The sequence below is a fragment of the Rhodospirillales bacterium genome, assembly GCA_020638175.1.
GTDB lineage: Bacteria > Pseudomonadota > Alphaproteobacteria > Micavibrionales > Micavibrionaceae > JACKJA01.
Genome location: JACKJA010000002.1, coordinates 1,325,290 through 1,380,333, shown reverse-complemented (window position 1 = coordinate 1,380,333; position 55,044 = coordinate 1,325,290). Strand labels below are relative to the sequence as shown.

Genomic DNA, 55,044 nt, shown 5'->3' with positions numbered 1-55,044 from the left:
ATGTACTCTTCTGTTAAAGAAGAACCATGCAAGCAGGCAGAGAGAGAAATACCATGGCCAGAGCAAAAAAAGAATACATAGCCGGCGACAAGCTTACGGGAGACAGACAGCCTAATCCTGTTGATGTTCACGTGGGAACACGTGTGCGGATGCGCCGCTCTCTGTTGGGGATCAGTCAGGAAAAGCTTGCGGAGGCCGTCGGTCTGACATTCCAGCAAATCCAGAAATACGAGCGTGGCACCAACCGGGTAAGCGCCAGCCGTCTGTACCAGTTCAGCAAAATACTGGAAGTTCCTATTTCTTATTTCTTCGAAAAATTCGTTGAGAATGATTCGGCTCAGACTCTGGGATATCAGGCGCTGGCGGATAACGAGCAGCAAGGACTCATCAACGATGACATCATGAACAGCAAGGAAACGCTTGATCTGATCCGTGTCTACTATTCGATCAAAGATCCCGATGTCAGGAAAGATTTCCTTAAAACCATCAAATCGATGGCTGAAATCATGAAAACCCACCGCTGATAAAAAAACGTATTGTTTTTCTTGAACAGGAAGAACAGGAGGGCTATCCTCGTCCGGATACGGTCAGGTGGCCCTAGCGTTTTCTGGTCGTTCCCGCTCTTCTCATATATCAGCTTCAAGGAATTACCTGCCTATGTCTTTAAAAGATTACCTTTTCACCAGCGAATCCGTTTCCGAAGGTCACCCGGATAAAATCTGCGACCAGATTTCCGATGCCGTTGTCGACCATTATATGACGCTGGACAGTAATTGCCGCGCCGCGATTGAAACCGTAACGACGACGAATTATGTCGGAATTGTCGGCGAAGCCCGCGGTCCCTCCTCGATTACGCATGCCGATATCGAGCAAATCGCCCGCAAGGTTATTAAAGACATCGGTTATGAGCAGGAAGAATTTCACTGGAAAAATGTCAATATTGACGTGAAGGTTCACAGCCAGTCCACCGACATCGCGCAAGGCGTCGATTCTGCTGCCGATAAAGACGAAGGCGCGGGCGACCAAGGGATTATGTTCGGTTATGCCTGCAATGAGACGGATGTCCTGATGCCGGCGGCCATTCATTTTTCACACAATATACTGCGCTCTCTGGCCGAGGCTCGCCATTCCGGCGCGCTGCCGATGCTGGAGCCTGATTCAAAATCACAGGTAACTTTGGAATATCGCGACGGGCAGCCTGTCCGGGCGACCTCGGTTGTCGTTTCGACACAGCATAATGAAAGCGTCTCCCAGGCCGAAGTCCGGGAAATGGTCCGGCCCCACGTTCTGGATGTTTTGCCGGAAGGCTGGATGTGTCCGGAAGAAGAATTCTACGTCAATCCGACGGGCCGGTTTGTGATAGGCGGTCCCGTGGGGGATGCCGGTCTGACCGGACGGAAGATCATCGTCGATACCTATGGCGGGGCATGCCCGCACGGCGGCGGCGCGTTTTCCGGGAAAGACCCGACGAAAGTCGACCGCAGCGCCGCTTATGCTGCCCGCTACGCCGCTAAAAACATTGTCGCGGCGGGGTATGCCGATCGCTGCACGATCCAGCTTTCCTATGCGATCGGCGTCAGTAAGCCGCTGTCCATGTATGTGAATACACACGGGACGGGAAAGGTGCCGGAAAAAGATCTGGTCAATGCCCTGAACAAAGTCATGGATTTCTCGCCGCGTGGCATTATCGAGCACCTGAAGCTTCGCCGTCCGATTTATGCCCTGACGGCAGCCTATGGTCATTTTGGCCGTGAACCGCGCCCGGACGGCCATTTTAGCTGGGAGCAACTCGATCTGGTCGATGCGTTGCAGAAGACTCTTGGCTAACCATACCGAACAAAAAAACCGCCGATTGTACGGGCGCCGGCTGGGGCGGCCGCTTAATGCGTCCCGGCAAGCCGTCTATGATGAATTGCTGCCCAAGCTCCAGCTACCCTCTTCCGGTGCGCTGGCCCTATCCGGCCTTTTTTCATTCACACCTGAAAAAACGGTTCTTGAAATAGGCTTCGGGAATGGCGAGCATGTGGCTGCTATGATGCACGCCCGGCCCGCTGACGGCTTTATTGCCTGTGAGCCATACATCAACGGCATGACGGCCTTTTTAAAACAGATCAAAGATGAAAAACACGACCACGTCCGGGTATGGATGGATGATGCCATCGAGGTTGTCGACCGGCTGGACGTGTCCTGTCTTGATGAGATTTATGTCCTGAACCCCGATCCCTGGCCGAAGGCCCGCCACCACAAGCGCCGGATTATCTCTCAGGACAACCTGACGCGGTTTGCTCGTGTGATGAAACCCGGCGGCCTTCTGGTTATGACGACCGATGTGGACGATCTCGCCGAATGGATGGTCACGCAAGCGACAGCCCACCCCGATTTCGAATGGACGGCGGAAAGCGCTGCCGACTGGCAAACCCCGCCGCCCGGATGGCTGCCGACCCGCTATGAGCAAAAGGGCGTCGCGGCCGGACGCAAACAGTCCTATTTGCTGTTTCGCCGCCGCTAAAACGTTGCTATAATCCTTGCCGTATCTGTTTCCGGATTTATTCAGGGAGTTTTCTCAGCATGGAAGTTTTTGTCATTGTCTTTGTCCTGTTCGCCGTTTCCCTTTTGTTTATGGGGATCAAGTCTGTGCCGCAGGGGTATGAATTCACGGTCGAGCGGTTCGGGAAATACACACACACCATGTCGCCGGGGCTGAATTTCATTATTCCCTTTGCCGATGCGATCGGTGCGCGGATGAACATGATGGAAAACGTTCTGGACGTGCCCTCACAGGAAGTCATTACCCGTGACAACGCCCTGATCGAAGTTGACGGCGTTGTTTTCTATCAGGTGCTTGACGCGGCCAAGGCGGCTTATGAGGTGCGCGATATGGAGCGCGCTATTTTGAACCTGACTACAACTAATATCCGGACGGTGATGGGATCGATGGATCTGGATGAGCTGCTTTCCGAGCGGGACCAGATCAATGCCCGGTTGTTGACTATTGTCGATGACGCCACGGCGCCGTGGGGGATCAAGGTCACCCGGATCGAAATCAAGGACATTACCCCGCCGCGGGATCTGGTCGATTCCATGGCTCGCCAGATGAAAGCCGAACGGGAAAAACGGGCCGTTATTCTGGAGGCCGAAGGAGATCGTCAGGCCGCTATTTTACGCGCCGAGGGGGAAAAACAATCCGCCATTCTCGAAGCCGAAGGCCGTAAGGAAGCCGCATTCCGCGATTCTGAGGCCCGCGAACGGCAAGCACAAGCCGAAGCACAAGCCACGCAGGACGTCTCCCAAGCGATTGCCGGCGGAAACGTGCAGGCTATCAATTATTTCGTCGCGCAAGAATACGTCAAGGCTCTGGGCAAGTTTGCCAATTCCCCGAACCAGAAAATTCTGTTCCTGCCGGTAGAAGCTTCGAACGTGATTGGCGCGCTGGGCGGCGTTGCCGAGATCGCCAAGGAAGCATTCGGCAAAGACAAAGCGGCGTAAACTGTTTAATGTGTCATTCTGAGTGGAGCGAAGAATCTTTTTTGCTTTTAAGTGTTAATGATCCTTCGCTATCGCTCAGGATGACAGAAAATGGAGACTCTATATGTTTGAGCAATTCGACCCTTCGATGATTGAATTCTGGCACTGGGGTATTGCCGGGATGGTGTTGCTGATCCTTGAAATGGTTGTATCCGGGTTTTTCCTGATATGGCTGGGTGTGGCGGCGCTGGCCGTCGGATTACTGATGCTGGTTTTCCCGTTTATGTTCTGGCATCTGCAACTGACGATATGGGCCGTATTGTCGCTGGTCTCGTTTTTGGGCTGGCGGGCATGGCGCAAGAAGAACCCGGTTGAAAGTTCCGAGCCAACGCTTAACCGCCGGGGCGAACAATATGTCGGGCGGCACTTCACACTGGAAGAGCCGATCGTCAATGGTCTGGGCAAAATCAAAGTCGACGACAGCACATGGAAAATCCAGGCAACGGATGACCTACCGGCCGGATCGCAGATCGTTGTGACGGCCACGGAGGGTACTGTGCTGAAAGTCAAACCGGCCTGATTACCGGAACCGATTTTTTGCAAAAATCTCTTGCCTTTTGGCGGGGACATCCCTATATTCCCATCAAAATCCTGAATATATAACAGGGTGGGCTCATAAAGAGGCCCGCCTTTTTTGTTGGAAAATATAGATTTGACGCCGATCGAACAGAAAATTGAAAGCCTTATTGCGCCGATTATCGAAGAAAGCGGTTTGCGGCTGGTGTGCGCCCGGATCGTGAACGAGGGCCATGGCACGGTTTTACGCGTTATGGCGGAAGACCCGGCCACACGTAATCTGGATATAGACAAATGCGCGGAGCTAAGCCGTGAAATTTCGGCCCTGCTCGACGTTGAGGACGTTATTGACAGCCGCTATTATCTGGAAGTTAGCTCTCCGGGGATGGACCGGCCGCTGGTCCGTGAAGAGGATTACACAGATTACGAAGGCTTTGAGGCCAAAATCGAGATTGATCCGCCGGTAGACGGCCAGAAAAAATTCCGGGGCCGTATCCGCGGCATGGAAAACAATGAAATTATACTCGATACGGATCAGGGAAGGCTTGCCCTGCCCTATTCTTCGGTGCATAAAGCTAAGCTGGTTATGACCGACGAGCTTTTGAACCGTTACAAGCAAAAAAAAGCCTAGATATTTTTAACAACTGACGATTAAAGACAAGAAGCAAAGAGGAAAAGAAAATGGAACTTCTGCAAGTCGCTGATGCGGTCGCCCGCGATAAGGCCATTGACCAGAACATCGTTTTGGAAGCCATGGAAGAGGCTATCCAGAAAGCCGGTCGTTCGAAATACGGTCACGATCACGATATTCGCGCCCATATCGACCGCAAGACCGGCGATATCGAGCTGAAGCGTTACCGCGAAGTTGTCGAGGAAATCGAAGACGAAGCCACGCAGCTTACCTTGGCCGAAGCCCAGCGCATCAAAAAAGATGCCGTTATCGGGGAATTCCTGATTGACGATCTGCCGCCGCTCGATTTTGGACGGATTGCCGCCCAGACCGCCAAGCAGGTTATCGTGCAGAAAGTCCGTGAAGCCGAGCGCGCCCGTCAATATGCCGAATTCAAAGACCGGATCGGCGAGATGATTAATGGCGTTATCAAGCGCGTGGAATACGGCAATGCCACGATTGATATCGGTGGCCGCGCCGAAGCGTTGCTGCGCCGGGATGAATGCCTGCCACGCGAGCATTTGAAAAACGGCGACCGTGTGCGCGCCTATATCTATGACGTACGTGAAGAACAGCGCGGCCCGCAGATTTTCCTGTCCCGCACGCGTCCTGACTTCATGAAATTACTGTTCACGCAGGAAGTTCCTGAAATCTATGACGGGATCATTGAAATCCGCGCCGTTGCCCGCGATCCGGGAAGCCGTGCGAAAATCGCCGTTATCTCCCGCGACAGCTCGATCGATCCGGTCGGCGCCTGTGTCGGGATGCGCGGTAGCCGTGTGCAGGCCGTTGTCAACGAGCTGCAGGGCGAGAAAATCGACATTATTCCGTGGACCGATGACATTGCCTCTTTCACCGTGAATGCCCTCCAGCCGGCTGCCGTTTCCAAGGTTGTTCTGGATGAGGACAAAAACCGGATGGAAGTCGTAGTACCGGAAGAACATTTGAGTCTGGCGATCGGTCGCCGCGGTCAGAACGTTCGTCTGGCTTCCATGCTGACGGGCTGGGATATTGATATCCTGACCGAGGCAGAAGAATCTGAACGCCGGGCTGACGAATTCAAAACACGCTCCGGCCTGTTTATGGAGGCTCTGGATGTTGATGAAGTTATCGCCCACTTGCTGGTGGCCGAAGGCTTTAGCAAGATCGAGGAAATTGCCGAAACGCCGATTGAAGAGCTGAACCAGATCGAAGGCTTTGAAGAGGAAGTTTCTATCGAGTTGCAAAACCGTGCCAACGCATGGCTCGACCTGATTGAAGCCAAGCTTCAGGAAAAACGGACCGAGCTGGGCATTGCCGACGACCTGATGGAAATCCAAGGTTTGACCCCCGATATGATTATCAAGCTGGGCGAAAACGGCGTAAAAACCCGTGACGATCTGGCTGATTTGGCCGGTGACGAGTTGATCGAGATTTTGGGTGAAGGCTCGTTGAAGAGCTCGGAAGCCAATGACTTGATTATGGCGGCACGGGCACACTGGTTCGAAAACGAAGATCAGGCAGAAGAAGCAGAAAATGCGGCCTGATCGCGCACTGAAAAAATAAGCCTCCGTCTGGTGCTCGGAGGCGAAACGCTGTAAAAGGATGCCTTATGAGCGAAATTAAAGACGTTAAAGAAACAAAAGACGAAAAGAAAACCCTGAGCCTTGGCAAGGGAACGTTGAGCCTGAAAGGCGGGAGCGGCGCTGCTGCTGCACGCCCCACCGGCACCAAAGGGGTGGCCGTAGAAGTACGCAATCGCCGCCGGGGTACCCCCGCGCCCAAGACTACGCCACAAGACACAGGGGATAATACCGCCAGTGCCGCGTCTGATGATCTTCATAACCTGACGGAACAGGAGCTTGAGCGCCGCGCCCGCGTTCTGGTTCTGGCAGAAGAAGAAGCCAAGCGCCAGGCCGAACTGGCTGAGCTGGCGAAAAAGGCCGCCGAAGAGGCCGGCGATTCCGCCGCGGCCCCCGTCGATACAGACGCTCATCTGACCGATGCTGATAAACGCCGCCAGCAAGAGCTGGAAGAGCTGCGCCTGATTCAGGAAGAAGAAGACAGGCAGCGTCAGGAAACTGAAAAACAGCGTCTGGCTGAAGAGCAAGCCCGCGGGGCCGTCGATACGGGATTCCGCAACAAAAAAGATATTCATGCGGCGGATGCCGAAGAAGAAGAATCGTTCCGCGAGCGCATGAAAAAGCAGCAGCAACCGCGTCCTAACCGCGGCACTGACAATCGCCGCCGCAGCGGGAAAATAACGGTTACGCAGGTTCTGAACGAGGATTACGACCGGGATCGCGGACCGTCACTGGCCGCCCAGCGCCGTGCCCGTGAAAAAGCCCGCATGGCAGCCTCTGGCGCTATGGAGCCCCCGAAAAAGCAATCCCGCGAGATTATCGTTCCGGAAGCCATTACCGTACAGGAACTGGCCAACCGGATGGCCGAGCGCAGCGGTGATGTTATCAAGGCTTTGATGAAACTCGGTGTGATGGCCACCATCAACCAGTCTCTGGATGCCGATACGGCTGAACTGATTATTGAGGAATTCGGTCACAAGATTAAACGCGTCACGGATGCCGACGTGGAAGAAGGTCTGGAAGGTCTGGAAGACCAGCCGGAAGATATGCTTCCCCGGCCACCGGTTGTTACCGTTATGGGTCACGTCGATCACGGAAAAACCTCCCTGCTCGATGCCTTGCGGACGACCGATGTCGTTTCCGGTGAGGCTGGCGGTATTACCCAACATATTGGTGCCTATCAGGTCACAATGTCGAACGGATCCAAGATTACATTTCTTGACACACCGGGCCACGCTGCCTTTACCGAAATGCGGGCGCGCGGTGCGAATGTTACGGATATTGTGGTTTTGGTCGTTGCCGCCAATGACAGCATCATGCCGCAGACGATTGAGGCTATTAACCACGCAAAAGCGGCAGGCGTTCCGTTGATCGTTGCTGTGAACAAGGTTGACCTGCCGGATGCCGACCCCAAGAAAGTCAAACAGGATCTTTTGCAGTACGAAGTGATTGTCGAAGATTTTCATGGCGAGACGCAATGTATCGAGATATCTGCGAAACAGCGGATTAACCTCGACAAGCTGGAAGAAGCTATTTTACTGCAAGCTGAAATGCTGGAGATCAAAGCCAATCCGAACCGCGATGCCGTCGGCGCCGTGGTTGAAGCCAAAATGGAGCAAGGCCGCGGGAATGTCGCCACGGTTCTGGTTCAAAAAGGTACCCTGAAAATCGGTGATATCTTTGTGGTCGGCAGTGAATGGGGCCGCGTGCGCGCTCTGGTCGACGATCATGGCAAGAACGTCACCGAAGCCGTCCCCGGCCAGCCGGTTGAAATTCTGGGGCTGAACGGCGCGCCGCAATCGGGCGATCATCTGGTCGTTGTTGCCGATGAAGGCAAGGCCCGCGAAATCAGTGAATACCGCCAGCGCAAGAAACGCGAAGCCGCCAATGCCCTGCAACTGGGCAAAGACGCCTCGTTCGAGGAATTGCTGGCCTATGACAAGGAAAGCAAGCGCGAAGCCTTGTCGATCCTTATCAAGGCCGATGTTCATGGCTCGGTCGAAGCGATTGCCGGGTCTCTTGAAAAACTAGTTGAAGAAAATGAAGAGCTGAAAATCAATATCCTGCACTCCGGTGTTGGCGGGATTACCGAATCCGACGTTATTCTGGCGAAGGCTTCGAATGCGCTGATTGTCGGCTTTAACGTGCGCGCCAATACGCAGGCCCGCGAAATGGCCGAGAAAAACGGCGTGGATATTCGTTACTACAACGTGATTTACAACGTTATTGACGATGCCAAGGCGATCCTGAGCGGTATGCTGGCTCCGGCCCTGCGCGAGGAATATCTGGGTCAGGCCGAAATCCGCCAGGTGTTCCGCGTAACCAAGGTCGGAAATATCGCCGGGTGTATGGTTACGCGCGGCATGGTCAAGCGCGGCGCCAAGGTGCGGTTGTTGCGTGATGATGTTGTGATCCACGAAGGCACGCTGAAGACTCTCAAACGCTTCAAGGACGAAGTCAAGGAAGTCAAAGAGGGTATGGAATGCGGTATGGCGTTCGAAAACTACGACGACATTAAGGAACATGACATTATCGAATGTTACGAAGTCGTCGAAGAAGCCCGTACGCTGGACTAAATATCTGAGGTTCTCATGAAAAACAAACATCATAACGGACCGGGGCCGTCACAGCGGCAATTACGGGTTGGCGAAGAACTGCGGCATGTTATGTCCGACGTCCTGCGCCGGGGCCATTTCCACAGCGAGATTTTGCTGAATGAAAGCCACAATGTCACGGTGACGGAAGTCCGGCCTTCGCCGGACCTGAAACATGCGCGGGCCTATGTCATGGCGCTGGGCGGCGTTCATCTGGGAAAGCTTCTGGAAGCGCTGAACGAAGAGCACCACACCTTCCAGAAAGAGATCAACCGGGTGACGAACCTGAAATTTACTCCGCGCGTCAAATTCGTTGAAGATGAAAGCTTCGAAGAGGCGCAGCGGATTGAAAGTATCCTGAATAACCTGCCCCATGCCGCCGAAGACGAAGAGCATGGCGCGGCGTAAAAAAGGCAACATCGTTAATGGCTGGATTAATCTGGACAAGCCCGCGGAAATGACCTCGACGCAGGCAGTCGGGCGTGTCCGCCGGATTTTGAACGCCCAGAAGGCCGGACATGCCGGAACGCTTGATCCGCTGGCCACCGGGATCCTGCCGATTGCGCTGGGCGAAGCTACGAAAACCATCCCTTATTGCCAAGATGCCCTGAAAAGCTATGCGTTTACCGTGCGCTGGGGTGAGGCTCGCGACACTGATGACGCCGAAGGCGACATTGTTGCAACCTCTGACGTCCGCCCTGCCCCCGCAGACATCGAAGCGGCCCTGCCCGCCTTTATCGGTGATATCGAGCAACTGCCCCCAAAATTTTCCGCCCTTAAAATTAACGGTGAGCGTGCCTATGATCTGGCCCGCGAGGGTGAAGAGGTTATTTTGCAGCCCCGCCCGGTTTACATCGAAAGCCTTGAGCTGTTGAGCACCGAAACCGATGAAGCGCATTTCCGCTGTATCTGCGGCAAGGGCACCTATATCCGCTCGATCGCCCGTGATCTGGGCGAAAAACTGGGGACTTGCGGGTATATCACGGCGCTGCGGCGCGAATTTGTCGGGCCGTTTGACCTAAACAATGCGATTTCTCTTGAAAAACTTGAGGAATTGGGCGATAGTGCCGCGCCTGAAACGGCATTGCTTCCTGTCGAGACCGCGCTGGACGACATCCCGGCTCTGGCCATAAGAGAACAGGAAGCTGCACAGTTGAAGCAAGGGCGAACGCTTTCGTTCATATCCCGCCCCGATCTGGAGCGCATCAAAAGCGCCGGGATCGATGTACGGGAAGATTGCGAAGCGCTCGTGACATACCAAGGAAAGCCGATTGCGCTTGTCATGGTATGCGGCCCGGAAATCAGCCCTGTGCGTGTTTTTAACCTATAGATAAAAAAGGAGTACCCGATGTCGATTACAGCTGAACGCAAGCAAGAACTGATTGGCGAATACGAAACCAAAAAAGGCGATACCGGTTCACCGGAAGTACAGGTCGCGATCCTGACCGAGCGGATCAACAACCTGTCGAGCCACATGCAAGCCAACCACAAAGACATTCACAGCCGCCGCGGGCTGCTGGCCATGGTTGCCAAGCGCCGTAAACTGCTGGACTACCTGAAAAGCAAAGATGAGGGCCGTTATCAGGACCTGATTAAACGCCTGAGCATCCGCCGTTAAGTGCGGAGCATGCAGAATACAAAAAGGCGGGCGTTTGTTCCGCCTTTTCTTTTGCTCCGATTGATAGTTATGAAAACTTTGACAGCCCCCCGGTTTTTCTGCTAAAAATCATGCCACATTTAAAAGCATAGCCAAAAACATAGGGATTTCATTATGCTCGAGAGAACAAAACATTTCTTTTTAGGGACGCCCAAAAGAAAACTGGCAACGGGAACGGCCGCCGGTATTGCCCTGCTGTTCGGCGCTGAAGCCTTCGGTCATTATCGCGCCAACAAAGGTCAGGACAGCTATCTTGGCAGCGCCTGGAAGGCGACAAAAAATGAAACCCTGTACTGGGTCGGCCAAGCCGGAATCCAAATGGAGAATGCAGGCAAAGAACTGCGCCGCACCAGTTGGATATCCCGCCAAGAACCTAAATAGTCAAGCCGCCTCTTTATCTTTGAGGAAAGACTTTCCTACAATCTTACCGTCTTCAAATTCAAGAACCAGCGGCACACCGGTTTCCATTTCAGCCTGATTGATCGTCTCTGGCGTCTCCAGCCCCAGAATAATCAGCATGGCACGCAATGAGTTCCCGTGGGCGGCAATCAGGATATTTTCACCCTGCTCCACTAGCGGCTTGATATGTTCGTTGTAATACGGGCGCACGCGATTTTCGACGACATCCTTCAGGCATTCCCCGCCCGGCGGCGGCACATCATAAGAGCGGCGCCAGATGTGAACCTGCTCATCGCCGTATTTGGCACGGGTTTCGTCTTTGTTCAGGCCCGTCAGGTCGCCATAGTCGCGCTCGCGCAGATCATCATGGCGGATCATTTTCGGAAACAGTTCGCCCTGCCCGGCTTCATTTAAGGCAATTTCCGCCGTCCGGTTGGCGCGGGTCTGGGTGCTGGAAAACACATGATCGAATTTAATCCCGGCCTTGGCAAGCCGCTTACCGGCATCGCGGGCTTCTTCCTCGCCCAAGGGGCTGAGATCAACATCATGGAAACCGGTAAAACGGTTTTCCAGGTTCCACTGGCTCTGACCGTGACGAAGAAGGACGAGGTAATTCGACATAGAGTATGCTCCTTTTAAACTGGATAAATCCTTTGACTTTCGGGACCAATCATGTCATGTATCCCTTGGCTTCGCAAGAACCGTCAGGGTGATCTACGGTTGACTGTCAAGAGCGGCGAACCAGATGTACCGCTTTTAATTGTCCACCGCAAATCCCCATAATTCTTGAAAAGCTATTTATACGCTCTGCTTCCCTTTGAGGAAGGGAGCTTGATTCTACATATAAAAAGGAAATTGAAAATATGTTTAACGTTTATCGTAAAGAAATTGAATTCGCCGGCCGTACGCTGGCACTGGAAACCGGGAAAATCGCCCGGCAAGCTGATGGAGCCGTGATGGCTTCTCTGGGCGGCACATCCGTCTTGTGTACCGTTGTCGGTGCCAAATCCGTTTCACCGGGACAGGACTTCTTCCCGCTGGCCGTTCACTATCAAGAAAAAGCCTATGCCGCTGGCAAGATTCCGGGCGGTTTTTTCAAACGTGAGGCACGTCCTTCCGAAAAAGAAACACTGACCAGCCGTCTGATCGACCGTCCGATCCGCCCGCTGTTTCCGAAAGGCTTCATGAACGAAGTGCAGGTTATCGCGACCGTTGTATCCCACGACATGGAAAACGATCCGGATATCGTTGCTATGATTGGCTGCTCTGCCGCTTTGACGATCTCCGGTATCCCGTTCATGGGTCCGATTGCCGGCGCCCGCGTTGGTTACAAAGATGGTAAGTATCTCCTGAACCCGACCTTGCAAGACATGGAAGGCTCTGAACTGGACCTAGTTGTTGCCGGGACGACCGAGGGTGTTCTGATGGTTGAATCAGAAGCCAAGGAATTGCCGGAAGATGTTATGCTGGGCGCTGTTATGCACGGTTGGGAAGGCTTCCAGCCGGTTATCGGCGCGATCATTGATCTGGCCGAAATGTGTGCGAAAGAGCCATGGGATGTTCCGGAAACACCGGAAGCCATCACAAAAATGGCCGATGCCCTGAAAAAGAAATTCGCCAAGGATGTTGAAAAGGCTTATGGCATTGTCGACAAGCAAGAGCGTTATGCCGCCGTCGGTGAAGTGCGTAAAGCCGCGATCGAGGCATTCCTCGACGAAGAAAACGGCCTGACCGAAAACGTTGTTACCGCTAAATTCAAGGATCTGGAATCCGATGTTGTTCGTGGTTCTATCCTGAAAACCGGCAAACGTATTGATGGTCGTGATACCAAAACGGTGCGTCCGATCGTTGCGGAAATCGGCGTTTTGCCCCGCGCGCACGGCTCCGCTTTGTTTACCCGCGGTGAAACGCAGGCACTGGTTGTCACCACGCTGGGTACGGGTCAGGACGAGCAAATTATGGACGCGCTGGAAGGTGAGTACAAACAGCGCTTCATGTTGCACTACAACTTCCCGCCCTACTCCGTCGGTGAAGCCGGCCGTATGGGCCCTCCGGGCCGCCGCGAAATCGGTCACGGTAAACTGGCATGGCGTGCCGTGCACCCTTTGATGCCGAGCGTAGAGGAATTTCCCTACACGGTGCGGAACGTTTCCGAGATCACGGAATCTAACGGATCGTCTTCTATGGCGAGTGTCTGCGGCAGCTCTCTGGCGCTGATGGATGCCGGTGTACCGCTGGCACGTCCGGTTTCCGGTATTGCCATGGGTCTGATTAAGGAAGACAAGGACTTTGCGGTTCTGTCCGATATTCTGGGCGATGAAGATCACCTGGGCGATATGGACTTTAAAGTCGCCGGAACGGAAGAAGGGATTACCTCCCTGCAGATGGACATCAAGATTACCTCGATCACCGAGGAAATCATGAAAATCGCTCTGGAACAGGCCAAAGGCGGCCGGATTCATATTCTGGGCGAAATGGCAAAAGCCATCAGCGAATCCCGCAGCGATGTGAAAGACACGGCGCCGCAGATCGTTACCCTGAAAATCCCGACCGACAAAATCCGCGATGTTATCGGCACCGGTGGTAAAGTGATCCGCGAGATCGTTGAGACCACGGGCTGTAAAATCGACATTGATGATGACGGTACGGTCAAGGTTGCGGCAACGGATCTGAACTCTATCGAGGAAGCTGTGAACATCATTCGCGGTCTGACTGAAGAGCCGGAAGTTGGCAAGATTTACGACGGTACGGTTGTTAAGACCATGGACTTTGGCGCGTTCGTCAATTTCATGGGCAAAAAAGACGGTCTGGTTCATATCTCTGAGCTGGCTGACCGCCGCGTTGAAAAAACCACCGACGTGGTCAAGGAAGGCGATGCGGTTAAAGTTCTGCTGATCGGCACCGACGACCGCGGCAAGGTTAAACTGTCGATGAAGCGCGTCGATCAGGAAACCGGCGAGGAAATCGCGAAAGAAGACCGGAAAAAAGAGGCGTAAGATCTTGCCTCTTAAACTTCCTAAAATTATTGGTCACAGGGGCGTATGCGGATACGCCCCTGAAAATACTTTGGAGAGCATTGCCACCGCCGCCGATATGGATGTGGAATGGGTGGAGCTTGACGTTAAGCTGACCCGTGATGGTGTGCCAATTATTTTTCACGATGATACGCTGGACCGGACGACGAATGGCTCCGGCAACATCGCCGAAACCGATTACGAAGATATCAAGCAGCTGGAGGCCGGAAGTTGGTTTGGCGAGAGCTTTACGGGAATCAAAATCCCTACGCTGGAGGAAGCTGTTGATGTGCTCCTCCGGCATGATCTGGGTTTAAATCTTGAAATCAAGCCCTGCCCCGGCCGGGAAAAGGAAACGGCGGAAGTTGCGCTCGATTGTCTGTCACAAATCTGGGACGACCACGACCGGCTTTTGATTAGCAGCTTCCAGCATGTTTCTCTGGAAACGGCACGCGATATGGCTGGTGACTGGCATCGCGGTCTTTTGATTACAGGAGAAGCCATGCCGGAGAACTGGTACGAGCTCGTCGATTATCTTGATTGTACCACCGTCAACATTAGCGACAAGCTGGCTTCTCGCGGAACGATAGAAGAGATAATCGATCGAGAAAAAGCCGTTTTGGTCTACACGATTAACGATGGCCTGCGTGGTCGTCAGTTACAAAGCTGGGGCGTCGATTCTGTCATTAGCGATGTACCTGACATCATTCAGGAAAACCTGCTGAGCGTTCACTAGGCCATGAACCATTCTCCCTATATCGTGCGTCTGCGCAGCCTGACCGTCACGATGGCGGTCGGGGTCAATGACTGGGAAAAACTGCAAAAGCAGCGCGTGAGCATAGAGGTTGAGCTGTATGGCGCCGATCCGGGGGCAACGACCGATTTAGGGAATTGCATCGATTACAGCCGTGTTCATGCCTATGTCATGAAACACTGGCCGGACAAGCCGCATACCGAGCTTTTGGAAACGCTGGGCGATGAGCTGGCGTCTTTTTGCCTGTCTCTGCCGCTTGTGGCCGGATGCCGCGTAAAACTCGGCAAACCGGATGTCTTCGAAGATGGCTCTATCCCTGAGATAGAGCTATACCGAGAGAAATAATTTTGACTTTTTCCGCGTCTTGGCGTTTATTATCCATAAAAATAACAAGAGAGTGTGCTTTATGGCGGTCGATTTTAATAACCTGATAGCAACGTACGTCGGTTGCGAGCCAAGCGGTTTACCCCGAAAAATATTTCAGAGCCTGACCGATAATCAATACTTTCCCAACCATTTTAAAGATTCCCTGATATTGGGGCACCGGCATTTTTTGTTTTTTGAAACGGCGACCTTGAAAAATGAGGAAATTGCCGATTTCTTTGGCTGGAAGCTACAGGAACGCCATCAACGAGACGCTTTTAAAATAAGCTATATCGAACATGTTGATAAAGAACTCGACATTTTGTTTATCGGCTTTCGGGACGTCTCTGACGCTCATGCTTTCTGCCGCGATTTCCGGCGAGACGAATGCATTATATCGCTGGAGGAACGAGTCGCCGCGACGAACAAACGCGCCCGAAAAGCCTATAAAGATGTTCAGAAGCTGGCGCCTTAACCGGCCAGTTCTTTCAGGACGTCCGGCATCGGCATGCCGACGGCATTGAACCCGCCATCGACATAGTGAACTTCACCCGTCACCGCCCCGCCGAGATCGGAAAGCAAGTACAGCCCTGCCCCGCCGATTTCGTCCAGCTCTACCGGCCGCCGCAGCGGACTGGTCGCATTGCAGTAACGGAACGTCGTGCGGGCGCTGCCGATCGCAGATCCCGCCAGTGTCCGCATCGGCCCGGCGGAAATCGCATTCACGCGCACACCTTGCGGTCCCAGATCAGCGGCCAGATAGCGTACGGATGCCTCCAGCGCGGCTTTGGCCACACCCATCACGTTGTAATTCGGCATGGCTTTTTCCGCGCCATAATATGTCAGGGTCACCGCGCTTCCGCCTTCGCTCATCAACGGCGCCGCCCGGCGCATGATCGAGGTAAAAGAGTAGCAGGAGATATGCATAGAGTTCAGGAAATTGCCGAGGGATGTATCAACATAACGGCCTTTCAGCTCTTCCTTGTCCGAATACGCGATTGCGTGGATCAGGAAATCCAGTTTGCCCCATTTCTTTTCAATTTCGCCAAAGACCTGATCCAGATTGTCTTCATCGGAAACATCGCATTCGATCAGAAAGTCGCTGCCGATCCCTTCGGCCAGCGGACGAACCCGTTTTTCAAACGCTTCGCCCTGGTAGGTAAACGCCAGTTCCGCGCCGTGCTGGTGCAGCGTGCGTGCCATCCCCCAGGCAATCGACTTGTCATTCGCGACGCCCATCACAAGCCCGCGTTTACCTTTCATGATATTTGATATTGCTTCCGTCATTTTTCTTTACTCTTCAAACTTACTCATGGCCAATGTGCAGTTCGTGCCACCAAAGCCAAAACTGTTGGAAATCACGGTCTGGTGATCGACATTATCGATTCTGGTTTTTGCAACCGGCGCATCGCCCACGGCTTCATCCGGGGTTTCAACGTTGATACTGGGCGCAACAAAGTTATGTTTCATCATCAACAGCGAATAAATCGCTTCCTGTACGCCCGTCGCGCCGAGAGAGTGTCCGGTCATCGACTTGGTTGCACTAATGTGCGGCAGATCTTTGTCCGCGCCGCCGAAAACTTCGCGAATAGCGTTCAGCTCTGTAATATCGCCAACCGGGGTTGATGTGCCGTGGCTGTTGATATAGGTCACCGGGGTTTTGACGGTGGACAGCGCTTGTTTCATGCAACGCACAGCACCCTCGCCGCTCGGCGCCACCATATCGGCCCCGTCGGACGTGGCGCCGTAACCGGTCACTTCGGCATAAATTTTAGCGCCGCGGGCTTTGGCATGTTCCAGTTCCTCCAGAACCAACACACCGCCGCCGCCGGCAATCACAAAACCGTCGCGGTTGGCATCATAGGCGCGGGCCGCTTTTTCCGGTGTATCGTTGTATTTGGACGACATCGCGCCCATGGCATCAAACAAGACAGATAACGTCCAGTCGAGCTCCTCACCGCCACCAGCAAACATCACATCTTGACGGCCAAAACGGATTTGGTCTGCCGCATCACCGATGCAGTGTGCTGACGTCGAACAGGCCGAGGAAATCGTATAGTTCACCCCTTTGATCTGGAAGGCCGTCGCCATATTGGCCGACGTTGTGGAGCACATGCATTTCGGCACGGCAAACGGACCAACACGTTTGGGTGATTTCTCGCGGGCGATGTCGGCTGCCAGAACCTGCGCCCGTGTCGAGGGACCGCCTGAGCCAACGATAACGCCTGTGCGTTCATTTACAACATCGGAAGTCTCAAGCCCTGAATCCGCGATGGCTTGCTCCATGGCAATATAGTTGTATGCCGCGGCATCGCCCATAAAGCGGTAGAATTTCTTGTCGATATGTTCGGATGGATCGATATCCGGCTTGCCGTGAACATGGGAGCGAAAGCCCATTTCCGCATATTCCGGAGAAAAGGTTATCCCTGATTTTCCAGCCTTCAGAGATTCCAGAACCTCGGACACGTTATTCCCGATACAGGACACAATGCCCATGCCGGTCACAACAACCCGGCGCCCTTGCGGTAAGTCACTCATGTGAACCTCACATTGCTCTTGGATTATCGAACAGGCCGACTTTCAGGTCTTTGGCTTCATAAATGACTTCGCCATCAGCAATAACCTGCCCGTCGGCAATCCCCAGAACCAAGCGGCGGTTAATCACGCGTTTGATGTCCAGATGATATTGTACGAGCTTTGTTTCCGGCAAGACCTGGCCGGTGAATTTCAATTCGCCCAGCCCCAGCGCCCGGCCCGATCCCGGCGCGCCGGTCCACCCCAGATAAAAGCCAAGGAGTTGCCAAACGGCATCCAGACCCAGACAGCCCGGCATCACCGGATCGCTTTCAAAGTGGCACTCAAAGAACCAGAGGTCGGGCTTGATATCAAATTCGGCGGTCAGTTCGCCCTTGCCATAGGCACCACCTTCCGCAGAAATGTTCGTAATGCGATCGAACATCAGCATCGGCGGCAAAGGCAGGCGAGCATTTCCGGGGCCAAACAATTCCCCGTGGCCGCAGGAAATAATATCATCGTAGCTATAGCTTGATTTCGGTGTAAAGGTCATAGGCATTTCGGCTGTTAGTGGTTGCATGGCCCCGTTATACGACCATATAACCACCTTAGCAAGAGAGGATCGCGCCTTCTCCACAAACCGTGCGATAGGTATCGGTCATCGCCGCCATCGCCAACGGTTTTGCAATGACCGGCTCCAGATCCGGCTCTTCGCCGCCCGCCGCTACAGCCAGCATACGTCCGGCCGCTTTGGCGCAGGCGACTGACTGGTCCATTAAATTCCCCATCTTCATGACCCGGAAAAATTCCCGGCAAGCCGGCTCCAGCGAGTGAATCAAATCATAGGGCGCGCTGGTCAGGCAATCATTGGCCGCCAAACCAAACCGCCAGTCCGATCCGGCGGGAATCCCCAGACGTGTCGCTTCCTGTGTCATCACATAGGCAACCTGATCGAGTTTATCGGGCAGCGAAGGCACATTGAAAAGCTGGCAGGCATTTTGAGACAAGGCCAGACAACGACCGGCAACCGCGCTCAGTCCGCTGACGCTTTCCGCGAGATTCCAGCCTTCCTTCATCAGTTTCTTTTCAATTACGATGTCGCATAATTCCTGCGCCGCGATTTCATAGCTCAGGCAGCGCGTCGCGCATTCAATATACAAGCGGAAGGTTTCCGCGCGGGACTGGCCGTCCTGCTCCAGACGCAACATAACATTGTGAGTCAGGTTCAAAAGCACATCATGGAATTCGTAGGCGCAATCCAGCCATTCCTCGAACAGCTCCCGCGCCATCATGCGGCCCTGCTCGGTTTCATAGTCGATGATATAAGGCGGCGGCAGCGCTTTTTCGCCCAGCGGCCCTTCGAGAGGACCACAGCCCAGCATATCTTCCAGACGGGCTTTGGTTGCCTCCAGCCCGGCGTCAGGCTCATCAAACAGCAAAAGGGTTTCAATCATAATCCCGGCCAGCAGTTGCAGCAGGCGCATGCCGTCAGTTTCCTCTCCGGCGAGGGATGCTTTGTCCATCAGAATCCGGTATATGTGGCCGGAAAAAGCGGCCTTATCATTAAGAATCGACATGTAAATGCAGCCAGAAGGTTAGTGGCAAAGGGCGGGGTTAGTTATAAAAATAGATATAAAATGGCGGGAAACGGCCTGTGAACCGTCTTGTGGATAAAGTGGCGAACCACCTGTAAGAACTAGATTAATCTAATTCTTCGTCCTCGTAAATGCCCCAAAGCACTTTTTTTTCAATCCAGCCGCGATAACCGCCGACTTCGATCCGGCACCAGTCGGGGATGCATTTTTCAGCAGTTGCGATAACGGTTGGTTCCAGACGAACAATCATACGGGATTCACTTTCAGGCTTATCCCGAACCGGCACGGGATCACCCTCGCCGCGCACCATCACCGTCCGCAGCCCCGACAGCAATGACTGGTGGACCCAGCCTTCTTCGCCGTCATAATCCCGGATCTTACGCCAGTGATCGAATTCCTGAACAATCTCCATCGGCAGGTTTTCCCGGTTGTAAATCCAGCGGATCGGATAGCGCAGCCCCGGTCCCGCCCGCATGTAGACCTTGTCCGAGCGCAGCGACGCAAAGCGCGGCAACGGCAGTTCCGTATCACGGAAGGACGGGGTGTCCTGTGCGCTCACCGGTAATGGCGCACACATAAAAGCGAGCAAAAGAATAAACAGAATCCGTTTCATGGCTTCTTTTTAAACCACGGACGGCCACAAATAAACACGAATTTTCACGGTTTGCTTGTTCACCGGCATGCAGACATGCTAAGAAAGCCGCCGATGAACACATATACTCCGCATATATCCGTCGCCCCGATGCTAGACTGGACGGACAGGCATTGCCGGTATTTTCACCGGCTGATCGCGCCGCATGTCCGGCTGTATACGGAGATGATTACAACGGGCGCTATCCTGCACGGGGATGAAGACCGGCATTTGCGCTTTCATGATAACGAACATCCCATTGCCTTGCAGCTGGGGGGCAGCGATCCGGCGGCCCTCGCCGCCTGCACAAAAATCGCCGATCAGGACTATGGCTACGACGAGATCAACCTGAATTGCGGCTGTCCGTCCGACCGGGTTCAGAACGGTTCGTTCGGGGCATGCCTGATGAACACACCGGACATTGTGGCCCGGTGCGTTGAAGCCATGCGAAATGCTACGGATAAACCTGTTACCGTCAAATGCCGGATAGGCATTGATAATAGCGAAGAATTTTCCTTTTTAAACAATTTTATAGAGGATATTTCTAAAGCTGGATGTGAAATGTTTATCGTGCATGCGCGCAAGGCGTGGCTTCAGGGACTTTCCCCCAAAGAAAACCGTGAAATACCGCCGCTGCGCTATGATATCGTGCAACAGCTCAAAGAGGCGCACCCCGCCTTAACCATCATTTTAAATGGCGGAATCCGGACGCTGGAGGATGCACGGGCGCGCCTCGACGTGTTTGACGGCGTGATGATTGGCCGGGAAGCCTATCAGAATCCGTATTTTCTGGCAGATATTGAGCGGGATTTTTACAGCCACGAATCCCCTGCTCGCGCCGCCATCGCCCGCGCGATGGTGCCTTACATGATCGAACAAGGCGAATTATACGGCACGCCGGTCAAATCCATCACACGACATATGGTCAACCTGTTTCACGGCATTCCCGGCGGACGGCACTGGCGGCAGGTGCTGAGCACGGAAGCGCACAAAGACGGTGTTGATGCCGGCGCCCTCATCGAGACAGCTCTCGAAAAAATTCAATAGAACATATTGAGTTCCATCTTGGCGGTTTCCGCCATGAAGGACGGATCCCAGGGCGGATCCCAGACCAACTCGACATCGACCTGCCCGACACCTTCGACCGGGAACAGCGCGCTCTGGATCATGCCGGGCATTTCCTGCGCCACCGGGCAGCCCGGCGAGGTTAGCGACATTTCCACGGCAATATCGGCCTTACCGTCTTCGGCATCGGTAATTTCAACTTTATAGATCAGCCCCAGTTCATACATGTTGACCGGAATTTCAGGGTCGTAGACTTCCTTCATCGCGGCCACCAGTTTTGGCCACAGCGGATGATCCTTTGGCGCATCCAGTTGGGGGGGCTCGGCCAACTCATCGTATGCAGGATTTTCTGTCGGTTTTTCTTCACTCATCGCGCTCATGCCAGCATTTCTTTCGCTTTATTCAGGCCTGCGACGAGAGAATCAATGTCTGACTCGTTCGAATACAGCGCCAGCGAAGCCCTGATTGTCCCTTCTATACCGTAACGGGCCATCAGCGGCATACAGCAATGGTGCCCCGTCCGCACGGCCACGCCGCATTGGTCGAGGATCATGGCGATATCACTGATATGGGCCCAGTCGGCTGTAAAGGAAAGGATTCCGGCCTTGTACGGTGCCTGCCCATAAAACGTCAGACCGCCTATCGTTTCCAGAGACTCGCGGGCATAATCGTGCAGTTGGGATTCATGGGCCTCGATTAAATCCATGCCAATGGTCTGAACATAGTCAATGGCGGCGCCCAGTCCAATCGCCGCGATGATGGCCGGCGTTCCGGCTTCAAACCGCGCGGGCGGTGCTTTATAGATCGTTTCCTCGAAGGTAACGGTTTCGATCATATCACCACCGCCCTGATAGGGCGGCATCACTTCGAGCAATTCATAGCGCCCCCAGAGCGCGCCAATCCCCGTTGGCCCGTAAAGCTTGTGGCCGGTCATGACGTAAAAATCACAGCCCAGCTCCGGAATATCGACAGCCCGGTGAACAACGGCCTGCGATCCGTCCGCCAACACTTTAATTTCTGGATTAAATTTCTTTGCTATTTTATTGATTTCTTTAATATTATTTACAGTTCCTAGTGCGTTTGAAACATGCGTTACCGTCACCAGCCGCGTTTTGTCGGATAAGAGCTTTTGATAGGCCGGCACGTCCAGCGTCCCGTCATCAAGAACAGGAATAACCTTGATAACAATCCCGATCTGGTCGCGCAAAAGCTGCCACGGCACGATATTGGCGTGGTGCTCCATCTCGCTCAGGATAATCTCATCCCCGGCTTTCAGGAAAGTGCGCCCCCAGCTCTGCGCCACCAGATTGATGGCTTCCGTCGCATTGCGGGTAAAGACAATTTCGCGCTCGTTTTCAACATTGAACAATCCCGCGACCTTTTTGCGGGCGCGCTCAAACTCATAAGTCATGACTTGAGAAAAGTTATATAACCCCCTGTGAATATTTGAATAATACGATTCCATTGCGTCGCGCATCGTATCAATCACGATATGAGGTTTCTGGGCGCTGGCGGCGCTGTCGAGATAAACAAGCGGCTTGCCGTTCATCTCCTGCGTCAACACCGGGAAGTCAGCCCGATGCCGCAACACGTCCCATTTTGTTATATCTTCCGGTTGAGCCATTTATCTACCTTTTCCAGTAATTCACTTCTGAGACATTCCGGAGAGAGGTCTTCCAGAACCTCGCCAACAAAGGCCTCGACCAGCATAGAGCGTGCCTGCGCCTGTGGGATTCCGCGGCTACGCGCATAGAACAGCGCTTCTTCGTCAAGCTGTCCGGTGGTTGCGCCGTGAGAGCATTTCACGTCGTCGGCGTAAATCTCCAGTTCCGGCTTTGTATCCATTTCGGCGGCTTCCGCCATCAAGATCGCGTTGGAAAGCTGCTGCGCGTCGGTTCCATCCGCGCCTTTGGCCACATGAACCTTGCCCTGGAACACCGAGCGGGCGCGATCATCTATCACAGAGCGGACAAACTGCTGCGAGCGGCCATTCGGCGCATTGTGATTAATCGTCACAGTCTGGTCGGCGAGCTGCGCGCCCTGCACCAGATGCACGGCGGCAAATTTCGCCTGCGCGCCCGGCGCGTTCAGATCAACCTGGAGCTGGAACCGGGACAGCGCCGCGCCGGTCACGAAATTCAGGGCTTCGTAAGTCCCGCCATCCGCAACGCGCACATGCGTGTTCTGGGTGTAAACGGAGTCTATCGCGTTTTCCTGTATACGAATATGGCGGAGCTTCGCCCCCGGTCCGACCATGATCTGGGTCAGGCGGTTATTCCAGTAACGCCCCTCGCCCGTGTGATGTTCGATGATCGTCAGCTCCGATCCTTCACCGAGGCGGAAAGCCGTCCGCGGCACAAAGAACGCGCCGTCATGGCCGTCAATCGTGATATGGATCGGGTTATCGTGCCGTTCGCCGGGCTTCACGTCGATCATCAGGCCGTCGCGGATATAGGCATTACACAGATCCCACAGCGGTTTTTCGCTGACCGGGTCTTCGGTTTGCAGGGCGATCAGCCATTGCGGCGTCTCCCCGGCATATACATCGGAGAGTTTCCGGATCAGATTGTCCGGATCGACATACGTCACATCAGCGGCGGACAGCGTCGCGCCATAATTACCGACCAGCGGCAGAATGTTGGTGTATTTCCAGCGCTCCATTTTCGGGGTTGGCAGTCCCGCTTTCGCAAAGCGCTCCGCCCCGTGACGGCGCAAATCCTGCAGCCAGTCCGGCGCCGGGTTTTCTCTCAGGAACGATTCATGACCGGCCAGCGGTCCCCAATCATCAGGCAGCACTTTCAACGAACTCCGCATAACCTTTTTCTTCCAGTTGCAGGGCCAGTTCCGGCCCGCCGGTTTTCACAATGCGCCCGCCCGCCAGAACATGCACGACGTCCGGCTTGATGTAATCGAGAAGGCGCTGGTAATGGGTAATCACAAGGAACGAGCGGTCCGCCGCGCGCAGGGCGTTAACCCCGTCGGCCACGACCTTCAGCGCGTCGATATCAAGGCCGCTGTCGGTTTCATCGAGGATCGCGAATTTCGGTTCCAGAAGCGCCATTTGCAGGACTTCGGCGCGTTTTTTCTCGCCGCCGGAAAAACCGACATTCACCGCGCGATTGAGCATTTCATCAACCACGCCGAGTTCCTTTTGTTTGGCCTTGAACAGCTTGAGCATCTCAAGCGCGTCAAGCTCGCCTTCACCCCGTGCCTTGCGCTGGGCGTTGATCGCGGTTTTCAGGAACTGTTTCAGCGTCACGCCGGGGATTTCGACCGGGTACTGGAACGCGAGGAAAACGCCAAGAGCCGCGCGCTCTTCCGGATCAAGGCCCAGAAGGTCGGCACCGTTGAACATCGCGGTGCCTTGCGTGATTTCGTAGCCGTCACGGCCCGCCAGCGCGTAAGACAGCGTGCTTTTCCCGGAGCCGTTCGGCCCCATAATGGCATGGACCTCGCCGTCATTGATTTCCAGATCAATGCCCTTGAGAATGTCCGTGCCGTTAATCGCGGCGTGCAGGTTGTTAATTTTGATCATTTAAATTTTATGTCCTTAGCTAAATATCTATCGCTTCTTTACACACATCCTGCCCTAGCAAAAAATCATAATTGCAATTTCTTAGGCATGTTCCTTCATAAAATTCTCCCATACCTTCCGCTTTATAACCTGTAACACGACGACATTCTTCAAAAGATGAAAATGTTCCAATGTGAAGAGGATTGTTTCCCTTATAATAGACTACGCCCACCCATTCTTCCTTGATGCACCCAGAAATCAGCAAAGTTAGAAACATTAACACCGTCATTGCGAGGAGGCCGACAGGCCGACGCGGCAATCCAGATTCTGGATTGCTTCGCTGTGCTCGCAATGACGATGCAATGTTAATTTTGATCATCCAAAAAATTCCCTACCCCTAAAGCAATCAAGATAACACATATAAAAATAATCGCCGCCCAACGTGCCTTTTTATCTGTCGTCACAATGGCCAGAAACTCTCCAAAACCGTACCACATCACCCCACACTCCCTTCCAGGCTAATCCCCACCAGTTTTTGCGCTTCGATGGCGAATTCCATGGGGAGGTGTTGCATAACTTCGCTGCAAAACCCGTTGACGATCAGGGCGACGGCTTCTTCCTCTGTGATGCCGCGCTGGCGGCAATAAAAGAGCTGGTCGTCAGAAATCCGGCTGGTGGTGGCTTCGTGCTCGCACCGGGCTTTCGGGTTTTTACTCTCGATATAGGGCACCGTATGCGCGCCGCATTCCTTGCCGATCAGCAGGCTGTCGCACTGGGTGTAATTGCGCGCACCGTCCGCCGCGGGCATCATTTTGACAAGGCCGCGATAGGTCTGGTCCGAGCGCCCGGCGCTGATCCCTTTCGAGATAATCCGGCTCTTGGTATTCTTGCCGATATGGATCATTTTGGTGCCGGTATCGGCCTGCTGGCGATTATTGGTGATGGCGACCGAGTAGAATTCGCCCTGTGAGTCATCGCCTTTGAGAATGCAGGACGGGTATTTCCACGTGATGGCGCTGCCGGTTTCGACCTGCGTCCATGAGATTTTTGAGCGCGCGCCTTCACACAGGCCGCGTTTGGTCACGAAGTTATAAATCCCGCCTTTGCCCTCTTCATCACCGGGATACCAGTTCTGGACGGTCGAGTATTTGATCTCCGCATCCTCATGGGCAATCAGCTCGACGACGGCGGCGTGAAGCTGGCGCGTATCACGCATCGGGGCGGTGCAGCCCTCCAGATACGACACGTACGCGCCTTTGTCGGCGATAATCAGTGTGCGTTCAAACTGGCCCGTGTTCAGTTCATTGATCCGGAAATAGGTCGACAGCTCCATCGGGCAACGCACCCCCGGTGGCACATAGACGAACGATCCGTCGGTGAATACGGCTGAGTTCAGGCAGGCATGTTTGTTGTCGGCATACGGGACGACGGTGCCAAGATATTTCTTTACAAGGTCGGGATGATTTTCAACAGCTTCACTGATCGAGCAAAAAATAACCCCGGCCTTGGCCAGTGTTTCCTTGAACGTGGTACCGACGGAAACGCTATCGAACACCATATCGACGGCGACGCCCGCGAGGACTTCCTGCTCCCGCACCGGGATGCCGAGTTTTTCATAGGTTTCGAGCAGTTTCGGGTCGACTTCATCGAGAGATTGGGGCCGGTTTTCCATGGATTTGGGCGCGGAATAATAATAGTAGTCCTGATAGTCTATATCCGGGAAATCAACATGCGCCCATCGCGGCTCCGGCATTTTTTGCCAGCGCTCGTACGCCTTTAGCCGCCAGTCGAGCAGCCATCGCGGCTCTTTTTTCTTGGCGCTGATAAAACGGATAATGTCTTCGGACAGGCCTTTGGGTGCCTTATCCGATTCCACATCCGTGACAAACCCGGCCTCATAGGTGCCGAGCGCTGCGACCTGAGATTCGATTGTTTGGTTTTGTTCGTTCATTGATTGTCTTTTAATATCTCGGCCAGTGTCATTTGCCCCAGCGTATCTGTGATGGCCGCGTTCACCGCTTGCCACCCTTTTTTCGCCGGACAGTTGTCCGACAAGCTGCAACAGTCCTCGTTTTCAGCATCGGAGCACGCCGTGATCGTCACCGGTCCTTCGATCGCCGTTATAACATCAGTGACAGCGATCTCTTCGGGCGCGCGCTCCAGAATATAGCCACCATTGACCCCGCGCACGGATTTAACCAGATCCTCTTTTGCCATGATTTTTAAAAGCTTGGCAACCGTCGGGTCAGGAACGCCCGATTTTTGCGCCAGATACCCAGCCGAGAGCCGTGTGTTCGGATTCTTTGCCATCTCATAAAGGACAAGGATGGCGTAATCCGTCAATTTGGAAATTTTTATCACATCCCGCTCCTTATCTCTCGGACGATCTTATCTTCAACACCTTGCATACGTTTTATGTTCTTATATAAACACAAAAGAGAACTCAACCGGTACTATTTTATAATTATCCCGTTATATTTTTTCTCTCTGTTGAAAATAGAAAAATATTTTCTTTTTTTAAGATAGATAGGCATACCAGTGACACTTGCGGGAAATCAACCTTGTTCCAGACAAAATTAACGATATATCAAGGTTTATAATAAATAATTTGCGTGAGGCCATAGAATCCTATATATTATGGCAAACTTAATTAGAGGCTTATTATGGACGAATATATTTCCGTTAGGACAGAACTGGGGCAAACTTTTAATGGCGGAGCCAAAGAGCCCTATCTTACCCAAGAACAAAGAGAGTTGCTGGATATAGCGACGCAGGAGCGCGTTGCTGCCGAGCAACAGCTCTTTGAGGCTGTCGGTATGGATGCTGATGTATCTCATGCCGCTGCCCTATTGCGTGATGCAGCGAAGGAATTGGCGGCTGCGCGCGGTGATATACAGGGCGGTATTGTACTTACAGAGCCTAAGGATTACGCCATTGATGATGGGCGCAAGATAGTGGATAAACCAGCGCCGCGCTTAGGTGCCCCTTTCCCGGCGGCTCATGCATAAAAAACATAACATTCGCAAACAAGCCACCTATGCAGGTGGCTTTTTTTATTGTCTAATTTCAGATTATAATGATGAATCAATTCCATATTGATTGATCTTCATTTTTATTTTATTCTCCTGCAGCTTAAAAATATGCAGGAGATTTATTATGTTCAATGAATTCAAACAATTTATTGCCCGCGGCAACGTGATCGACATGGCTGTCGGTATTATCATGGGCGCGGCCTTCACCACGATCGTTAAATCCATGGTCGATGATGTTTTGATGCCGATCATCGGCGTTTTCACCGGTGGAATGGATTTCTCCGCCCTGTACCTGAACCTGTCTGGTGGCGAATACGCTAGCTTGGCTGCCGCTCAAGAAGCTGGCGCCGCCACAATTAACTACGGTCTATTCATTAATGCCGTGATTAATTTCCTGATTGTCGCGTTCGTGATTTTCATTCTGGTTAAAAACGTGAACCGCCTGAAAAAAGCCGAAGAAGAAGCACCGAAAGAGCCGCCAGCTCCGCCGGCCGATGTTCTTCTCCTGACCGAGATCCGCGATCTTCTGGCCAAGAAATAAGAATACACAACTATCGAATAGCAAAGGCGGGATGATCTCCCGCCTTTTTTTATTTCGTCGCCGTAAAGCGAATAGCTTTTTGCTTGTCTTCGGCGTCCTGCAGATGCCAGGCATTACGGGCGAGGAAAACTGGATCGCCATCATGGTCATAGGCGATGGCGCTGCGGTTGGCATCAATAAAGGCCTTAAGCACTTTATGATCGTCGGCGGCCAGCCAACGCGCCGTGTAAAGCGCCGCCTGTTCGAATTTTACCGGGATTTCGTATTCCGTGCGAATGCGGTCGGCCAGCACATCGAACTGCAGCGGCCCCACCACCCCAACGATCCAGCCGGACTCCATCAACGGCTTGAAAACACGGGCGGCGCCCTCTTCCGCGAGTTGCGTCAAAGCCGCATCCAGATGCTTGGCCTTCATCGGATCATCGGCGCGGCAACGCTGCAGATATTCCGGTGCAAAGGACGGAATGCCGGCAAAATGCAGGTTTTCATTGCTTTCGACCAGCGCATCGCCAATCCGCAAATTGCCGTGGTTCGGCAAGCCGAGAATATCGCCGGGATAGGCTTCCTCCGCTGTTTCCCGGTCCTGCGCCAGAAACATCTGCGGGTTATGCATGGTTAGAATTTTTCCGGAACGGACGTGCTTTAACTTCATCCCTTTTTTGAACTTTCCACTGCAAATCCTTGTAAAAGCTATACGATCCCTGTGTTTAGGATCCATGTTCGCCTGAATTTTAAAGATAAAGCCCGTTACTTTCGGCTCCCCCGGATCAATCATGCGCTCTTCGGCCTTTTGCGGCTGCGGCGGCGGTGCAAAAGTGCCAATGCCCTGCAGCAACTCGTTTACGCCAAAATTATTGACGGCGCTCCCGAAATAAACCGGGGTCAGGTGTCCCTCCATGTATGATTGCCGGTCGAACGGCTTGCACAGGCCGCGGACCATTTCGACATCCTCCCGCAATTTCTCAACCTGATGCGCGGGCAGCAGCTCATCCAGCTTCGGGTCATCGAGGCCGGAGCACTGCACGCCTTCGGTAATTTCCTCGCCTTTCGAGCGTTCAAACAAGATTAGCTGGTCGTTCAGCAGGTCATAGCAGCCTTTGAAATCGCGGCCCATGCCGATCGGCCAACTGGCCGGCGTGACATCCAGCGCCAGCTTTTGTTCGATCTCGTCCAGCAAATCGAAGGGATCCTGACCATCGCGGTCCATTTTGTTGATGAAGGTGATAATCGGCATATCGCGCAGACGGCAAACCTCGAACAGTTTCAGGGTTTGCGTCTCGATCCCCTTGGCGCAGTCGATCACCATGACGGCGCTGTCGACGGCCGTCAGGGTTCGATAGGTATCTTCGGAAAAATCCTCGTGCCCCGGCGTATCAAGCAGGTTATAGGTCTTGCCGCCGTTTTCAAAGGTCATAACGGCAGAAGCCACGGATATCCCCCGCTCTTGCTCGACCTTCATCCAGTCCGAGCGCGCCCGGCGGCGTTCCCCTCTGGCCTTGACCATTCCGGCCATCTGGATCGCGCCCCCGAACAACAGCAGTTTTTCGGTCAGGGTCGTCTTCCCCGCATCCGGGTGCGAGATAATCGCAAAGGTGCGACGGTTGGATATTTGTGTCTGTAAATCGCTCATGGGCTGTTTTCTAACGTTTTACCGACAAATAATCTATAAAAATATTGTTTCTACAATTAACGTAACCTAAAAGAATCTAAGCAATCAGGGTTCAGAGAAACGGAAGCTCTACCAATTATGACGCATGAGGGTCGTGTTTTAACACCCTACAATCAGCCTGACGTGATTTCCCCTATTTCGCTAGCCATCGGGTAACGGGAAACATCCTTTAACAGCCCCAAAAACCCTTGCGCCGCATGCTCGATTATGCGCGCGCCCTTTTCTGGATTTGCAATGCTGGCATCTCCCGTCGGACCTTTACGGTTCAAATCTCCCGCTTTCCAGTAAAAGCGGCCGGGCTGCTCTGAATTGAAAAAAGCATATTTTTTTTCTTTCTCCGCGACAGAAGTAAAATTTTCAAACTGATCCGGTTTGACGATATCGGGATAGGCGCTCATCATCATTGCTGTTTCAATCGCGCCGCCGTGCAGGCCGTATTTCTCTTCTTCCCGGCTATATGTATTAGCCGGCAAACCGTACTCGAACCAGCTTACCCCGACAACCATCATCCCCAACCGTACATTCAGGCCGCGCCCTACAATATCCATAGCTGCCGTATTGCCGCCGTGTGAATTGAAGAACACAAGCTTCTTAATGCCGGCGCGGTGAACAGATTCCCCGATCTCGTCCCAGACCCGCATGGCCGTTTCAGCGCTCAGACTTAAGGTTCCCGGGTAATCTTCATGTTCCGTGCTTTTACCAACCGGCTGACCGGGCAAGATCGTGACAGGCAGATTGTCCGGCATGATATCCACGACCTTGTTCAGGATGGCCTGCCCCAACATATAATCTACGCCGACCGGCAAATGCGGGCCGTGTTGTTCGGTGGCGGCAATCGGCAGCACCGCGACAGTTTCTTCATTCACGCAAGCGCGGAAATCTTCGGTGGTCATATCCTGCCAGAACGTTTTCACCTGTCGCATGTTAAACCTCTTTCCCCTCTAGCGGATTATTCATTTCGCGGTCCTCGATTTCAATCACCCATAAATCCGGATCGCGATCGACCGCGCGGGCAATATAGGCGTCTGCCGCGCGCTCTTCAACCAAATCCTGGGGCAAGGCGTTCGTCCAGCCCATTTCTTCCGTATCCCAATCACGCTCCTGGGCCAACAAGCGGCATTGCCCCGCCAGACCGTTCAGTTTCAGGAGAACAAGACCGGAATTACGTTCCCCGCGGCGCTGTATGTAATAAAATATCCCGCGGCCATTTAGCATACGGAGCTGGGCGTCCAGCCACAATTCTGTCGGGAGACGATTGTCGGCCATATCTGTTATTTTTTGATCTTGCGGGCGTACAGTTCCAGCCGGTGATCCACCAGTTCAAAGCCCATTTCGTTGGCAATTTTCTCCTTGAGCGTTTCCAGATCATCACTGTGAAATTCAAGAATATCGCCGGTTTCCAGATCAATCAGGTGATCGTGGTGTTCGGTATTTAGCTCATAGCGCGCATAATTCTTGCCAAATTCGTGGCGGACGACGATCCCCAGCTCATCGAGCAAATTCATCGTCCGGTAAACGGTGGCCATGCTAATTGAGGAATCTTCGGCCTTGGCGCGGTCATAAACCGTTTCGACGGAAGGATGGTCTTCGGCCTCTCCCAGCACTTTCAGGATGGTTTTTCGCTGGCCTGTCATTTTCAGGCCCGCATCGGCGCATATCTGTTCTAATGCGGTCATGACCGCCTCCTCTTCCTGGAAGGAAACATTAAAGCAGACACATTAATGCCGTTCACGACAAGACGCAAGGCATGCAAAAAAATAACTATTCATGAGAAAGGAAGGAAATCCTTAACGAGCGGTCTGATACCGCACACGGTCCGCCGGGAGTTTGACAACAACCGTTGTGCCCCTGCCTTCATCGGACTGGAGATCGAGAGTCCCGCCGTGTAACTCCACCATGGCCTTTGACAACGGCAGCCCCAGACCGGTTCCCTGCAGGCCGCTGGATATCACGGGTTTATTGACCTGCGAAAACGGCTCCATCGCATCCTTGATTTTCTCTGGCGGAATCCCGATGCCCGTATCGGCGACGACCAGCTCCATTTCGCCCCGCGCCGTCAAAAAGGCGCGAATTGTGACTTTGCCCCCCGGACGAGAAAATTTGATGGCGTTCCCCGCCAGATTAATCAGAACCTGCCGGACCAGCCGCGGGTCGGCATAGAGCGGCGGCAGATCCTCCATAATATCACCGTTGATTTCCAGCCCGCCGCTGAAAGCCCGTGACGCCATCATACGGACGACGGAATCTATCAGTTGCCCGACATTGAATATTTCTTCATCCAGTTCGACGCGGCCGGCTTCGATTTTCGACATATCCAGCACTTCGTTGATAATCTCCAGCAGGTGCCGGGCGCTCAGATGCACATCGCCTAGATATTCCTTGTATTTCTCGTTCCCCAGCGGGCCGAACGTTTCATTCATGATAATTTCCGAGAAGCCGATAATAGCGTTCAGTGGCGTCCGCAATTCGTGGCTCATATTGGCCAGAAAGGTCGATTTGGCCTGATTGGCGGCATCGGCCTGTTCCTTGGCCAGCCGCAAGGAGTGCTCCATTTGTTTACGCAAGGTGATGTCCATGATCGTCGTCACTTGAAACCGGCGGGCGTGACTTAGATCAATCGCCGCCGTGGTAAAAAGGGCGTTGGCGACATTTCCGTCTTTACGCGAAAGTTTCATTTCGCCGGAGGCGCGGATACCGCTGCGGATAAATTCTTCATGCTGCAAACGGGAACGTTCCCGTTCTTCCGGCGCGATAAAATCGGTAAAAGAGTGACCGATTAATTCATCCCTGCCCCAGCCATAGATCCTGACAAAACTGTCATTGACCCGGACGATCCTTTGATTGCCGTCCGTAACGACGATTCCGACTTCACTGACATCAAAAACAGATGTCAGCAGCGATATCGCATCGTCACGTTCACGTTCGATACTGGTGCCGGTCTGGTCGGCTGGATAGGCCGTCATGTCGATAAACTGTACCGAACCGTCCGTACAAAAACGGGGAATGGCATAAAAACCGCCAATACCGTTGGCGGCCCCCGGCAAGTTAATTAATTCCATTGATACCGGTTTTTTTTGCTCCAGTATTTTCTGGATAGAGTTTCGGAAGGAGCCAAGAGATTCCGGGTCCAGCAATTCCATCAATGTCTTGCCAATGATGTTGCCGCGTTCCTGTTTAAAATAGGCCAGCGCCGCGTTATTGCATTCAACGACTTTCATGCATGATTTTTCATCATCACACGTCAGGAAAAAACGCGGAAACGGCATTTCGAAAAACAGTGCTTTGTAGTCCAGATTCTCGTCCTTGCTCACAGCCCTTGCGCCCCCGATTGACAAGTCCATTTCCCACGTTACAGCACAAAGATTAGCCAGAGATTAATGTATTATATCAATAACATTGGCGTCATCCGGCGCCTTAAGGCACCGCTTTGGTTCCGAATAGCCGATCCCCGGCATCGCCCAGTCCCGGCACAATATAAGCATGATCGTTCAAATGGCTGTCCAATGCCGCTACATATACCGGCACCTGCGGATAGGATTCCTGAAGGACTTTAACGCCCTCCGGGGCGGCAACCAGCGCCATAAAACGAATTTTTTGCGGGTCAACCCCGTGACGGATCATCAAATCCAGCGCATATTTCGCCGAGTGTCCCGTCGCCAGCATCGGATCGACCAGAATGAATATTCTCCCCGCCGGGTCCGGCAGACGCACCAGATATTCAACAGGCTCCTTGGTTTCTTCATCCCGGTACAGGCCAATATGCCCGATCCGCGCCGCCGGCATTAGCTCCTCCAGCCCTTCGGCCATCCCCAGACCCGCCCGTAAGATAGGAACGATCACCGGCTTTTTTCCTTTGATGATGGGGGCTTCCATCGGTTCGAGCGGCGTTTCGATTTCTTTGGTCGTCATCGGCAGGGCTTTTGTCAACTCATAGCCCATCAGCAAAGAAATTTCCTTTAGCAGGGTTTTGAACAGGAACTTGTTACAGCCCACATCCCGCATCAAGCTGAGCTTGTGCAAAATCAGGGGGTGGTCAGCAACATAAAGATTGGAAAACTCGGGATGTTGTTTCATACGGTTTTATTCTCCTCCGCCTTGTACGCCGGAATCTTATCGGAGGTTAGAAATAAAGGAAAGGGCTAATCTGAACCCTTGATATAGCGTTGGAGCGGGCTTTGCTCCAGATACTCCAGAGACATGTTACCGTCGCTTTTGTAGCGGTCGAGATCGCCCCGCATATTGGCGATAACCGTTTCCGGCAAATCACCGGGAACCGGCGCCGCCACACAGTAAGACATCGTTAGCTGATATTCGTAATCGCCTTCCTTGATGACGATTTTTTCCTGTTCGATGAATTTACGCAGCCTTTCAACCGCGGCTGCGCCGCCCTTGGTTTCCGTTTGTTTCAGGCTCATGATGAATTCACCGTCCGCCAGACGATAGGCATCATCAAAGGTCCGCATGCATCGTTTAATCAGAGTTGCCAGTGTTTGCGTAATTTCATCTTTTCGCGCTTTATCAACGAGCTTGTTAATGCGTTCAAGATGGTCGACACGCGCCAAAGCCAAACAAAACGGTTTACCGTGACGGGCCAGACGTTCCATCTCCCGTTCAAGGTCGCTCATCATCACGGCTTCGGTCCGCAGCCCGGTCAGGGTATCCATACCGCTGTCAATCTGGGCCATATCGTGTTCCAGACGGCGGATATGGGTTACAAAGCTTTCATACAGGTTGGTGAACTGGTCAAACGAGGAGCGGGTCGGCAACGGCGCACCGGGAACGGCCTTGCCCAGAAGCCCCTCGGCAGCCTGCACCATTTCCGTGTGGATTTTGCGCAGGCTGTAAAACACGTCTTTTTCCACGGCTTCGGAATTCCCGCGAACTTCCTCAAGCCACGCGATAAAACTATGCGGCAAAACAGGCCGGTCCTGTTCACTATTCGATTCCGGATACATAATCGCCCGCACAACACTGGTGTACCATTCCGCGTAATCGTCCAGAACGGGAAGCAGTGTCTGCAAATGACCTTCGGATCCGTAGGATAAAGCCATATAATTCGCCCCTCGAAACTTTATATAAGAATATTCTTAAACATTCCCTATCCTCTATAAAATACAGGATAAAATTGTCCGATTGGTTAATAAAACGAAGAAAAAAGAAAAATTTATTCCGGAAGCCATTCGCGCTCCAGCGCATCCAGCGTTCCGTCCTTGATGGCCTGCCGGACTTCGCGCATCAGGCGATTGATTACGGCGACGTTATGCTGGGCCATGATCTGCATCCCCAGCATTTCCTGGGCCTTGAACAAATGATGGATGTAGGCTTTGGAGTAATCACGAGACGCCGGGATATCCAGCGTCGGGTCAAGCGGTTCAGGATCATCTTTGTACTTCGTATTGATGATGTTGATCCGCTCGCCCGGATGACCTTTCATCAGGGCCATGCCATGACGGGCAATCCGGGTCGGCATCACGCAATCGAATGTATCAATGCCGCGGCGTACGAACATAAAGACGTCGCGAATCCGGCCAATCCCCAGAAAATGCACCGGGCGATCCGGATGTATATAGGGTACGCAGGCCTCAACCGTGGCAATCATTTCCTCATCGCTGCCGCCGAGGCATCCGCCAATCGCCGTGCCGAAGAATGGCCGGTCGGCTGTGTATTCGGTGCTGATTTTACGAAGGTCTTCGTAGACGCCGCCCTGAATGATCCCGTACACGCCTTGTTTCCCTTCATGGGTGCGCTCAAACTGTCTCAGGCAGCGATCCCCCCAGCGCATGGAACGCTCCATGGATTTGGCGGTATAATCCTTGGTCACATGATAGGGTGTGCATTCGTCGAACTGGTAAACAAGGTCTGCGCCGATTTTACGCTGAAGCTCCATCGAGCTTTCCGGGGTCAGCCACATCTTGCTGCCGTCCCGATAGTTGCGGAAAGCCACGCCGTCTTCGGTAATTTTCAGCAGGCTTTTACGCTCGCCTTTGCCTTTGTTCCGGCCCTTGATTTCATCGGCGCAGGAGCCATGCCCCATGGAAAACACCTGAAACCCGCCGGAATCGGTCATCATCGGGCCGTCCCAGCGATTAAACTCATGCAGGCCGCCCATTTTGTCGATCAGGTCTGCACCCGGCTGAATCATCAAATGATAGGTATTGCCCAGAATAATATCGGTGCCGGCTTCACGCATCTGTATCGGCGACAGGTTCTTAATCGCGCCCTTGGTGCCGCAGAAAATATAATTGGGGGTTTCAATCGTTCCGTGCGGGGTTTTAAGGCGCCCTACCCGCGCTTTGCTGTCTTTCGCGCGGTGCGTGATATCAAAGCCAAAATTCGGGTATTCCAGATTTGCGGGGGGATCCACACAAATTAAGGGCGCCGCAGCGGGTTTTTGCTTTTTCCGTGGGCGCCCCATAATGACAGATATATCGCTGATTTAGGCTTGCTTCGCAGCCATAGCTTTTTCGACTTGCGCCTTATACGGACGCAGGGCCGGGTCCAGCTTGGTAACCGCCGTCTCCATCAAATAAGCATCCAGACCGCCTTTATGCTCGATCGTGCGCAGACCGGCAGTCGTCACTTTCAGAGAAATCTTACGACCCAGCGCTTCGCTGAAAATCGTTGTGTCCTGCACATTCGGCAGGAATTTACGGCGGGTTTTGTTTTGCGCGTGGGATACATTGTTCCCGGACATCACGCCTTTACCAGTAACCATACAACGGCGGCTCATTGTTCTAATCCTTACGTTTGCTAGCAATCGTCTCAAAAATTCCAAAAATCAGGTCCGGACAATAGTCGAAGACCACCATAAAAGTCAAGCATTGCTTTTACGCTTTTTCGTATTTAGTGTCTGCGCATAACCAATAACGAGAAAACCATGACCGATCAAGTGCTGCCACTGGAAGAAATCAAGGCGTTAATCGCAAAAATCGAGCCGCTCCCCAAACGTGGCAAGGGAAAAGACATTCCGCCGGCGCTGGCATGGCTGCAACGCAGCCAACAAAAATGCACCGCACGGCTTAACCACCCCCGCACGGCGCTGTTTTGCGGCCATCACGGTTTTGCCTTTGATGATGAAACGGCAAAACAGGACGCGCAGGCCTATCTGGCCGGTTGTCAGGACGGAAACAGCAAGCTCCATGATCTTTGCCAGTTTGCCAATGCCGATCTGCGGCTTTACGAAATGAACCTGACGACGCCGACGGCCGATGCCTTTCAGGAAAGCGCCATGAGTGACGATGCCATGGTCACAGCCATGGCCTACGGCATGATGATGACTGAAAAAGGACCGGATTTACTGGCCGCCGGAGCTTTCGGCGCCGGGACGAACAAAGCGGCTGCGGCTGTTCTGGCCCTGATCGCCGGGCAAAATGACGATCTGGCTGCTGCCGTGCGCGCCCGGACGAACAATCAAACCCTGACGGCGCTGGAAGCCTTGCGTGAAGCCGGCGGTTTTGAAATCGCGGCGCTGACCGGGATGATTCTGGCGGCGCGGCTGGCTTCGGTTCCTGTTTTGCTGGATAGCCTTGCCGGGCTCGCGGCGCTGGCGGCGCTGGCCGAGGGAAAACCGGAGATCGCCGATCATTGCGCCTTTTGCGGTACGGCGCCGGATAACCTGATGTCCTGGGTTTTGCAAAACACCAGTCTGACGGTCCTGCCGCCGATACCGGGCAACAATGAACCGGGGGTCGCCGCCGCGCTGCAGATCCCGCAGCTCAAAGCCCTGACTTTATTGCAAGTTAACAAGCACGCCGCCTAGGGCGGATCACCCCAGACGCCCGGCAACAATCATGGCCCCGACCAAGGCCGAAAGAAACAGCACGTGCGCCATCAGGCTCAGGTAGAGCGCCCGCCGCAAATGCCCCTTTTCCAGCTGCGCCGTCGCGCCTTCAGGACCGACCCACGTGCGCTTGATCTTATGCCCGTCGATATCCTGCACGGCGCCGCCCAGAGACACATTCAGGGCATAGGCCATCGCCGTCACCGGTAAGCCGCCCTCCGCATACGGAGCTTTGGCCTTGCCATGTAAAAGCGCCAGCAACGCACGGCTCATCCCGCCAGTCGGAGTCAACAGCCCGGCCAGCGCCATTAATATCCCCGCCAGCACATGCGGCACAAACCCCATCAGTTTCTCCAATGCCAGCGCTACCTTGCCAAACCCGCGGCAGGAACCGTCCCGTCCAAAACGCCAGACGACAGCCGTAAGGGCGCTATAAATAAAGGCACCCGGCAGCCCGGCAATCAGATACCAGATCACAGGAGCAACGATCCCCTTGTCAAAGCTGCGGGCGGCGAGTCCCATTCCCGTGCGGGTGATGCCGTAATCATCGCTGACGGCCAGATTGACGCGCGATGAGCGGGCGATGGCATAGTATGCGCCCTGCCCGGTTTTACCGTCGCGCATCGCGAAATAGAGCTTTAACAGGGCAAACCAGACCGTCCCCGATGTCAAAAGAAGGGATAGAATCAAAATCTCCGTAAAGCCGTAGAGCGGCATTTCTGCCGTTATACGCTGCGCGAGATAGCCAAACATATAAGCGATTTGCAGAGCAAAATAGACAAACAGAACGCCGCGAAACAGCAGATCAACGGCCTTGCGGTGCAAACGATCCAGCTTGCCGCCGATCCAGCCGGTCAGCAGATCATTGACCTGCCAGTAAAGCGGTTGTGCGCTCCCGCCCCGCGGACCGGTAACCAGCCCGACAATCCCGGTCAATACGATAGCACTCAGAGCCGTCAGAAAACGGCCCGGATCCAGCAAGTTGTCGTGAATGTCCGATAAAAATTCAAGCATCATAAATAGTTATATCTGTTTATTGCGATCGCTGCTATCATAATACAGCGCTTTTTCACAGAAGCTGAAAAAATTTGCTGCAGCGCGACAAAATTAACTTTTTTGCGCTATTATTATAGGATAAGACAGTACGATCAGACAAAGGACAGGTTTACCGTGCTTTACCATTTCTACGATTTGCAACATGCGCTCCTGACCCCGGCCCGCTTATCGGCGGAGGCCGCCCGCATGGTTTACCAGCATCCGCTCAACCCCCTGTCCTACACACAGGCCGGACGCACCTTCGCTGCCGGGGCCGAATTATTCGAACGTGTTACCCGCCGTTTCGGCGCTCCGAATTTCGATCTTCCCAGCACCACGATTGACGGCAAAAAAGTCGCTATTGTCGAGGAAGACGTCCTGAAAAAACCGTTTTGCAACCTTTTGCATTTCAAACGCAAAACCAAGCGCAAGGATCCCAAGGTTCTGGTCGTCGCCCCGATGTCCGGGCATTATGCGACGCTGCTGCGCGGCACGGTCGAAGCTTTGCTGCCGCATCATGACGTTTATATTACTGACTGGCTGGACACGCGTCAGGTTCCTTTACGGGAAGGCCGGTTTAATCTGGATGATTATATCGCCTATCTTATCGAATTTCTGGAATTTCTGGGACCGCCGACCCATGTCATCGCCGTTTGCCAGCCCGCTGTGCCGGTTTTTGCCGCGGCGGCTGTTATGGAAGCCCAAAACATGCAAAATGCGCCGCGAACCATGACCCTGATGGGCGGGCCGATTGATCCGCGCGTCTCAAAGACGCAAGTTACCGAGTTGGCCGAACAGCGCCCGCTGAGCTGGTTCGAGAATACCGTGGTTACCGAGGTTCCTTTTTATTATCCCGGTGCTTACCGCAATGTTTATCCGGGTTTTATCCAGCTTGGCGGATTTATGTCGATGAATCTCGACCGCCATGTCGGATCGCATATGCAGTTTTACCATCACCTGGTCAACGGCGACGGCGAATCCGCAGAATCACACCGCAAGTTTTATAATGAATATTTATCCGTCATGGATATCAGTGCAGATTTTTACCTGCAGACCGTCGAAACCGTGTTCCAGAAACATGCCCTGCCGAAAGGGGAAATGTACTGGCGCGATCCGGCGACAGGCCGCCGGGTGAATGTCGATCCAAAGAAAATCACAAAAACCGCCATGCTGACGATTGAAGGCGAGCTGGATGATATTTCGGCACACGGCCAGACAACGGCGGCACACGACCTGACGAAAAACCTGTCGGCGAACCGGCAATATCACCATTTCCAGATGCATGTCGGACATTACGGGATTTTCAACGGTAGCCGCTGGCGTACGCAAATTATGCCGCGCATTCGTCATATGGCCCGGCGCTTTGACAAGGGATGCGACCCGGTTCCCGATAAGGATCTGGCGGCCAACCCCGACAAACGGCCCGCGCAATGGAACAAATCCGTCCATGGCATTGATGCCGTCCGCGCCCGCCTGCGTAAACAGGCTGAGCTGGAAGGCCGCATCGACGATATTTTGCAGGCGCACGAATAAAAAACACAACTTACCATAAAAAATAATTGCCTTGCTTTACCAAGTAACGCTAAGAAGGCGTTATGACTTTTCCTTACGACATATCCGCTGCGACACTTCCGCTGCTTGACAGCCGTGGTGCAGAACCTCTTTTATCCGCTTCCTTTCGCTATAATTTTATAAACAGGATCAGAACGTTCGATGAAAACGCATCCGACATCTACAGCCAGATGCAGGAAATTAACAAATTTATTGATGCACATGATATAAGCGCCATTCAGGACCCCCAAGAAGAACGGCAAACGGATCTGGTCACTATGCATGACGAGCTTGAATCCGCGTTTCGCCAGCAACTTGTAACCATTAATTATCTTCTGACTCTTCCCCACAAGCAGCACATTATATCAACGCTGGCGCAGGCGGTTCACGATTCAGCCCCGGAATCAGGATTTGATATACGGCCCTTTTGTGAGGATGCGGAATTACAGAAGGAAAAAGATAACCTGCTTGACGATGTCATGCCGTATCTGAAAAAAATGAGATACCTTTTCACGCTGGAAACCGGAAAAATACGGCAACAATCCTGTTTCCCCGAAGGTTTTCATGCTCTCATCCTTAACGGCGTCGAGATTGAAACCGGAGATATGAACGATATGATGGAATTTGATTTTTATCAGGAATTTGCCATGCCTCTGGGACTGGCTCCGTCTTTATCACCGGCCATGCAGGGTTATCTGGACCGGCATTGTCACAACGATGTCTATTTGCTGTCTTTTGCCACGGACGTCCTGAGCGGTAAAATTTCGGAAAATTTCCCCGGAAACTTTGATCTGGACGATCTTCCCGCCGACATCTTCAAGCAAGCCTGGAACAACAGACACAGACATTCAGGCGCAAAAGACCCGGACCTCGAACGCTTAAAAGCGCTTGATGCCAAGGGGCTTATTCCCGTATTTTAGAATACATGATCCCGCTTCTCAAACAGTTGCAACCGACCGAAGCCGATATTCTGGCGCTGTCGCCTCATCTGGCGATCCGGCGCAGCAAGCGAGCGCGACGTATGGCTCTGCGGATGGACAGCGCCGGACGCACGATGGTTCTGGTCCTGCCGGAGCGGGCTTCTCTGGCCAAGGCTTATGATTTTACCCGCAAGCACAGTGCATGGATCGAAAGCAAAATCAGCGCCCTGCCCGTTTCCATTCCGTTTCGGCCCGGCGCGATTATTCCTCTTTTGGGCAAAGAGCGCCTGCTTGTCGAGCATGAAGGCCGGGATTTTGTTCTGGAGGATACCTGCCTGCGGGTGCCGCCGGGACGCGCATCCTTCGAGACCCGCGTGCGGCGTTACCTGAAAGAAGAAGCGCGGCAGACCTTGACGGCACTGGCGCATGAAAAGGCCGAAGAAACGCGCAAGACCGTCAAAGGCGTACAGGTCCGGGACACCAAAAGCCGCTGGGGATCCTGCGGGCCGGATGGCCAGCTTTCCTTTTCATGGCGGCTGATATTCGCCCCGTGGGAAAGTCTCGATTACGTCGTTGCCCATGAAGTCGCGCATCTTAGCCATATGAACCACAGCAAGGCATTCTGGGATGTCTGCGCCGCGCTATCGACCGATTACAAAGCCGGGAAGAAATGGATCCGCGATCATGGTCATGATCTTATGCGCTATGGCAGAAAAAACAGCACCGATAAAAGTTGACACCTAAAATCATTTGCGCCTAGTCTTGCCTCATCCATCTTTAACATTTGAAGGAGAAAGACCATGGCACACCCATGTTTTCAAATGAAGAAATCTAAAAACGGTGATTTCTATTTTTGCCTGACGGCAAAAAACGGCCAAATCATCGCTCAATCTGAAATGTATTCCAGCCGTTCCGCCTGTGAAAACGGGATTCGTTCCGTACAGGAAAATGCACCGGCAGCGGATATTGACGATCAAACGCAGGCGGCTTAACCCTGCTTGTCCGTTATAAAGTCTTTTTAAAAAACGGGGACGGTTTGCCCCCGTTTTTTATGGGCGAAACAAGATATCGCCCTAATAATTTTGTTTATGGAATTGACAGCCCCCCTTGTTTAACGTAAAAACTTTTCATAATGCTGAGACAAGGGGGTATAAATGGGACTAACCGCAAAAAGACTGGCAAACAGAGAAAAAAAGCAAAGGGTGCGCGAAGAAGCAAAAGCGGGCATCATTCAAGATATAAAACGCGCCCTTACCTATGAACAGTTGCTTAGCAAACATTCCCCAAAGATCTTGCTCCAGATTTTGGCAAACCTCGCTCTTGAACAGCGCCACCTTGTAGACCGTGCCCTGGGGAAACCACCGCAAGACCACCTAATCTTGATTGATGAGTGTTTGCCGCTTCAGCTCTTTCCTGATGTGCATCGAGATTTTGGCAGGGCTATTGCCGCCCCTCATGTTGTTCCACAAAAAACCAAGGACGACGCGCTTTATGCAATAGCAGCAAAGATAGGAGTCCACACCATTCTCACAAATGATGGCCGTCAAACCGGCAATAAGAATTTATGCGCCATTGCGAACCGTCACTATCAGACGAATGAAGCACAATGTCCGGGGATAATCGTTATAAGTCAGGCTGTCGATCAGGGATTATCTGAACTTAACGCCAATAGACGTCTTGTGCATGACTATCTGGCAAGCCGTCCGTCCCGCATTCTGGATTTGCGCCCGTCATAGACATGTTATTTCTGCAAATAATCCACTGCGCCCTGTAATATCACCTGAGCGGCGAGTTTATCTATGAGCCCGCTATCCTTTGCTCCGCGCCGGGTTGCGCGTTTTTCCACAAATTCATCCACAAAACTCTCCACAGAAACTGTGGATAACCTCTCATCCCAGAGAGCAACCCACGGATCAGCACCGAAAATGCCCGGATGTTTTGTCATTTCATCGGCAAACGCCCGGACCCGGTCGCAGGACGGCCCTTCGCTGCCGTCCATATTAACCGGCCAGCCAAGGACATAGCCGCCGATTTCATATTCACGGATGACTTTGGCCAGTTCCTGTATATCCTGGGTGAATTTCGTGCGCTTGACCGTTTGCAACGGCGTCGCCAACGTCCAGCCGCTATCCGACACGGCCAGGCCAATCGTGGTCTTGCCGATATCCAGCCCCAGCAAACGGGCGCGGGGTGGGCATTGGCTGCCGATCTCTTTCAAAGGGCCAACGGGCATTCTATTCCGCCACCCAGACTTTGGCCTGCTCCAGCTCCTCGATTTTGAACAGCTTCATGCGGCCCATCATCATGAAAGAAAACGCATGCAACATCATGCGTATCCATTCAACGTCCGAGACAACCGCCACGCGCTCCCATGCCGTCAGGTGAGACAACCCCAGTTTTGCGTCATCCCACATCGCGCCGGCATCGTAGCCCTGAAAGTCCGCCGCCGTAACGTACAAGACGCGAACTTTATCCTGTTTTTCCAGCCTTTCCTCGACAGCGGGGATCAGCACCGTTTCATAATCATGCGCCGTAACCATGCCTTCTGCGACAACGCCCAGCACGTTTTCGGGAACATCTTTCATTAAAGTCAGCATTTTTCAAACTCCTCCTTGCACATAACGTACCTCGGTGCTAAAAAATCTAGGCTTTTAACCAAGGAAATACAAGTCATGTCAATGGATGAAAAAACCGTTCGTAAAGTCGCCAATCTGGCGCGGCTGAAAGTTACGGATGAAGAGGTTACAGTTCGCGCCACCCAGCTTTCCAATATTCTGGGATTTGTTGAGCAACTGGATGAAGTGAATACCGACAATATCGAACCCCTGCCCTCGCCGGTGGATATCAAGCTGCGCCTGCGTGAAGACAAGGTTACGGATGGTGATTGCGCGCAGGATGTTCTGGCCAATGCGCCGGAAGAGATGGAAGATTTTTACGTTGTCCCGAAAGTGGTGGAATAAAGATTTGCCCCTGTCATCCTGAGCATAAGCGAAGGATCTTAGGATGACCCGTTACATGAGATTCTTCGCTTCGCTCAGAATGACAGTTTAAGAGATACAAAAATGACCGACCTGACCCATTTGACGATTACGGAAGCCTTGAAAGGGCTGGAGAACAAAGAGTTCACGGCTGTGGAGCTGACACAGGCGCACATCAGCGTCATGGAAGCGCATCGCGGCCTGAATGCCTATATCACGGAAACACCGGAGATTGCACTGGCGCAGGCCAAAGCGTCCGACGAACGCCGCGCGGCCGGCAAGGCCGGGGCGCTGGAAGGTATTCCGGTAGGGATCAAGGATCTGTTCTGCACCAAGGGCACGAAAACCACGGCCGGCAGTAAAATTCTGGAGAATTTCGTTCCTACGTACGAATCCACAACAACGCAAAAATGGTTTGATGACGGCGTAGTTATGCTGGGCAAGCTCAACCTTGATGAATTTGCGATGGGGTCTTCGAACACGACCAGCGCGTATGGTGATGTGATTAATCCATGGCGCAGCCAGAGCAATCCTGAGGCCGACCTGGTGCCCGGCGGATCGTCCGGCGGCTCTGCGGCTGCCGTTGCCGCCCGGATGTGCATGGGGGCGACGGGGACAGACACGGGCGGGTCAATCCGTCAACCTGCCGCGTTTTGCGGTATTCCGGGCATTCGCCCGACCTATGGCCGCTGCTCCCGCTGGGGGATTGTGGCGTTTGCTTCATCGCTCGATCAGGCCGGGGTGTTTGCCCGCACGGTCGAGGATTGCGCCCTGCTCCTGAAATCCATGAGCGGGTTCGATCCCAAAGATTCCACATCGGCCAACATTCCGGTGCCGGACTTTGCATCGGCTATCACGGGGGATGTCCGCGGCCTGAAAGTCGGAATTCCGAAAGAATACCGTCTGGACGGTATGCCGGACGAAATCGCCAAGCTGTGGCAACAAGGGGAAGACTGGCTGAAGGCCGCCGGAGCCGAGATTGTTGAAGTTTCTCTGCCGCACACGAAATATGCCCTGCCCGCTTATTACATTATCGCGCCGGCAGAGGCTTCGTCCAACCTCGCGCGTTATGACGGCGTGCGTTACGGCCTGCGCGTTGATGAAGGCGGCGACCTGAAAGACATGTACGAAGCCACCCGCGCCGCGGGCTTTGGCGATGAAGTCAAACGCCGGATTATGATCGGCACGTACGTGCTGTCCGCCGGGTACTATGACGCCTACTACGTCAAGGCGCAGCGTGTCCGCCGCCTGATCCAGAACGACTTTATCGAGGCCTACAAGACATGTGACGTGCTGCTGACCCCGGCAACGCCGAGCGCCGCTTTTGCAATTGGCGAAAACGAAGACGATCCGCTGAAAATGTACCTGAACGACGTGTTCACGGTCACGGTTAACATGGCGGGCCTGCCGGGCATGAACGTTCCGACGGGGCTGTCTTCCGATGGCCTGCCGCTGGGGCTGCAATTGATCGGCAAGGCATGGGATGAGGAAACCTTGTTCCGGGTCGGCGGCGTTCTCGAAGAAGCTGCGAACTTTACGGCTTTACCGCAACTGGTCACAAAGAAAGCGGCATAGGGATGATTAAATATTGCCTGACATTTTTGTTTGTATTGCTTACCGCCCTGCCCGCGCAGGCGCAAACGCCTGTCAGCGATAAAATGGCCGATATCTATTTTAGCAACTGCATCGCCAAGCGCGACGAGCGGATGACTATCGACACGCAGGAAATCATGTGCCAATGCACGGCGCTGCTCTATCAAAAAAACATGAGCGTCGAAGAGCTGCAGGTCATGGCGCAAAACGATCAGGCGGGCCGCAATGCCCTGAACAGGATGCTGGTTTTGGTTTACGCCCCCTGTATGGAATTCCCGGTTCGCGACCTGATTTACTATCGCTGCATGGAAAACAAATTCCAGTCCCAGAAAGGGATATGCGGCTGCCTCGCCGATAAAATGGCGCAATATACGGCTGAAAGCGCGGCTGATAAACTGAGCGCGGTTCTCCGGAACAGCCCCAATATTACCGATCCGATGGAACCGATCGTCAACAGCCCGGAGTTCGCACAAATGGAAAAGCGTCTGGCACTGAGCTGTATTCAGGAAGATGCCGCCCCTAAATAATACGCACTTATACGGAGTAAAAAATGGCTTATCTTATCAAAGGTGAAACAGGCGAATGGGAAATTGTGATCGGGATGGAAGTCCATGCCCAGGTCACTGTCCAGTCCAAACTTTTTTCTGGAGCCTCCACGGAATTCGGTGCTTCGCCGAACAGCCAGGTCAGTCTGGTTGACGCCGCCATGCCGGGCATGCTGCCGGTGCTGAATGAAAAATGTGTCGAACAGGCCGTGCGTACCGGGCTGGGCCTGAATGCGAAAATCAACACCTACTCTGTGTTTGAGCGGAAGAACTATTTTTATCCTGACCTGCCGCAAGGGTACCAGATTTCACAATTCCTGCACCCGATTGTCGGTACGGGCGAGATCGAGATTGACCTGCCGGACGGCAGCGTTAAGACCATCGGCATCACACGCCTGCATCTGGAACAGGATGCCGGTAAATCCTTGCATGACCAGCACCCGAGCAAGTCATTCGTTGACCTGAACCGCTCCGGCTGCGCGTTGATGGAGATTGTGTCCGAACCGGATATCCGCGGCGCCGAAGAAGCTGCGGCCTACCTGTCCAAATTACGGATGATCCTGCAATATCTGGGCACCTGTAACGGGAACATGGAAGAAGGGTCCATGCGGGCCGATGTGAACGTATCTGTGCGTAAACCTGGGGATGAGCTGGGCACGCGTACAGAAACGAAAAATGTTAATTCTCTCAAAGCGGTACATCAGGCTATTGATTTTGAGGTTGAACGTCAGATCGCGCTAATCGAGAGCGGCGGCACCGTCGTGCAGGAAACCCGCCTGTGGGATCCGAACAAGATGGAAACCCGCTCGATGCGCTCCAAGGAAGAAGCGCATGACTACCGCTATTTCCCGGACCCGGATTTGCTGCCTCTGGAGATCGAGCAAAGCTTTGTCGACCAGATCAAAAGCGGCCTGCCGGAGCTGCCGGACCAGAAGAAACACCGTTTTATGGACACATACGGCCTGTCTTTGTATGACGCCAGCGTCCTGATCGCCGAGCGGGCGCGCGCCGAATACTTCGAAACTGTCGCCAACGACAATGATGCTAAGCTGGCCGCTAACTGGGTGATTAACGAGCTTTTGGGCGCGTTGAACAAAGACGGTAAAGCCCTGAAAGCCTCCCCGATCAGCGCAGCGCAACTGGGGGGCCTGATTGCCCTGATCGCCGACAACACGATTTCCGGTAAAATCGCCAAGGACGTGTTTGCCGAAATGTACGCCACCGGCAAGGATGCCGCCGCGATCGTCGAGGAAAAAGGGCTGAAGCAAGTCACGGATACCGGCGCAATCGAAGCGATTGTCGATGAGGTCATCGCCGAAAACCCGGATAATGTCGCCGCTTACCAGAGCGGAAAAGACAAATTGTTCGGCTTTTTCGTCGGTCAAGTCATGAAAAAATCGCAAGGCAAGGCGAATCCCGCTATGGTAAACGAGTTGCTTAAGCAAAAACTCGGAGGATAAAGATGGGATTGCTCACCGGACCGGCAACGGGAGAGGTTGTCGAGATATCCGTTACCATGGAAGCCAAGCAGCGCCTTGTCGCCGGTCTTTCGTGGGATCCCCGGCCGGACGAAGAAGTCGGAAAGAAAGAGCGCAAAAAATATCGCTGGGCGCAGCTAAAAAAATCCATCGGTATGATGATGGAAAATCCGGAAATGCTTTCCTATTTCATGAAACGCCCCGGCTCCATGAAAGAAAAAAGCGACCATCAAGGACGGCAATCCGAATATCCCTATTACGATCTCGACCTCCATTGCTTTATCTATGACAACACAGGGCAATTTTATGCCGTTATTGATCCGTCGGCTGAGCATGCAACGGACCCAAGCCATAAAATCTACCACAGCGGCGAAGATATGGAGGGGCACCGGAAGTATGACGACGAGCAAATCCATATCGAACTGAAAGGCCTGCCGGACAACCTGACTGAATTCGTGTTCATGATCGAAAGTGATTGTATGCATGAGTTCGACAAAGTCCTGAATCCGGCGGTGAGATTTGCCGATGCCTACACCAACAAAAACTTCCTGCAGGTCCAGATCGGCGATCTCCCCGACAGTAACGCGTTTGCTTTTGTTTTTTGCCGGGTTTTCCGGCGTGATGATAAATGGTTTATCCAGAATATCAGCGAATTTACGGATTTTGACCAAAACTGGCCGGAATATTTGAAACGATATTTGTAACGGCGTGTGAAGGAGAAACTGAATGACGACTCTGGTTGATCTTACACATACGTTTACCAGTGACATGCCCGTTTATCCCGGTGATATCTGCTCCAAGCTGTATCAGGATATGACCTATGAAGAAGGCGCTATAAACCATAGCCGGGTTGAAAGCGGCCTGCATGTCGGCACACACATCGACGCGCCCTTTCATATGGTCGATGGCGGTGCCTATGTTTCCGATATCCCCGTCAGCCATTTTCAAGGACGCGGTCATATTATTGATGCCCGCGGCAAAAAAAGCGCCACAGCCGCTTTGCTTGAAAACAAGCCTATCGGAAAAGGCGACATTGTTCTGGTCTATACGGGTTGGGACAAAAAATTCCGCGAGCCTGATTATTATGAAGATTACCCGGAAATTGCGGAAGACTTCGCCCATGCCCTGATTGCAATGCAGGTTGCCCTTTTGGGGATCGACACGCCGTCCCCCGACCGCGAGCCTTACCCCATCCACAGGTTGCTTCTCCCGGAAAATATTTTGATTATAGAAAATTTGACCAATCTGGAATCCGTTCCTGCGGACCGCCCGTTTAAAATCCATGCCTATCCTGCAAAATACAAAGCCGACGGCGCGCCTGTCAGGGTCGTTGCCGAAATAGAAGAATGACGGCCCTCGCCCCGCATATCTGGTGGGTCGCGGCCTTTGCCGCCAGTATTTTTGCGGCTCTTTACAGCACAGGAAACCAATATTTCAAGCTTCCCGGTAAAACACTGGTCTTTTTTCGTGGTTTTGCCCCTGTTCTGGCGTTCACCCCGGCTTTGTTTTTTATAGAATGGCCACGCCAGCCGCTTTTTTATGTGTTGCCTGTTCTATCGTCCTTTTTGTCGCTATATGCCGACACGCGTTATCTGCAAGGATCAAACCAGTATGGCGGCGGTGTTCTGACCCGCCTGCGGCCCGTCACCCTGTGGGCTCTGTTTGCGCTCTGGTTTATTTTTGACAGCGGGGAGCGCGCCAGCCTGATGGCCGATCTTCCCCGTTTCCTCAGCATTATCGCCGTTTTGTTTATTGCTGTGTTTGCCGCTATGCGGCTGGCAAAGTGTCCTGTCAGCACCGAGGCTTTCCTGTTTTTCGGGCCGGCCTTGTTTGCCGCCGTGTTCGTCAATTTTCTCGTCAAGGTGGGCATGGATATGAGTCCTGTTTTCAGCGGCATTATTTTATTCCCCTGGATCGAGGGTCTTATGATTGCCCTGCTTACTCTGGCCCATCATGGCTGGCATCAGGATTTGTCTATCCGGCATATCTTTGAAAGAAAAATGCTGAAGGCCGGAATTTTTCTCGGAATCGCGATGATCGGCCTGATTATTTGCAAAAATTTCGCTTTCACTTATGCGTCCAATCCGGCTTATGTCGTGGCGATAACCTATATTGCGCCATTTTGGGTGGCCCTGTATTACAAACTGACAGGGCACACGGAAAAAGCCGATGTACGAATGGGACTGATTTTTGTATTATCGGCCATAGCGCTGGTTTTGCTTAACAACGCAGGATAGAAATATGACCCAGAAATATGAATACAAAGTCATTCTTTACCGGGAAAGCATGCTGGGATCGCTGTTTCTCGGTGGATCGAAAGTCGACCCGATCAAATTTTCAGAATTTTTAAACCGGAACGGCGCCGATGGCTGGAAAGTTGTAACGATGGAAAAAGAAAGCCGCCGTATGTTGCTGTTTTTCGACCGTGAGGCTTTTCTGGTTGTCATGGAACGCCCGATTGGAGGATAAAATGCACCAGTTTCTCATTTATTGCCTGATTACCATTGCTGTCGTAGCGGCGGCGCTGACCATCGGTCAAATCTGGTTCGACATTCTGAGCTGGGCGGTTGCATGGAAAGCCTTTATAACGCTCGGTATTTTGTTTGTCCTGATCGGCTTTTTGATGGTTGTCAAAGCCGATTTCGGCCAGCATAAAAAGCTCAAGGATGAAAATTACCTCGACTAGCGCGATAAAGTCTTGATCTGGCGTGCGAACGCTGGTAATTCATACCCTTCGATGGAGACGTGGCCGAGTGGCTGAAGGCGGCGGTTTGCTAAACCGTTGTACGGGTAACACCGTACCGGAGGTTCGAATCCTCTCGTCTCCGCCATTTGCTCTCTGTCCAAACCCCCTGATTTTTCTTATACTGGGAATAGCTTGAATCGCTGTTTAACCGTTGAAAGAGTTCCCATGTCCTCATGTTTCCTGACTAAAACGTCGCAAACGCCTGTCACCATTCACCCTCTGGATACGAGCCGGTTTAAAAGCTGGCAGAAAAAACAGGGCAAAGCCCTGCAGGCGCAGATTGGTAATGAGGGATTTAGCGCCAAGCCGGGACAAATCCTGATTCACAGCGGCAAAGACGGCGGGCTTTCCCATGTTCTGATCGGCGTTAGCGACCCTTTGGGGCTTTATGATCTTGCGGCGGGGTTTACCGCGCTGGAAAAATCACTGGCGGCGGATTTTCTGAAAAAAGCCGCGTTTGCTCTGGATGAAACGGGCCTGACGGCCGAAGCGCTGAACCGGGCCTGTATGGGCTGGGGACTGGCCGGTTACCGGTTTGACACCTACAAAAAGAATGAGGCTCCCCGCCCCCGGCTGCTCTGGCCCAAGGGGGCCGACAAAAAACGGGTGCAGGCCTTTATCGAGGCGATCAGCCTGATCCGCACCCTGATTAACACCCCGGCCAACGATCTGGGGCCGGAAGAGCTTGAAAAGGCGGCGCGTGATCTGGCGGCGCCGTTTGACGCCAAGATCAAAGTCACAAAAGGCGCGGCGCTGGAAAAAGGATTCCCGCTGGTTCACGCCGTCGGCAAGGCCAGCCCGCGTGCTCCGCGCCTGATTGAGCTGCGCTGGGGCAAGCCCAAAGACCCCAAGATCACGCTGGTTGGCAAGGGTGTGTGTTTTGATACCGGCGGCCTGAATTTGAAGCCCGGCACGTATATGGCCCTGATGAAGAAGGATATGGGCGGCGCGGCGCATGTTCTGGCGCTGGCGCAGTTGATTATGGGCCTGAAACTGCCCGTGTGCTTGCGGGTGCTGGTTCCGGCGGTCGATAACGATGTATCCGGCGGCGCGTTCCGGCCCGGTGACGTTCTGCAGAGCCGTAAAGGACTGACCGTGGAGAACACCAACACAGATGCCGAGGGCCGTCTAATTCTGGCCGATGCGCTGGCTTATGGCTGTGAAGATAAACCGGAGCTGCTGATTGATTTCGCCACGTTGACAGGCTCGGCGCGGGCGGCGCTGGGGCCGGATGTCCCGCCCTTTTTCAGTAATAGCGACAAAGTCGCCACGAGCCTGCAAAAATGTGCCGACAGCAACGAAGATCCGCTGTGGCGCATGCCGTTATGGCAGCCTTATCACGATAAAAACAAAAGCCCGATTGCCGATCTGGTCAACAGCGCGAAATCGCCGGGTGACCTGATTTATAGCGGTCTGTTTCTACAAAGCTTCGTGGAAGCCGGGCAAGACTGGGTTCATCTGGATGTGTACGCGTGGCAGGATTCCGGGACCCCCGGTAAGCCCATGGGCGGCACCGATATGGGTCTGCGCGCGGTCTTTGCCCTGCTGGAAGAGCGTTACCGGACGTGAGCTAAAATCGCCGCTGCAAAATCCGTCAGGGTATCGTCACGGGCGCCCATAATGACGATGCGATCGCCCGGTCGCGCTTCTTCTGTCAGAAACGGGATAATCTCCGCGCGGGTTTCAAAAAACTGCGCCTGTTTGCCGGCTGTTTTGACGTCCTCAATAATATCACGGGCAGAGATGACTTTGTCAGCCGTGCCGCCGGCATAATAAATTTCCGGCATCAAGAGAATATCATCGTCCCCCAGCCCTTCCGCAAAGGCCTGCACCAGTCCGGCGCGCAATAACTTTGTCGGGCCGAAACCATGTGATTGAAACACGGCGAGAATCCGCCCTGGAAATGCCCGCAACGTTGCCAGAGACGCGGCGATCTTATCCGGGTTATGGGCGAAATCGTCAATGACGGTGATGTCGTTGGCCGTCCCGACGACTTCCATACGGCGATGAACACCCGTAAAGCTCTCCATAGCCTGCGCGGCGTCTTTCACAGGAATCCCCGTCAGCCGCGCGGCGGCGATCGCGGCCAGAGCGTTCGATACGTTATGCCGTCCCGGCACGATCAGGGATACACGCTGGCCGTCGAGTTCAAAGTCCATGCCGGTGGGGGATGGCTTTAAATTCACCGCATTCAAATCCGCGTTGATGTTTTCAATTCCGTAAGTAACAGTCTGCGGATGAACAGCTTTTAACTGCGCGGCTTCCGGGTCATCCAGATTTATCACCGCGCCCTGCCCGGCCTTGCTTACAAAGTCATGAAACAGCGGTCTTAGCTCACTCAGGGGTTTATGATCGAGCGTTACATTGTTCAAAACCGCTATACAGGGGGTAAAAAGTGCGATTGAACCGTCACTTTCGTCCAATTCAGCGATAAAAACGTCACTTTTTTTATCATTTATCACCAAATTGGTCGGTGTATGTGTCTTTTTATCTAAAAAATTCAGCATTAAGCCGCCATTGACGATTGTTGGCGCTTTGCCGCATTTTTGAAAAATATGCCCCGTCATGGCCGTCACCGTGGTTTTGCCGCTGGTGCCGCCGATACCGATACTGATCGGCACCGCATTAAACAGCGCCGCCAGCAATTCGGCCCGTTTGATAACCGGAATGCCTTTATCCAGCGCCGCCCGTACATCGGGGATCGTATCCTCAACAGCGCTGGAGACGACCAGATGACCGGTATCGGCCGTTATGCCGCTGCCGTCCTGGGGAAACAGCGTTATCCCGTTATCCTGCAATGATTTGAATTTTTCGGGACTTTGGCCCCGGTCATACGCCCGATCTGAACCGCTGACAACATGCCCCTGCGCCCGGAGCAACAGAGCCAGCGCGCTCATGCCGCTGCCCCCGATCCCGCACAAAAAATAGTTTTCAGGTTGCTTACTCATTCCCCGTAAGGCGGCGTTATCGTAGCCGGGATTTCATAGCCCTGCGAATCACGCTGAACATCGAAGACCTGCGGGTTCATGGAATGGGTCAAACCTTCGGAGTCATTAGCCGCTGGCGTTTCTTCCCCGCCCTGCACGGTAAAGCTACCGCCCGTAACCTCTGTCATTTCCGAAGTCCGTTCGATCAATTCCCCTTCGCGGTCGATTCTCTGCAGGGTCGGTGTTTGCTCATAACGATCCCGCTGGAGCGCCGAGCGGCCCGGACGGAATTCCTCCATCCCCATGACGGACGGGTTTTCGTTCAGGAATTTCTGGTACGCGGGTAGAGGCATCGGCGTTGCCGGGATATCCGTGAAATCGACAACGACCGTGTCCGGGAACTGGTACATCGCGGCCGTTTCATAATCGACCAATGCCCCTATGCCGGCATTCGCCACATTCATCCTTAGGCTGTTTTCATTAATCGTCGGCTCGACGACCACTTCCTTCACCCGGTTGCCCGCCGCCAAACAACGCAATTTGAACGGCTTTTTCGATTTGGTGATGGTCAACGTTTTCGGTGCCCGGATTTTGTATTTCAAATCACGGTTTTCCAACGTACAGAGCGCCTCATGCGCGCCGGGTGTTTCAACGGTGACTTCCTGCTGTGATTTATCAATCACGGTCGAACAGGCCGACAAAAGCAAAACAGACAGGGACAAAACAGAAAAGCGTATCATGGCGAACTTCATCAGGTTTGTTGGTGTTCCAGTAAAATCAGAACAACTGTACCACCAAGATATTGTCCGACCAAGAGAAAGCTTGCCTTAAGCCACAGAGCGTTCCTTTTTGCCGGCTTTCGGTCCGTCTATTTTGAAATCCAGATGATCGCCCTTGACGCTGACACTTACCGCCGCGCCGTCGGCAATCGTGCCCTCCAGGATCAGTTCCGCCAGGCGGTTTTGCAGTTCGGACTGGATCACGCGTTTCAGCGGTCTTGCGCCATAAGCGGGCTCGTACCCCTTATCGGCAAGCCATTTGGTCGCCTTGTCATCCAGATTGAGCGTAATATGGCGGTCCGCCAGCAGGTCGCGCAGATATTTAAGCTGGATATCGACGATCCCGGCCATCTGGTCGCGGCCAAGGCGGCGGAACAGCAGGATTTCATCAAGACGGTTGAGGAATTCCGGACGGAACGAAGACCGGACCACATCCATCACCTGGTTCCGGACGGCTTCGACATCTTCGCCTTCGGGCTGATTCACAAGATGTTCCGCCCCCAGGTTAGAAGTCATAATCAGGACGGTATTGGAGAAATCAACCGTGCGCCCCTGCCCGTCGGTCAGGCGGCCATCATCGAGGACCTGCAGCAGGATATTAAAAACATCCGGGTGCGCTTTTTCAATTTCATCAAATAAAACAACCTGATACGGCCTTCTTCTTACAGCTTCCGTTAAGGCCCCGCCCTCATCATAACCGACATAGCCCGGCGGCGCGCCGATCATGCGGGCAACGGAGTGTTTCTCCATATATTCGGACATATCGATCCGGACCATCGCACTGTCGTCATCGAACAGGAATTCAGCCAGCGCTTTGGTCAACTCGGTTTTCCCGACCCCGGTCGGGCCGAGGAACAGGAATGATCCAATCGGGCGGTTCGGGGCCTGCAAGCCCGCGCGGGAACGGCGGATCGCGTTGGCGACCGCGTGAACGGCTGCATCCTGGCCGACGACCCGCTGGCGGATTTTATCTTCCATGCCGAGCAGCTTTTCGCGCTCCCCTTCCATCATCTTATCGACCGGGATCCCGGTCCAGCGGCTGACGATGGCGGCGATCTCATCCGATGTCACTTCTTCGTTAATCAGGTTCTGCCCCT

At 53.4% G+C, this 55,044-nt stretch carries 63 protein-coding genes and 1 tRNA gene (1 of these 64 only partly in view); 36 read left to right on the top strand and 28 right to left on the bottom strand.

Features of this window, described 5'->3' with window-relative positions; all coding sequences use genetic code 11:
• Window positions 1-26 precede the first annotated feature (26 nt).
• From H6868_06740 to H6868_06685, 12 genes are all read left to right on the top strand, one after another.
• Entirely contained in the window at window positions 27-524 is a 498-nt protein-coding gene (locus H6868_06740) for a helix-turn-helix transcriptional regulator (protein MCB9989017.1), read from the top strand.
• A gap of 133 nt (window positions 525-657) precedes the next feature.
• Complete coding sequence (locus H6868_06735; protein MCB9989016.1) at window positions 658-1,827, top strand: methionine adenosyltransferase; 1,170 nt, start codon at window positions 658-660, stop codon at window positions 1,825-1,827.
• A complete protein-coding gene (gene trmB, locus H6868_06730; GenBank protein ID MCB9989015.1) occupies window positions 1,802-2,509 on the top strand; it encodes a tRNA (guanosine(46)-N7)-methyltransferase TrmB in 708 nt (235 codons plus the stop codon). Before H6868_06735 ends, trmB begins: the two co-directional genes overlap by 26 nt.
• Window positions 2,510-2,568: 59 nt before the next feature.
• Entirely contained in the window at window positions 2,569-3,486 is a 918-nt protein-coding gene (locus H6868_06725; protein ID MCB9989014.1) for an SPFH/Band 7/PHB domain protein, read from the top strand.
• A 127-nt stretch (window positions 3,487-3,613) separates the two neighbouring features.
• A complete protein-coding gene (locus H6868_06720; protein MCB9989013.1) occupies window positions 3,614-4,045 on the top strand; it encodes an NfeD family protein in 432 nt (143 codons plus the stop codon).
• A 126-nt stretch (window positions 4,046-4,171) separates the two neighbouring features.
• Entirely contained in the window at window positions 4,172-4,672 is a 501-nt protein-coding gene (locus H6868_06715; protein MCB9989012.1) for a ribosome maturation factor RimP, read from the top strand.
• Window positions 4,673-4,722: 50 nt separating this feature from the next.
• On the top strand, window positions 4,723-6,237 hold the full coding sequence (gene nusA / locus H6868_06710) for a transcription termination/antitermination protein NusA (GenBank protein MCB9989011.1): 1,515 nt from the start codon (window positions 4,723-4,725) through the stop codon (window positions 6,235-6,237).
• 65 nt (window positions 6,238-6,302) lie between these two features.
• On the top strand, window positions 6,303-8,849 hold the full coding sequence (gene infB / locus H6868_06705) for a translation initiation factor IF-2 (GenBank protein ID MCB9989010.1): 2,547 nt from the start codon (window positions 6,303-6,305) through the stop codon (window positions 8,847-8,849).
• Between the two features lie 15 nt (window positions 8,850-8,864).
• Complete coding sequence (gene rbfA, locus H6868_06700) at window positions 8,865-9,275, top strand: 30S ribosome-binding factor RbfA (GenBank protein MCB9989009.1); 411 nt, start codon at window positions 8,865-8,867, stop codon at window positions 9,273-9,275.
• Window positions 9,262-10,197 (top strand): tRNA pseudouridine(55) synthase TruB, encoded by a 936-nt coding sequence (gene truB / locus H6868_06695; GenBank protein ID MCB9989008.1) that lies wholly within the window; start codon window positions 9,262-9,264, stop codon window positions 10,195-10,197. The genes rbfA and truB overlap by 14 nt, the downstream gene beginning before the upstream one ends.
• An 18-nt stretch (window positions 10,198-10,215) precedes the next feature.
• Complete coding sequence (rpsO, locus tag H6868_06690) at window positions 10,216-10,485, top strand: 30S ribosomal protein S15 (protein ID MCB9989007.1); 270 nt, start codon at window positions 10,216-10,218, stop codon at window positions 10,483-10,485.
• Window positions 10,486-10,638: 153 nt separating this feature from the next.
• A complete protein-coding gene (locus H6868_06685) occupies window positions 10,639-10,905 on the top strand; it encodes a hypothetical protein (protein MCB9989006.1) in 267 nt (88 codons plus the stop codon).
• Here the strand turns inward: H6868_06685 and H6868_06680 are convergent, their stop codons facing one another.
• Window positions 10,906-11,544: a 2,3-bisphosphoglycerate-dependent phosphoglycerate mutase gene (locus H6868_06680; GenBank protein MCB9989005.1), complete on the bottom strand. Its 639-nt coding sequence runs from the start codon at window positions 11,542-11,544 to the stop codon at window positions 10,906-10,908.
• A gap of 242 nt (window positions 11,545-11,786) precedes the next feature.
• On the opposite strand from H6868_06680, the gene pnp reads away from it, so the two are divergent.
• From pnp to H6868_06660, 4 genes are all read left to right on the top strand, one after another.
• Window positions 11,787-13,919 (top strand): polyribonucleotide nucleotidyltransferase, encoded by a 2,133-nt coding sequence (gene pnp / locus H6868_06675; protein MCB9989004.1) that lies wholly within the window; start codon window positions 11,787-11,789, stop codon window positions 13,917-13,919.
• A 4-nt stretch (window positions 13,920-13,923) separates the two neighbouring features.
• On the top strand, window positions 13,924-14,673 hold the full coding sequence (locus tag H6868_06670; protein MCB9989003.1) for a glycerophosphoryl diester phosphodiesterase: 750 nt from the start codon (window positions 13,924-13,926) through the stop codon (window positions 14,671-14,673).
• Between the two features lie 3 nt (window positions 14,674-14,676).
• A complete protein-coding gene (locus H6868_06665) occupies window positions 14,677-15,036 on the top strand; it encodes a dihydroneopterin aldolase (GenBank protein MCB9989002.1) in 360 nt (119 codons plus the stop codon).
• 61 nt (window positions 15,037-15,097) lie between these two features.
• Window positions 15,098-15,529: a hypothetical protein gene (locus tag H6868_06660; GenBank protein ID MCB9989001.1), complete on the top strand. Its 432-nt coding sequence runs from the start codon at window positions 15,098-15,100 to the stop codon at window positions 15,527-15,529.
• Here the strand turns inward: H6868_06660 and H6868_06655 are convergent.
• The 5 genes from H6868_06655 to H6868_06635 form a co-directional block, all read right to left on the bottom strand.
• Complete coding sequence (locus H6868_06655) at window positions 15,526-16,317, bottom strand: SDR family oxidoreductase (protein ID MCB9989000.1); 792 nt, start codon at window positions 16,315-16,317, stop codon at window positions 15,526-15,528. The two genes, H6868_06660 and H6868_06655, sit on opposite strands and share 4 nt — an antisense overlap.
• Window positions 16,318-16,347: 30 nt before the next feature.
• A complete protein-coding gene (gene fabB / locus H6868_06650) occupies window positions 16,348-17,592 on the bottom strand; it encodes a beta-ketoacyl-ACP synthase I (protein MCB9988999.1) in 1,245 nt (414 codons plus the stop codon).
• Between the two features lie 7 nt (window positions 17,593-17,599).
• A complete protein-coding gene (gene fabA / locus H6868_06645) occupies window positions 17,600-18,121 on the bottom strand; it encodes a 3-hydroxyacyl-[acyl-carrier-protein] dehydratase FabA (protein ID MCB9988998.1) in 522 nt (173 codons plus the stop codon).
• Window positions 18,122-18,176: 55 nt separating this feature from the next.
• Complete coding sequence (locus H6868_06640; protein ID MCB9988997.1) at window positions 18,177-19,145, bottom strand: hypothetical protein; 969 nt, start codon at window positions 19,143-19,145, stop codon at window positions 18,177-18,179.
• A gap of 124 nt (window positions 19,146-19,269) precedes the next feature.
• Window positions 19,270-19,776, bottom strand: a complete 507-nt coding sequence (locus H6868_06635; GenBank protein ID MCB9988996.1) for a hypothetical protein — start codon at window positions 19,774-19,776, stop codon at window positions 19,270-19,272.
• A 75-nt stretch (window positions 19,777-19,851) separates the two neighbouring features.
• Between H6868_06635 and dusA the strand changes: the two genes are divergently transcribed.
• On the top strand, window positions 19,852-20,841 hold the full coding sequence (gene dusA / locus H6868_06630; GenBank protein MCB9988995.1) for a tRNA dihydrouridine(20/20a) synthase DusA: 990 nt from the start codon (window positions 19,852-19,854) through the stop codon (window positions 20,839-20,841).
• Here dusA and H6868_06625 read toward each other — a convergent pair.
• The 7 genes from H6868_06625 to H6868_06595 form a co-directional block, all read right to left on the bottom strand.
• A complete protein-coding gene (locus H6868_06625) occupies window positions 20,835-21,230 on the bottom strand; it encodes a DUF59 domain-containing protein (GenBank protein MCB9988994.1) in 396 nt (131 codons plus the stop codon). The two genes, dusA and H6868_06625, sit on opposite strands and share 7 nt — an antisense overlap.
• Before the next feature lie 5 nt (window positions 21,231-21,235).
• Window positions 21,236-22,483, bottom strand: coding sequence for a cysteine desulfurase (locus H6868_06620; protein MCB9988993.1), 1,248 nt, complete (start codon window positions 22,481-22,483; stop codon window positions 21,236-21,238).
• Window positions 22,462-23,673, bottom strand: coding sequence for a Fe-S cluster assembly protein SufD (gene sufD / locus H6868_06615; protein MCB9988992.1), 1,212 nt, complete (start codon window positions 23,671-23,673; stop codon window positions 22,462-22,464). Before sufD ends, H6868_06620 begins: the two co-directional genes overlap by 22 nt.
• Window positions 23,645-24,394 (bottom strand): Fe-S cluster assembly ATPase SufC, encoded by a 750-nt coding sequence (sufC, locus tag H6868_06610; protein ID MCB9988991.1) that lies wholly within the window; start codon window positions 24,392-24,394, stop codon window positions 23,645-23,647. Before sufC ends, sufD begins: the two co-directional genes overlap by 29 nt.
• 19 nt (window positions 24,395-24,413) lie before the next feature.
• Complete coding sequence (locus H6868_06605) at window positions 24,414-24,752, bottom strand: hypothetical protein (GenBank protein MCB9988990.1); 339 nt, start codon at window positions 24,750-24,752, stop codon at window positions 24,414-24,416.
• Window positions 24,753-24,869: 117 nt separating this feature from the next.
• Window positions 24,870-26,324 carry a Fe-S cluster assembly protein SufB gene (gene sufB, locus H6868_06600; GenBank protein ID MCB9988989.1) on the bottom strand — a complete coding sequence of 485 codons (1,455 nt, stop codon included), beginning with the start codon at window positions 26,322-26,324 and terminating at the stop codon, window positions 24,870-24,872.
• The gene (locus H6868_06595; protein ID MCB9988988.1) at window positions 26,321-26,734 is read right to left on the bottom strand and encodes an SUF system Fe-S cluster assembly regulator; all 414 of its coding nucleotides are present in this window, start codon (window positions 26,732-26,734) and stop codon (window positions 26,321-26,323) included. Before H6868_06595 ends, sufB begins: the two co-directional genes overlap by 4 nt.
• 302 nt (window positions 26,735-27,036) lie before the next feature.
• Here H6868_06595 and H6868_06590 point away from each other — a divergent pair, with 302 nt between their 5' ends.
• Complete coding sequence (locus H6868_06590; protein ID MCB9988987.1) at window positions 27,037-27,381, top strand: hypothetical protein; 345 nt, start codon at window positions 27,037-27,039, stop codon at window positions 27,379-27,381.
• 148 nt (window positions 27,382-27,529) lie between these two features.
• On the top strand, window positions 27,530-27,946 hold the full coding sequence (gene mscL / locus H6868_06585; protein MCB9988986.1) for a large conductance mechanosensitive channel protein MscL: 417 nt from the start codon (window positions 27,530-27,532) through the stop codon (window positions 27,944-27,946).
• A gap of 49 nt (window positions 27,947-27,995) precedes the next feature.
• Here the strand turns inward: mscL and H6868_06580 are convergent, their stop codons facing one another.
• From H6868_06580 to rpmB, 9 genes are all read right to left on the bottom strand, one after another.
• Window positions 27,996-29,576 (bottom strand): peptide chain release factor 3, encoded by a 1,581-nt coding sequence (locus tag H6868_06580; GenBank protein MCB9988985.1) that lies wholly within the window; start codon window positions 29,574-29,576, stop codon window positions 27,996-27,998.
• A 152-nt stretch (window positions 29,577-29,728) separates the two neighbouring features.
• Window positions 29,729-30,538, bottom strand: a complete 810-nt coding sequence (locus H6868_06575; protein ID MCB9988984.1) for a creatininase family protein — start codon at window positions 30,536-30,538, stop codon at window positions 29,729-29,731.
• A gap of 1 nt (window position 30,539) precedes the next feature.
• Window positions 30,540-30,881 (bottom strand): DUF1491 family protein, encoded by a 342-nt coding sequence (locus H6868_06570; protein MCB9988983.1) that lies wholly within the window; start codon window positions 30,879-30,881, stop codon window positions 30,540-30,542.
• Between the two features lie 5 nt (window positions 30,882-30,886).
• A complete protein-coding gene (locus H6868_06565; GenBank protein MCB9988982.1) occupies window positions 30,887-31,291 on the bottom strand; it encodes a transcriptional repressor in 405 nt (134 codons plus the stop codon).
• Between the two features lie 111 nt (window positions 31,292-31,402).
• Complete coding sequence (locus H6868_06560) at window positions 31,403-32,956, bottom strand: PAS domain S-box protein (protein ID MCB9988981.1); 1,554 nt, start codon at window positions 32,954-32,956, stop codon at window positions 31,403-31,405.
• Window positions 32,957-33,029: 73 nt separating this feature from the next.
• On the bottom strand, window positions 33,030-33,689 hold the full coding sequence (gene upp, locus H6868_06555; GenBank protein ID MCB9988980.1) for a uracil phosphoribosyltransferase: 660 nt from the start codon (window positions 33,687-33,689) through the stop codon (window positions 33,030-33,032).
• Between the two features lie 65 nt (window positions 33,690-33,754).
• Window positions 33,755-34,666: a diguanylate cyclase gene (locus H6868_06550; protein ID MCB9988979.1), complete on the bottom strand. Its 912-nt coding sequence runs from the start codon at window positions 34,664-34,666 to the stop codon at window positions 33,755-33,757.
• A 113-nt stretch (window positions 34,667-34,779) separates the two neighbouring features.
• Window positions 34,780-36,030 carry a tRNA guanosine(34) transglycosylase Tgt gene (tgt, locus tag H6868_06545; GenBank protein ID MCB9988978.1) on the bottom strand — a complete coding sequence of 417 codons (1,251 nt, stop codon included), beginning with the start codon at window positions 36,028-36,030 and terminating at the stop codon, window positions 34,780-34,782.
• 21 nt (window positions 36,031-36,051) lie between these two features.
• Window positions 36,052-36,345: a 50S ribosomal protein L28 gene (rpmB, locus tag H6868_06540; GenBank protein MCB9988977.1), complete on the bottom strand. Its 294-nt coding sequence runs from the start codon at window positions 36,343-36,345 to the stop codon at window positions 36,052-36,054.
• Between the two features lie 147 nt (window positions 36,346-36,492).
• Here rpmB and H6868_06535 point away from each other — a divergent pair, with 147 nt between their 5' ends.
• Window positions 36,493-37,374 carry a nicotinate-nucleotide--dimethylbenzimidazole phosphoribosyltransferase gene (locus H6868_06535; GenBank protein ID MCB9988976.1) on the top strand — a complete coding sequence of 294 codons (882 nt, stop codon included), beginning with the start codon at window positions 36,493-36,495 and terminating at the stop codon, window positions 37,372-37,374.
• Window positions 37,375-37,380: 6 nt separating this feature from the next.
• Here H6868_06535 and H6868_06530 read toward each other — a convergent pair whose 3' ends face one another.
• The gene (locus H6868_06530; protein ID MCB9988975.1) at window positions 37,381-38,409 is read right to left on the bottom strand and encodes a cobalamin biosynthesis protein; all 1,029 of its coding nucleotides are present in this window, start codon (window positions 38,407-38,409) and stop codon (window positions 37,381-37,383) included.
• Window positions 38,410-38,565: 156 nt separating this feature from the next.
• On the opposite strand from H6868_06530, the gene H6868_06525 reads away from it, so the two are divergent.
• The 5 genes from H6868_06525 (at window position 38,566) to H6868_06505 (ending at window position 42,637) form a co-directional block, all read left to right on the top strand.
• Complete coding sequence (locus H6868_06525) at window positions 38,566-39,963, top strand: polyhydroxyalkanoate depolymerase (GenBank protein ID MCB9988974.1); 1,398 nt, start codon at window positions 38,566-38,568, stop codon at window positions 39,961-39,963.
• A gap of 62 nt (window positions 39,964-40,025) precedes the next feature.
• Window positions 40,026-40,901, top strand: a complete 876-nt coding sequence (locus H6868_06520) for a hypothetical protein (protein MCB9988973.1) — start codon at window positions 40,026-40,028, stop codon at window positions 40,899-40,901.
• Between the two features lie 5 nt (window positions 40,902-40,906).
• Entirely contained in the window at window positions 40,907-41,638 is a 732-nt protein-coding gene (locus H6868_06515; protein MCB9988972.1) for a M48 family metallopeptidase, read from the top strand.
• A 63-nt stretch (window positions 41,639-41,701) separates the two neighbouring features.
• Window positions 41,702-41,893 (top strand): YegP family protein, encoded by a 192-nt coding sequence (locus H6868_06510; protein MCB9988971.1) that lies wholly within the window; start codon window positions 41,702-41,704, stop codon window positions 41,891-41,893.
• A 162-nt stretch (window positions 41,894-42,055) separates the two neighbouring features.
• Window positions 42,056-42,637, top strand: a complete 582-nt coding sequence (locus tag H6868_06505; GenBank protein MCB9988970.1) for a hypothetical protein — start codon at window positions 42,056-42,058, stop codon at window positions 42,635-42,637.
• A gap of 5 nt (window positions 42,638-42,642) precedes the next feature.
• On the opposite strand, the gene ruvX is transcribed toward H6868_06505, so the two are convergent.
• Both ruvX and H6868_06495 read right to left on the bottom strand, forming a co-directional pair.
• Entirely contained in the window at window positions 42,643-43,134 is a 492-nt protein-coding gene (gene ruvX / locus H6868_06500; GenBank protein ID MCB9988969.1) for a Holliday junction resolvase RuvX, read from the bottom strand.
• Window position 43,135: 1 nt separating this feature from the next.
• Complete coding sequence (locus H6868_06495; GenBank protein ID MCB9988968.1) at window positions 43,136-43,498, bottom strand: STAS/SEC14 domain-containing protein; 363 nt, start codon at window positions 43,496-43,498, stop codon at window positions 43,136-43,138.
• A gap of 75 nt (window positions 43,499-43,573) precedes the next feature.
• Here H6868_06495 and gatC point away from each other — a divergent pair, with 75 nt between their 5' ends.
• The 11 genes from gatC to H6868_06440 all read left to right on the top strand — a co-directional run bounded on the left by gatC (window position 43,574) and on the right by H6868_06440 (window position 51,810).
• On the top strand, window positions 43,574-43,861 hold the full coding sequence (gene gatC, locus H6868_06490) for an Asp-tRNA(Asn)/Glu-tRNA(Gln) amidotransferase subunit GatC (protein ID MCB9988967.1): 288 nt from the start codon (window positions 43,574-43,576) through the stop codon (window positions 43,859-43,861).
• A 102-nt stretch (window positions 43,862-43,963) separates the two neighbouring features.
• Window positions 43,964-45,454, top strand: a complete 1,491-nt coding sequence (gatA, locus tag H6868_06485) for an Asp-tRNA(Asn)/Glu-tRNA(Gln) amidotransferase subunit GatA (GenBank protein ID MCB9988966.1) — start codon at window positions 43,964-43,966, stop codon at window positions 45,452-45,454.
• A gap of 2 nt (window positions 45,455-45,456) precedes the next feature.
• Window positions 45,457-45,999 (top strand): hypothetical protein, encoded by a 543-nt coding sequence (locus H6868_06480; GenBank protein MCB9988965.1) that lies wholly within the window; start codon window positions 45,457-45,459, stop codon window positions 45,997-45,999.
• 23 nt (window positions 46,000-46,022) lie between these two features.
• Entirely contained in the window at window positions 46,023-47,477 is a 1,455-nt protein-coding gene (gene gatB, locus H6868_06475) for an Asp-tRNA(Asn)/Glu-tRNA(Gln) amidotransferase subunit GatB (protein MCB9988964.1), read from the top strand.
• Between the two features lie 2 nt (window positions 47,478-47,479).
• Window positions 47,480-48,199, top strand: a complete 720-nt coding sequence (locus tag H6868_06470; GenBank protein MCB9988963.1) for a TerD family protein — start codon at window positions 47,480-47,482, stop codon at window positions 48,197-48,199.
• 22 nt (window positions 48,200-48,221) lie between these two features.
• Entirely contained in the window at window positions 48,222-48,845 is a 624-nt protein-coding gene (locus H6868_06465; protein ID MCB9988962.1) for a cyclase family protein, read from the top strand.
• Window positions 48,842-49,732, top strand: a complete 891-nt coding sequence (locus tag H6868_06460; GenBank protein MCB9988961.1) for a hypothetical protein — start codon at window positions 48,842-48,844, stop codon at window positions 49,730-49,732. The genes H6868_06465 and H6868_06460 overlap by 4 nt, the downstream gene beginning before the upstream one ends.
• Before the next feature lie 4 nt (window positions 49,733-49,736).
• A complete protein-coding gene (locus tag H6868_06455) occupies window positions 49,737-49,964 on the top strand; it encodes a DUF4177 domain-containing protein (protein ID MCB9988960.1) in 228 nt (75 codons plus the stop codon).
• A 1-nt stretch (window position 49,965) separates the two neighbouring features.
• Entirely contained in the window at window positions 49,966-50,181 is a 216-nt protein-coding gene (locus H6868_06450) for a hypothetical protein (GenBank protein ID MCB9988959.1), read from the top strand.
• Between the two features lie 53 nt (window positions 50,182-50,234).
• Window positions 50,235-50,326, top strand: a tRNA-Ser gene (locus H6868_06445).
• Between the two features lie 80 nt (window positions 50,327-50,406).
• On the top strand, window positions 50,407-51,810 hold the full coding sequence (locus tag H6868_06440) for a leucyl aminopeptidase family protein (GenBank protein ID MCB9988958.1): 1,404 nt from the start codon (window positions 50,407-50,409) through the stop codon (window positions 51,808-51,810).
• On the opposite strand, the gene H6868_06435 is transcribed toward H6868_06440, so the two are convergent.
• The 3 genes from H6868_06435 to clpB form a co-directional block, all read right to left on the bottom strand.
• Window positions 51,798-53,189, bottom strand: coding sequence for a UDP-N-acetylmuramate--alanine ligase (locus H6868_06435; GenBank protein MCB9988957.1), 1,392 nt, complete (start codon window positions 53,187-53,189; stop codon window positions 51,798-51,800). The genes H6868_06440 and H6868_06435 overlap by 13 nt on opposite strands.
• Window positions 53,186-53,908: a hypothetical protein gene (locus H6868_06430; GenBank protein ID MCB9988956.1), complete on the bottom strand. Its 723-nt coding sequence runs from the start codon at window positions 53,906-53,908 to the stop codon at window positions 53,186-53,188. The genes H6868_06435 and H6868_06430 overlap by 4 nt, the downstream gene beginning before the upstream one ends.
• An 87-nt stretch (window positions 53,909-53,995) precedes the next feature.
• Window positions 53,996-55,044: the 3' portion of an ATP-dependent chaperone ClpB gene (clpB, locus tag H6868_06425; GenBank protein MCB9988955.1), read on the bottom strand. Its footprint extends 1,564 nt past the window's final position; 1,049 of the gene's 2,613 nt are visible here — the last part of the coding sequence; its start codon lies off the right edge, out of view; its stop codon occupies window positions 53,996-53,998.

What these genes read in the sequence shown, in the direction of transcription:
- H6868_06740 (MCB9989017.1), top strand. Translation starts at nt 27, where the DNA reads ATGCAAGCAGGCAGAGAGAGAAATACCATGGCCAGAGCAAAAAAAGAA.
- H6868_06735 (MCB9989016.1), top strand. Translation starts at nt 658, where the DNA reads ATGTCTTTAAAAGATTACCTTTTCACCAGCGAATCCGTTTCCGAAGGT.
- trmB (MCB9989015.1), top strand. Translation starts at nt 1,802, where the DNA reads ATGCGTTGCAGAAGACTCTTGGCTAACCATACCGAACAAAAAAACCGC.
- H6868_06725 (MCB9989014.1), top strand. Translation starts at nt 2,569, where the DNA reads ATGGAAGTTTTTGTCATTGTCTTTGTCCTGTTCGCCGTTTCCCTTTTG.
- H6868_06720 (MCB9989013.1), top strand. Translation starts at nt 3,614, where the DNA reads ATGATTGAATTCTGGCACTGGGGTATTGCCGGGATGGTGTTGCTGATC.
- nusA (MCB9989011.1), top strand. Translation starts at nt 4,723, where the DNA reads ATGGAACTTCTGCAAGTCGCTGATGCGGTCGCCCGCGATAAGGCCATT.
- infB (MCB9989010.1), top strand. Translation starts at nt 6,303, where the DNA reads ATGAGCGAAATTAAAGACGTTAAAGAAACAAAAGACGAAAAGAAAACC.
- rbfA (MCB9989009.1), top strand. Translation starts at nt 8,865, where the DNA reads ATGAAAAACAAACATCATAACGGACCGGGGCCGTCACAGCGGCAATTA.
- truB (MCB9989008.1), top strand. Translation starts at nt 9,262, where the DNA reads ATGGCGCGGCGTAAAAAAGGCAACATCGTTAATGGCTGGATTAATCTG.
- rpsO (MCB9989007.1), top strand. Translation starts at nt 10,216, where the DNA reads ATGTCGATTACAGCTGAACGCAAGCAAGAACTGATTGGCGAATACGAA.
- H6868_06685 (MCB9989006.1), top strand. Translation starts at nt 10,639, where the DNA reads ATGCTCGAGAGAACAAAACATTTCTTTTTAGGGACGCCCAAAAGAAAA.
- H6868_06680 (MCB9989005.1), bottom strand. Translation starts at nt 11,544, where the DNA reads ATGTCGAATTACCTCGTCCTTCTTCGTCACGGTCAGAGCCAGTGGAAC.
- pnp (MCB9989004.1), top strand. Translation starts at nt 11,787, where the DNA reads ATGTTTAACGTTTATCGTAAAGAAATTGAATTCGCCGGCCGTACGCTG.
- H6868_06665 (MCB9989002.1), top strand. Translation starts at nt 14,677, where the DNA reads ATGAACCATTCTCCCTATATCGTGCGTCTGCGCAGCCTGACCGTCACG.
- H6868_06660 (MCB9989001.1), top strand. Translation starts at nt 15,098, where the DNA reads ATGGCGGTCGATTTTAATAACCTGATAGCAACGTACGTCGGTTGCGAG.
- H6868_06655 (MCB9989000.1), bottom strand. Translation starts at nt 16,317, where the DNA reads ATGAAAGGTAAACGCGGGCTTGTGATGGGCGTCGCGAATGACAAGTCG.
- fabB (MCB9988999.1), bottom strand. Translation starts at nt 17,592, where the DNA reads ATGAGTGACTTACCGCAAGGGCGCCGGGTTGTTGTGACCGGCATGGGC.
- fabA (MCB9988998.1), bottom strand. Translation starts at nt 18,121, where the DNA reads ATGACCTTTACACCGAAATCAAGCTATAGCTACGATGATATTATTTCC.
- H6868_06640 (MCB9988997.1), bottom strand. Translation starts at nt 19,145, where the DNA reads ATGTCGATTCTTAATGATAAGGCCGCTTTTTCCGGCCACATATACCGG.
- H6868_06635 (MCB9988996.1), bottom strand. Translation starts at nt 19,776, where the DNA reads ATGAAACGGATTCTGTTTATTCTTTTGCTCGCTTTTATGTGTGCGCCA.
- dusA (MCB9988995.1), top strand. Translation starts at nt 19,852, where the DNA reads ATGCTAAGAAAGCCGCCGATGAACACATATACTCCGCATATATCCGTC.
- H6868_06625 (MCB9988994.1), bottom strand. Translation starts at nt 21,230, where the DNA reads ATGAGTGAAGAAAAACCGACAGAAAATCCTGCATACGATGAGTTGGCC.
- H6868_06620 (MCB9988993.1), bottom strand. Translation starts at nt 22,483, where the DNA reads ATGGCTCAACCGGAAGATATAACAAAATGGGACGTGTTGCGGCATCGG.
- sufD (MCB9988992.1), bottom strand. Translation starts at nt 23,673, where the DNA reads ATGCGGAGTTCGTTGAAAGTGCTGCCTGATGATTGGGGACCGCTGGCC.
- sufC (MCB9988991.1), bottom strand. Translation starts at nt 24,394, where the DNA reads ATGATCAAAATTAACAACCTGCACGCCGCGATTAACGGCACGGACATT.
- H6868_06605 (MCB9988990.1), bottom strand. Translation starts at nt 24,752, where the DNA reads ATGATCAAAATTAACATTGCATCGTCATTGCGAGCACAGCGAAGCAAT.
- sufB (MCB9988989.1), bottom strand. Translation starts at nt 26,324, where the DNA reads ATGAACGAACAAAACCAAACAATCGAATCTCAGGTCGCAGCGCTCGGC.
- H6868_06590 (MCB9988987.1), top strand. Translation starts at nt 27,037, where the DNA reads ATGGACGAATATATTTCCGTTAGGACAGAACTGGGGCAAACTTTTAAT.
- mscL (MCB9988986.1), top strand. Translation starts at nt 27,530, where the DNA reads ATGTTCAATGAATTCAAACAATTTATTGCCCGCGGCAACGTGATCGAC.
- H6868_06580 (MCB9988985.1), bottom strand. Translation starts at nt 29,576, where the DNA reads ATGAGCGATTTACAGACACAAATATCCAACCGTCGCACCTTTGCGATT.
- H6868_06575 (MCB9988984.1), bottom strand. Translation starts at nt 30,538, where the DNA reads ATGCGACAGGTGAAAACGTTCTGGCAGGATATGACCACCGAAGATTTC.
- H6868_06570 (MCB9988983.1), bottom strand. Translation starts at nt 30,881, where the DNA reads ATGGCCGACAATCGTCTCCCGACAGAATTGTGGCTGGACGCCCAGCTC.
- H6868_06565 (MCB9988982.1), bottom strand. Translation starts at nt 31,291, where the DNA reads ATGACCGCATTAGAACAGATATGCGCCGATGCGGGCCTGAAAATGACA.
- H6868_06560 (MCB9988981.1), bottom strand. Translation starts at nt 32,956, where the DNA reads ATGGACTTGTCAATCGGGGGCGCAAGGGCTGTGAGCAAGGACGAGAAT.
- upp (MCB9988980.1), bottom strand. Translation starts at nt 33,689, where the DNA reads ATGAAACAACATCCCGAGTTTTCCAATCTTTATGTTGCTGACCACCCC.
- H6868_06550 (MCB9988979.1), bottom strand. Translation starts at nt 34,666, where the DNA reads ATGGCTTTATCCTACGGATCCGAAGGTCATTTGCAGACACTGCTTCCC.
- tgt (MCB9988978.1), bottom strand. Translation starts at nt 36,030, where the DNA reads ATGGGGCGCCCACGGAAAAAGCAAAAACCCGCTGCGGCGCCCTTAATT.
- rpmB (MCB9988977.1), bottom strand. Translation starts at nt 36,345, where the DNA reads ATGAGCCGCCGTTGTATGGTTACTGGTAAAGGCGTGATGTCCGGGAAC.
- H6868_06535 (MCB9988976.1), top strand. Translation starts at nt 36,493, where the DNA reads ATGACCGATCAAGTGCTGCCACTGGAAGAAATCAAGGCGTTAATCGCA.
- H6868_06530 (MCB9988975.1), bottom strand. Translation starts at nt 38,409, where the DNA reads ATGCTTGAATTTTTATCGGACATTCACGACAACTTGCTGGATCCGGGC.
- H6868_06520 (MCB9988973.1), top strand. Translation starts at nt 40,026, where the DNA reads ATGACTTTTCCTTACGACATATCCGCTGCGACACTTCCGCTGCTTGAC.
- H6868_06515 (MCB9988972.1), top strand. Translation starts at nt 40,907, where the DNA reads ATGATCCCGCTTCTCAAACAGTTGCAACCGACCGAAGCCGATATTCTG.
- H6868_06510 (MCB9988971.1), top strand. Translation starts at nt 41,702, where the DNA reads ATGGCACACCCATGTTTTCAAATGAAGAAATCTAAAAACGGTGATTTC.
- H6868_06505 (MCB9988970.1), top strand. Translation starts at nt 42,056, where the DNA reads ATGGGACTAACCGCAAAAAGACTGGCAAACAGAGAAAAAAAGCAAAGG.
- ruvX (MCB9988969.1), bottom strand. Translation starts at nt 43,134, where the DNA reads ATGCCCGTTGGCCCTTTGAAAGAGATCGGCAGCCAATGCCCACCCCGC.
- H6868_06495 (MCB9988968.1), bottom strand. Translation starts at nt 43,498, where the DNA reads ATGCTGACTTTAATGAAAGATGTTCCCGAAAACGTGCTGGGCGTTGTC.
- gatC (MCB9988967.1), top strand. Translation starts at nt 43,574, where the DNA reads ATGTCAATGGATGAAAAAACCGTTCGTAAAGTCGCCAATCTGGCGCGG.
- gatA (MCB9988966.1), top strand. Translation starts at nt 43,964, where the DNA reads ATGACCGACCTGACCCATTTGACGATTACGGAAGCCTTGAAAGGGCTG.
- H6868_06480 (MCB9988965.1), top strand. Translation starts at nt 45,457, where the DNA reads ATGATTAAATATTGCCTGACATTTTTGTTTGTATTGCTTACCGCCCTG.
- gatB (MCB9988964.1), top strand. Translation starts at nt 46,023, where the DNA reads ATGGCTTATCTTATCAAAGGTGAAACAGGCGAATGGGAAATTGTGATC.
- H6868_06470 (MCB9988963.1), top strand. Translation starts at nt 47,480, where the DNA reads ATGGGATTGCTCACCGGACCGGCAACGGGAGAGGTTGTCGAGATATCC.
- H6868_06465 (MCB9988962.1), top strand. Translation starts at nt 48,222, where the DNA reads ATGACGACTCTGGTTGATCTTACACATACGTTTACCAGTGACATGCCC.
- H6868_06460 (MCB9988961.1), top strand. Translation starts at nt 48,842, where the DNA reads ATGACGGCCCTCGCCCCGCATATCTGGTGGGTCGCGGCCTTTGCCGCC.
- H6868_06455 (MCB9988960.1), top strand. Translation starts at nt 49,737, where the DNA reads ATGACCCAGAAATATGAATACAAAGTCATTCTTTACCGGGAAAGCATG.
- H6868_06450 (MCB9988959.1), top strand. Translation starts at nt 49,966, where the DNA reads ATGCACCAGTTTCTCATTTATTGCCTGATTACCATTGCTGTCGTAGCG.
- H6868_06440 (MCB9988958.1), top strand. Translation starts at nt 50,407, where the DNA reads ATGTCCTCATGTTTCCTGACTAAAACGTCGCAAACGCCTGTCACCATT.
- H6868_06435 (MCB9988957.1), bottom strand. Translation starts at nt 53,189, where the DNA reads ATGAGTAAGCAACCTGAAAACTATTTTTTGTGCGGGATCGGGGGCAGC.
- H6868_06430 (MCB9988956.1), bottom strand. Translation starts at nt 53,908, where the DNA reads ATGATACGCTTTTCTGTTTTGTCCCTGTCTGTTTTGCTTTTGTCGGCC.